This window comes from Komagataeibacter europaeus LMG 18890 (genome assembly GCF_000285295.1).
Taxonomy (GTDB): Bacteria; Pseudomonadota; Alphaproteobacteria; order Acetobacterales; family Acetobacteraceae; genus Komagataeibacter; species Komagataeibacter europaeus.
This window is the reverse complement of the sequence record NZ_CADP01000022.1, coordinates 1-43,362: the sequence shown is the minus strand read 5'-3', so window position 1 is coordinate 43,362 and position 43,362 is coordinate 1. Positions and strand designations below refer to the sequence as shown.

Here is a 43,362-nt window from a genome sequence, read left to right as displayed (position 1 = left end):
GTTCTGCGAAAAATCAATCAAACCGCTTTCTGATTCAGGCTCTGAGGGAAGATATGTGTAGGAAAGCAAAGTCAGTCCTGGTATCGGGCATCCTGCCGCTTGTCATGATAACATTTGTTCCTCTGCTCCTTAACCGGACCGGTATTGAGGTGGCTGGCTTTCCTATATCCGTATTCTGGATATTTTCATGTTTTATATTGGTGCCAGGCTGCATGTGGACGGGGTGGGTTTTATTTGAGCAGGAAAAGTAAAATCGCATTATGGAAATCGTAAATTTCTGCCTTGTTATCCTGACGGCCCTGCTGATCGCCTTATGTGCCCGGCTGAGCATAAAAACTTATGACGTAAAGAATTTTTTTGTCGCGTCAGGCCATTTTGGCAGGTTTCTCATATTTTTCCTGATGATCGGGGAAACATACAGTATCGGCAGCGTGCTGGGCTTTCCTGCCGGGGTGTATAGTAAAGGGGAGATGTTTCCCCTGTGGTTTCTGGGGTATATATTACTTTCTTCCTGTATTGGATATTTTATAAATCCAGAAATATTAAAAATTCGTGATGAATATTCATGCGTTACCCTTGCGGATATATTCAGGAAACATTTCGGAAGTTATGTTCTTGAAATAATCGTTGTCATAAATTCCATAATGTTTCTTGTTCCATTCGGTGAATCACAACTGATTGGTATTCTTGTTGTCACAAAATATATGAAATTTCATATATCTACCATGTTGGTGGCGATCATATCGGGATTGATGACCCTGTTATGGGTCGTGTTTTCCGGCATACGGGCACCGGCCTATATTTCCATTTTCAAAGACATACTGATGGTTGTCTCGATTGTGATGGGTGGCGTTGCGGCGCTGAACCTCATGGATGTTCCGCAGCCGTATCTGGAACATCTGGTCAGTTCGGTCGTGCAGCCTTCCTATCTGAGCGGGTCACAGGATCTGTTCATCGTTTCCACAATACTGTTGCAGGGCGTGGGCTTCTGCGTGGCGCCACAGGCCGTGGCTTTTGTGTTTACGGCCCGTTCGGAAGATACGCTGCGGAAGAACCAGATCATCATGCCATTTTATATGCTGATGTTTCCCTTTCTGTATCTCATGTCCATGTATGCGTTGCGTACGCATATGGCGCTGTCCTCGCCAAACGACGTGTTTATGGCAGTGGTCAGCAATACGCTTTCCCCCGGCGCGCAGGGGCTTGTCGCCGGCGGATGTGTTCTTTCCGCATTGGTGATTTTATCAGGCATATGCCTGACCATCGGTCCGCTTGTTTCACGCAATGTACTGCATGCGTCCAGTGGTGAATGGCAAAGCCGTGGCGCCAAGATTGTCATGGCGGTTTATTTGATGCTGTCGATTGCCAGTCTTTCCTTTCTTTCAAAATATATTATTGTTCTCAACAATATCTATTACTTCGGGATATCGCAGACGTTTCCGGCCATCATGCTGGTGATTTTCAGGAAGAAGATGCCCGCGTCGCTTGTGGGGACGGGACTGGTCGGTGGCGTGCTGTTCTCGCTGCTGCTGTATTTTTCCAACATAGACACGCTTGGTATCAATCCTGGATTCATTGGTATGATTTTCAATGTATCGGTATTGTATTTCGGGTCGAAATTGATTTCACGCAGGTCGATTTATAAAAGTGTCCAGACGTGATCTACTGGTTTTTATAAATCCGTCAGTTCGACGGAAATGTCATTGGGTATGGAGTAAGGTAAGTCAGAATGACGCAGAATTCTTCTATAGGCCATGGTGACAATGTTTTCATTGACGGACAGGACCTGTGGTCCGACCTTATGGAAACGGCCCGGTTTGGTGGCACCCCTAGGGGTGGCATCCGCCGCCTGACCCTGACGGCGGAAGACAGGCAGGTGCGCGACTGGTTCGTGCGCACATGCGAGGAACTGGGTTGCACGGTCACGCATGATTCCATGGGCAACCAGTTCGCCCGTCGGGCCGGGCAGGATGACAGCCTGCCGCCCATTACCATTGGCAGTCACCTGGACACCCAGCCGACGGGTGGCAAATTTGATGGTATCCTTGGTGTGCTGGGGGGGCTTGCCGTGCTGCGCGCCCTGTATCGCGCTGGTTACGTGACCCGTCATCCGATTGAACTGATCAACTGGACGAATGAGGAAGGCTCCCGCTTTACCCCGCCCATGATGTGTTCGGGCGTCTTTGCCGGTGTCTTTACCGAACAGGAAGTGCTGGACAAGCGTGACCGGGCCGGACTGCGTTTTGGTGACGAACTGGAGGCGATTGGTTATCGCGGCAGCGAGCCCTGTGGCCAGCACCCCGTCACCGCTTATTTTGAACTGCATATCGAACAGGGACCGATCCTGGAGGCCGAAGAAAAGACCATCGGCATCGTAACGGGCGTGCAGGGCGCACGCTGGTACGAAGTGACGGTAAAGGGCAAGGACGCCCATGCCGGTTCCACCCCCATGCCCATGCGCCATGATGCGCTTCTGGCCGCCGCCCGCATGATCGAGGCCGTCAGCACGGTAGCCCTGTCACACGCGCCGACGGCCGTGGGCACGGTGGGACTGATTGAAAACCGTCCCAACAGCAACAATGTGGTGCCGGGTGAGGTCTTTTTCACCATTGATGTGCGTGACCCTGATGATGCTGTCGTCCAGCAGATGGAGGCGCAGCTTTATGACCTGTTGCCGCAAATCGCGGAACGTAGTGGCGTTGCTCTGGAAATCGTGCGGATATGGGATGCCCCGGCTGTGCATTTTGACCCCGTCTGTATCGGTATGGTCGAGGCCGCGGCACAAGAAAGTGGTTATGGGGCGCGGCGTATCGTGTCCGGTCCCGGTCACGATGCTGCTTATATGGCGCGGATCACCCCCACGGCGATGATCTTTGTTCCCTGTCTTGATGGCCTGAGCCATAACGAAGCCGAAAGCATTACGGAAAAAGATGCTGAAGCCGGCGCCAGCATCCTGCTCAAGGCTGTTCTCAAGGCGGATGCCGTCTTTAACAATGCATAGAGACTGTTCGAGATCAATGTGTTGATAAATAAAGAATAAAAGTTTTTGGGCGCCGCCTTTTTCAAACAGGTGGCGCTCTTCTAAGCTTTTTGGAAAAAGCTTCACCAAAATTTTTCATAATCTGCCCGATGTTGCAAAGGCTGACTTGTCAGACAGGTTGGGCCCGCTGGCATCCCATCCAGTCCGCTGCGCCAAGCGTTCTGGATCCGGCGTGCAGGCGGGGGCGAACCCGTTGTCAGATCTGTGACTTGGCCGGAGATTCCCGACGAGGAATCAACCATTCCATGCCTGGCAGGGGCGGGCAGGAATGGCCACAAGGTATATCCTGCCATCCGTCCGGGTAATCGATTGCTACTGGCAGAACGTGTGTTCCGGATGTCGGATCATGGCCTGTTGGAAAGCTGCGTTTTATCATTACGAATTAGCAATATGACTTATAGATAATTTCTTAATTGAAACGGAATCTTGTTGCGCGCCATGGTGTTATCCTATTGCGCCAGAGGAAAGCAACGCGATGGTATCAGCGTCAATGGCACAGGCAGGGGATATCAAAAACGCCTGCCACGACCTTCCCATTATCAGGATGTCGATTGTCACACTGGTTGTGTCACGACTGAAGGACATGGGGCTGAATGTAGAAAGTGCGATGGCGCGCGCCCAGATCGAGACCGCGTTGCTGTCACTGCCCCATACAACCATTCATCTCAAGACGTTCGCTTCATTTCTTGAAGATGTGGCATTGCGTAATAACAGGCCACTCGTGGGGTTTGAACTCGGGCTTATAACCCGACCGGATGAAATTGGCCCACTGGGTCTGCTGTTTTTACTGGCCCGGACGCTACGCGAAGGCATGATTGCCTACAATGATTTTTTCCCCGCCGTGCAGTCTCACTCCCGGCTGCATCTTTCGGAAAACGAGGAACTGGCGCGGATTTCCTATTGTATTGATCATGCAGGTAGTTGGCCCCGCCGACAGGATACGGAATTTACCCTGGGTACGATTGTCGCCCTGCTGAAGGCACGGTTTGGAGCCCATTGGGTACCATCGGGAATAGAATTTGAACATACGAGTATTGATGGAAGCGCCAAGCTGAAACGATTGCTGGGTTGTGATTTTACGTATGGTTGTACTACGAATTCCGTTCTGTTTCCCAAAAAATACCTTGATATGCGTATGGGAACCGCAAATGATGTCCTGATATCCGTTTTGAAAGATCACCTGAAAAGTCTTGTCGGCCAGTCTGAAGAAACAAATTCGGTGGAAGCAGCAATAATCGATGCCATCGAGTTCTGTGTCGAAATCGGCCAGCCCTGCATGGCCTGCGTGGCGAAACGGCTGGATGTGTCCGTTCGTACATTGCAGCGCCGGTTGCAATCGGCCGGTCATTCCTTCCGTTCCCTGCTTGATCATTACCGTAATCTTACCGCGACGCGCCTGGAGGAACTGGGCGCATTGAAGCGGGATGCCATAGCGACACATCTTGGATATGCTGAAAGTACGTCGCTCTCTCGGTCCCGCAGACGATGGAAGGCTGCATTGAAAGATAAATATCAGTATATTCAATCGGAAGGCGTTTGATAATATATAAAAATACTTATGAATATTATTATTGTTTGATTCTGTTGGAAAACCGTGCAGGAAATTTCAGGCGGGGTATCGCAGGGAACAGCAGGGACTGTTACGGGCGTATACAGGGGAAGACAGGATACGCACTAACAGAAGAACCAATGGGTGCCCGGGCCTGCAAGACAGAACATCACTCATCTGATCTGACTGATGGCACAGGAGTACATATGGGCATACCGGATGTCGCGAACGAAACGGTGCGGTTGAAACGGAAAACAGACAGATTTCTGAAATGATATTTTTGCATATGAATACATCAGGATATTTTATCCGCTAATTTTCTTTATTGGAATATATCCCGATAAACTTACAATACATGGATGCATCATGAATTGGGGCCTGATGCAGTGGTTCCATCATCACGTCAGCATATCAGTATCATTCCCGCTTCTTGATGTAGGAATCCTGATTTTGTTTCTATCATATGGCATTGCAGTTTTAATGTTACTATAAAATAACAAAATGGTTTGGCGCATATTTCCCGAATTTCACAACGAAGATGATACAGATGAAGCCGATATGGAAAAAGCGTTTCCTGGCCATCCCTTTCTGCGGTTTCCTGGCCGTAACCTGCCTTGCCGTGCATGAGGGTGTTGCGGCCCCGACGTCAACGGACTGGTCCAGTTATGGTGGCAATCAGTTTGAACAGCATTTCAGCCCCCTTGCACAGATCACCCATGACAATGCACACCGTCTGAAACTGGCATGGCATCATGACTTTGACACCAACAGGGGGCAGGAAGGTATCCCGATCGTCGTAGACGGCGTGATGTATGCCAGTAGTAACTGGTCACGTGTCTTTGCACTGGAGGCCGCAACAGGCCGGTTGCTGTGGTCCTATGATCCGCGTGTTCCCGGTGATACGGCGTGGCGGGGGTGTTGTGACACGGTCAATCGTGGCGTGGCGTACTGGCATGGCATGATTTATGTTGGCACGTTTGATGGCCGTCTGGTGGCGCTGGATGCCAGAACGGGCAGGGAAGTCTGGAGTGTCAATACAATCCCGCCCGATGCCATTCTGGGCAAGGCGCGTGCTTACAGTGTTGATGGCGCGCCACGTATTGCCCATGGCAATGTCATTATCGGCAATGGCGGGGCGGAACTGGGCGCGCGGGGCTTCGTTTCCGCCTTTGATGGCATGACCGGTAAGCTGAAGTGGCGTTTTTTCACGGTACCCAATGTGGATGACGAAGCAGACCATGCCGTGTCCGATCCCGTTCTCCACGACATGGCATGGCCCACATGGTCGCCGACCGAGGCATGGCGTGTGTCGGGCGGCGGGGGCACCGTGTGGGATTCGATCCTGTATGATCCCGTGACCGATCTGGTCTATATTGGCGTGGGTAATGGCTCGCCCTGGAATTACAAATTACGCTCGGACGGGAAGGGGGATAACCTGTTTCTGGGCAGCATTGTCGCCGTGAAACCGGATACGGGTGAATATGTCTGGCATTTTCAGGAAACGCCACGCGACCAGTGGGACTATACATCCACCCAGACGATTACCACGGCCGACCTGCCGGTTGATGGGCAGGTCAGGCACGTTATTCTGCATGCCCCGAAAAATGGCTTCTTTTACATGATTGATGCCCGGACGGGACAGTTTCTGTCAGGGCGGAATTATGTATTTGTCAACTGGGCGACAGGTCTGGATCCCCACACGGGTCGGCCCCTGTTTACGCCGGATGCCCTTTATACCCTGACCGGCAGGAACACGAAAATGTATCCCGGTGCGCTGGGTGCCCATAATTTTCCACCCATGGCCTATAGTCCATTGACCCGTCTGGCCTATATTCCCGCGCAGCAGGTTCCCGAAACCTACCATGCGGACAAGGTGTGGTCCTGGAACCGCAAGGGCTGGAACCTGGGTCTGGATGGCGTGCAGCCAGCAGATATGGCGGATATGAAATGGTGGACCATCGCATGGGATCCGGTCCTGCAACAGGAACGTTTCCGCATTGACCATACCGGTCCATGGAACGGCGGCATGCTGGTTACAGGTGGCGATATACTGTTTCAGGGGTTATCTGATGGTACCTTTCATGCCTATGACGCCCTGAATGGACAGGATCTGTTTTCCTTTCCCGCGCAAAGCGGCATCATCGCCACCCCCATGACGTACAGCATTGACGGAATCCAGTACGTAGCGATCGAAGTCGGATGGGGTGGTACCTATCCCCTTTATTTTGGTGGTCCCTACAAACATCTGACAACCACGGGAAACCGATCGCGCCTGCTGGTTTTTGCGCTGGAGGGCAATGACAGGCTGCCCGATCAGGCACCCCATGACTGGTCGCCCGTCAGGCCGCCCGCACGCTTTGACACTGCTGCGGCACAGCGCGGTGCACCGGATTACGCCACCTACTGCATTGGGTGCCACGGGCATGATGTCATGTCTGGCGGTGTCCTGCCCGATCTGCGGTGGTCGGGCGCATTGTCGGACGATACCGGATTTTACAATGTTGTCGGGCGCGGCGCGCTGACCGCCTTTGGCATGGATGAATTCGGATCTGTTCTGTCCCGGCAGAAAATAGAGGATATCCGCCAGTTCATTATCCAGCAGGCCAACCGTTCATGGCATGGGACCACTGACGGAAATTAGGGCAGGCGTGCCGTAAACACGAAAAGCGCCGGAAACCCAGCGTTGTGATACCGTATGTGATTGTCTGGGAAAGGTAGTTGGTGGAGGGAGTTGGATTCGAACCAACGTAGGCGTACACCAGCGGATTTACAGTCCGCCCCCTTTAGCCACTCGGGCATCCCTCCGGGTTGGCGCGGTAATTACGGGGATTGGCGAGGGGTGTCAATAGGCAGCGTGAAAAACTTCATTCATTCCCGGTTTGGGGGCATGACGCAGACTATGGTTGGGCTTAAAGAACGGTCATGAACATGCGCACTCCCCGTCGTCGCGGCGCGTCAGCCGCCCCTTCCGCCCAGTCCGCCCTCCCTGCATCCGACCGGAATGGTCGCGGGGGACGGGGTGCGGCTTCGGCCCCGCGTGGCACATGCTGGCTGTATGGACAGCATGCAGTGCAGGCGGCACTGGAAAATCCGGCGCGCAAGCTGCGGCAGCTTCTGGTCACGGCTGAAGCACAGGAAACCCTTGCCGCCAGGCTGGAGGGTGGTTTCCCCATTCAGCCCGTGCGCACCGAACGTGCCCGTCTTGATACGCTGTGCGGGCCCGATGCGGTGCATCAGGGCATGGCGTTGCTGGTGGATGTGCTGACACCACCCGACCTTGATACCGTGCTGGAACGGCCCGGCCCCGTGCTGGTGCTGGACCAGGTGACGGATCCGCGCAATGTGGGGGCCATCCTGCGCTCGGCCGCGGCATTCGGTGCGGTGGCGGTTGTCGTGCAGGACCGTAATGCCCCGGATGAGACAGGCACCCTGGCACGGGCGGCATCCGGCGCACTGGAAATCGTGCCGCTGATCCGGGTGGTCAACCTGTCGCGTGTGCTTGATGCGCTCAAGACCCGTGGCCTGTGGGTGGTGGGGCTGGATGCTGGTGGCGGCATACTCGATGGCGCCTCCTTCAGCCAGCGTCGTGTCGCCCTGGTGCTGGGGGCGGAAGGTGCGGGCCTGCGTCGCCTGACACGGGAACATTGTGACGAGATCGCGGGCCTTGCCATGAGCAGCGACATGGAAAGCCTCAACGTCTCCAACGCGGCGGCCGTGGCTTTATACGAGATGTACCGTCCTCGCTGAAGGTCGTATAAAAAACCATAAAAGTTTTTGGATGCCACCTTTTTTCAAAAAGGTGGCGTTTCCGGAAGTTTTTCGCACAAACTTTATAAAAAATGTCTTTAGTTTCAATATTTTCCGTGGATGAACCCGCAAAGGTGGCCGCAGGCCAGTCCCGTGGTCATGGGCCAGGGCGGATCATGAAAAACTATTTATGTTATAACATGTAGATTTATCTCGTCATTCTTGTCATTCGGGGCAAATGACACGACCGCGTGATACAGATCGCCCGCGTGGCGACAGCCCGACGGCCCATTGCCTGCGTGGTTAGCGTCATGGGCGGCTGGCTGCGCCGTTTCCGGTGGCTGTATGCCCCGCGTGCGGTGGATTTCGGCTTTGCGCTCCGCACCACCATCGCAGCCCTTCTGGCACTGGTCCTTGCCCTGTGGATGGAAATGGACGACCCGCAATGGGCGGCCATGACCACATGGATCGTGGCGCAGAATTCGCGTGGGCAGAGCATGTCCAAGGCACGCTGGCGCCTGCTGGGCACGGTCTGTGGTGCCGTGGCGGGTGTGGCGCTGATCGCGGCGCTGCCCCAGTCGTCGTGGCTGTTTTTCCCGGTGCTGGCGGTCTGGGTGGGAATATGTTGCGGGCTTGCGACCTTCCTGCGCAATTTCCATTCCTATGCGCTGGTACTCATGGCGTTCACCAGCGGCCTGATTGCCCTGAACGCGGCGGATGACCCGCGTGATGTGTTCGCGATCGCCATGTCGCGTTCAACCTACATCTTCCTGGGCATCCTGTGTGAAAGCGGACTGGCGTCGGTATTCGCGCCCAATCTGGCCGATGTCGCGCACAGGGAAATCACCCGCCGCGTTGCGGCAGCGGTGAGACAGGCGGCGCAGGCCCTGACGGGCATGATGGCGGGACAGGATTCCGGATTCCTGCGGTCACGCACGCTGCTGGGGTCCGTCTTTTCCATTTCGGACCAGATCGAGTTCAGTGAAGTGGAAATGCAGCACCGCACCCATGCCGGTGACCATGCGCGCGCAGCACTGGCCGCCGTGGCCGTGGTGATGTCGCGCGGACTGGGACTGGCGGCGCGCATACGGGAGGCAGGCGGCGTGCCCCCAGCCTTCGTTACTCCGCTGGCCACGGCAAAGGCACTGTTTGCGGACATGCAGGGGTTGATGGATGGTCCCGATCCCGTTGCTGCCGTGCCGGGCCTGCGCGCGCGCATCCGCATGCTGGGGGCGGAATGCCGGCAGCAACTGGTCAATGACATCATCGCTGTCAGTGGCCCGGTACCCATGGATGCGGCCGGGTCACAGGTACATCTGGACGGGTATATCCTCAATGCCTCGCTCGGGGTGCTGCTGGTGCGGCTGGATGCGGCGCTGGCGCATCTGGCGGCGACCCGGGCGGCCCCCGTCCATGACCATTTCCACTTTTCCACCCCGCCATGGCGCGACCGGACGGATGCGTGGCATAACGGCGTCCGGTCGGCGGGCGCGGTCCTTGTGGGCGGTCTGGTGTGGGAAGTGACGGGTTGGCCCGACGGGCCGACTTTCGCCATGTTCGTCGTGGTGACATGCAGCCGTTTCGCCGCCAATGAAAACCCGGTTCAGGACAGTCTGGGCTTCCTGCGCGGCGCGGTCTGGGCGGTGGTGGTGGCGGCCTTCCTGACCTTTGTCGTGCTGCCCCGGCAGGCGGTGTGGGAAACGCTGGTCGCATCCCTGTTCGTGCCCATGATGGTGGGGGGACTGGCGCTGCGCGACGCCCGCACGGTGGGCACGGCCGCGCCCTATAATAATTTCCTGCCCTTCATGGTCTATCCCGGCAACCAGTCGCGGCTGGATGAACTGACCTTTTTCAATACCAACAGCGCGGTCGTGCTGGGGATATGGTGCAGCGTGCTGGTGTTCCGGCTGGTGCTGCCATTTGATCAGGATGCGGAACGCTGGCGCATGCGCCGCCAGATGGTGGGCGACCTGCGCCGTATCGCACGTGCGCCCGCGATTCCCGATACCGGCGCATGGGTGAATACGCTGACCGCACGGTTCGCGCGTCTGGTCCGTCATTCCGTCTCCATGTCCGATGCCCAGACCAACGCCTATCTGGATGGGGTGCTGGCGACGATGACCGTGGGGCTGAACCTGATCCGGCTGCGGCGCATGCTGGATCGTGGCAGCCTGCCGCCCGATGCGCGGCAGGCGGTGGAACATACGATTGCAGGCTTTGCCGCATGGCGGGGCCNCCGCCAGCCGGTCTGGCCCACACGGCGGGGGATGCGCTGGCCTGCGTGCGGGCGCGCGTGGCGACGGAGGGAAACCTGTCGCGTCGCCTCGATCTGGGGTGGAGTGTCGCCTATCTGGAAATACTGGTGCGTGAACTTGTGGCACATGCCCGGTTTTTCGATATTACCCACCGTTTCCATGTCCTGCCCGATTCGCGCCCGACCGGGCCGGGCATGAACCCGTACCAGCCTGAAGGAGCCATCCATGACCATCAAACGCCTGCAACCTGAGGAACGACTGACCGGTGCCGTCGTGCATGGGCATACCGTCTATCTGGCCGGGCAGGTGGCCGATGACCCCACCCTTGATGCCGAAGGCCAGACGGCGGACATCCTGCGCCAGATCGACGCCCTGCTGGCGGAAGCGGGGACCAGCAGCGCGCGCCTGCTGTCGGTACAGATTTTCCTCAGCGACATGAACGACATGGCCGCGATGAACCGCGCATGGGATGCGTGGCTGGATCGTGACGCCAAACCCGCCCGGGCCACGGTTGAAGCCCGCCTGGCCGATCCACGCTGGAAGGTCGAAATCACCGGAATTGCAGCCCTGCCCTGACCTGCGGGCGGCACTGCGCGCCTGTTTTCATGCAACCGTGGCGTGGGCGGCCTGTTCAGATTCCTGAATGCGGTCCCATGGAGCCGCCCATGACAGGGAGCAGACCACCATGCCAGATGATAACAGCCATGCCTCGTCCCGTCGCCAGATCCTGACCGGAGTGGCCGCGGCCGGCCTTGTCACGGCGGCCNNCCGGCCGGTCCGGTGCTGCCGCGGAAATGGCGGCCCCCACGCCCGCGCTGGTGGACCCCGAAAATGCCTATCCCCGCCCGCCGTTTCCCCAGCAGTCGCAGCCCTGGCCCGGCCTTGCGGGCAAGATGACGCCACGACCCGACCATGGGGAAACCAGCTATCGGGGGTCCGGCAGGCTGGCGGGACGCAAGGCGCTGATTACGGGTGGCGATTCCGGTATTGGCCGGGCGGCTGCCATCGCCTATGCCCGTGAGGGGGCGGACGTAGCGATCGCCTACCTGCCGCAGGAAGAACCTGATGCGCGGGAGGTCATCGCCCTGATCCGCGAAGCCGGGCGCAAGGCCGTGGCCCTGCCCGGTGACCTGCGGGACCGCAAATACTGTGATGCTCTGGTGCAGCGCGCGCACCGGGAACTGGGCGGGCTGGACATTCTGGTCAGCAATGCAGGCCGCCAGCGCCATCAGGACAGTATCCTTGATATCAGCGACGAACAGTTTGATGAAACCTTCCGCACCAATATCTACGCGCTGTTTTACCTGAGCAAGGCGGCCATTCCGCTCATGCCGCGCGGGGGCGCGATCATCGCCACGGCGTCGGTCAATGCGTTCAGCCCGTCTGAAATCCTGCTGGATTATTCCGCGACCAAGGGGGCGATTGTCGCCTTCGTCAAGTCACTGGCCAAGCAGATGGTCCACCGTGGCATCCGCGTCAACGCGGTGGCCCCCGGCCCGTTCTGGACCGCGTTGCAGGTCAGTGGCGGCCAGACGGAAGAAAACATCCACGACTTTGGCGGCGAGACCCCGATGGGCCGTGCGGGCCAGCCGGCGGAACTGGCGCCTGTCTATGTGCTGCTGGCCTCATCCGAAGCCAGCTACATCACCGGTCAGGTCTATGCCGCCGCTGGCGGGACGGGCGTGGAATAATAGAGGGGCGGAATGTCCTTGCAGCATGGTTGCCGCAATGGCACATGGCGTGGATGCGTATCATCATGTCCTGCCTGCTGATGCTGCTGGGGGTTGCAGCATGTTATTATGCCTTTGGCATGATTACCGATGCCGGGCGTTTCATTTCCGATTCCCATCCCTGGTAACGCCGGTCACGCCAGTTTTCTGGCCGTGTGGGCGGGCATGAAGCGGGCCGTCACGGGATCCGGTGCCGGGTGGGCTGCGCGGCCATGATTTTTGTTGCGCCACTGTTGCGGATCATGCACCCAATCGGGCATCCGTAGCGTTTCCCATTAGTTCAGTGACAAAAAAATTCCGCAGGCCCAGCTTGTGGTGGAGGTCGAAATGATCCGTTTTCCCGCCCTGCCCGCCCTTGTCGCCGCCAGTATCGTGGTGGCTTCTCCCGCCCTTGCGGCCACCGTGCGGCTGGAAGGTCACTTTACCCCTGAACACGGCACGACCAGCCAGCCCGATGGCACCGTGCAGGCCACGCTGAATACGCGCACGAATCTTGTGAAATATACCCTGACCTGGACCGGGCTGAGCGGGCCGGTGGTCGCCGCCCATTTCCATGGTCCCGCCCCGGCGGGGGAAGAAGCGGGCGTGCTGGTGCCCATTCCCAGCCCCTATAAATCCGGGCAGCACGGATCCGTCCTGCTGTCATCCGAGCAGGCGGAGGCCCTCCAGAACGGTCAGGTCTATGTAAACCTGCACACGGCCGCCCAGCCCAATGGCGAGGCCCGCGCCCAGCTTGCGCCGGTTCGTCCCGGCGGAAAAAAATAAACCGCAACCCGTTGGGATCATGTCCATGATATAGTTTGCATGGCTGCTATTTGTGCGGCACAGTGCAAGGGACGACATGCCAATCATGTCTGTCACGCAAGGACGCGGGGCAACCTGCCCGCCAGAAATCATGGAGTTCGCTTTTGCGCCTAGCATCTCTGGCCGCCGTAGCGGCTGCTGTGTCCCTTTCCGGTATGACCCCTTTTGCCTGTGCCCATGCGGCGGATGCGCTGGGTGATCATACGGCAACGATCGCCTTTACCCTGTCGGCGGCCGATCTTGGGGCCGGGATGTCATGGGGAAAGGGTGTCCTGACGTTTGAAGGGCATGACTACCCTTTCCGCATCCGCGGTGGCTCGGGTGCGGCCATCGGCTTTTCCAAGACCCATGCCACGGGCACCGTCTATAACCTGTACCGCATTCAGGATATCGAGGGTACCTACTGGTCCGTACAGGGTGAGGCGACGGTTGGCGCGGGGAAGGGTGCGGCCGTCATGGAAAATAACAACGGCATCCATATCAAGTTCACGTCGCGCAGCAGCGGCGCGCGGCTGGCATTTTCGGTCGAACGCCTGACCATAAGCCTGACGCCGGATGCCAAGGCTGCGTCTGCGCCTGTGTCCGCGACCCTGGCGGCGGCCACCACCCCTGCTGTACATGAATAGGCAGGCCAGCCCCTGATCGTGCATGGTAGGCACCATCATGAACATGGATGGAGCCACCAGCATGACAGAAAATACCCATACATTTGGCGACGGCCGCCTTGCGGCCAGCGTGCGGGCCCACGGGGCGGAACTGTGTGCCCTGCGCGCGGACGGGCGTGACCTGCTGTGGTGTGGCGGTGACCCGTGGCGTCGCCAGTCGCCGGTGCTGTTTCCCATCGTGGGGCGACTGGTGGATGATGCGGCATGGGTCGATGGGCAGGCGTACCGCATGACCCAGCACGGTTTTGCCCGCGACTGCACATTCCGCTGGCTGGAACGCGATGAGACGGGCTGCCGCCTCGAACTGTCCGATACGGACGCCACGCGCAGGATCTATCCCTTCGCCTTCAGCCTTGTCATTGAATACCGCATTGAACAGGGCAGGCTGCGGGTTGGGTACTGCGTGACCAACCCCGATGCGAATCGTGTCCTGCCCGCATCGCTGGGTGCGCACCCTGCCTTTGTATGGCCGCTGGCCGCCGACGTGCCCAAGGGCCGGCACATCATCGAATTTGACCAGCCGGAGCCGGAAGGCGTCCGGCGGCTGAAGGATGGCCTGCTGCTGCCCGAATCCTTTCCCACCCCGGTCGTCGGTCGGGTGCTGCATCTCGATGAATCCCTGTTTGCGGCAGATGCGCTGATTTTCGACCGTCCGGCCAGTACGGGGCTGACCTATCGCATCCCCGATGGTCCGGGCCTGCGTCTGACATGGGAAGGCTTTCCCCAGTTAGGCATATGGATGAAGCCGGGCGCTGATTTCGTATGCATCGAACCGTGGCATGGCATGGCCAGTCCGGTCGGATTCAAGGGCGATTTTTCCACGCGTCCAGGCGTGTTTCACCTGCAGCCCGGACAGGAATGGCGGGCATCGTGGCAGGTTGGCTGCATCTGACCCCATGGCCCTTCCGGCAGGTGTCTTTTCCATGCAACACCTGCCGGAATAAGCCTTGCGAAAAAAGCATGGATCACCCCGGAAATCTGCGAAAATATCGTATTTCCAACCCCCCGGTTGCGTCGTAGCGTGCGCGCAGGAGCAGCATGCGGCAGTCTCGCCCGCTAGGCTCACGGGAAACGCCTTGATGCGTAGTTTTTCTCCTGTCCCCGCCGTGGGATTTTCCCCTTCTTCCAATCCCCTCCAGATCCGCACGCTGCGCCAGCGCGTTGTGGGCTGGGTCGGTGCAGCCTACCGCAAGCAGGGGATGATGCTGCTGGCGACGCTGCCCAGTATCGCCGTGCCGTCGGGCTGCCATGCCGGGATGGAGGGATCGCCCTCCTTGCTGGCGCTGCGGGGCTGCTGGGACCGGACCTGACTGCTGTGGCCTGCGACCGGGCAGGTCCTGCATCATGATCGTATGGCGGTGCATTCCGGTGTGCCGCCATATTCATTGGACGATACATAACAGGAGCGTAAAATACACCTGACAGGCCGCCACATGGGGAGAGCGAAGGGACATGGGTAAACATATGCCACGACGTGCGGCATGGCTGGTGGTTGCCATGCTGGCACAGGTGGAAACAGCCCATGCGGCCACGACCGCGTTCAACAAGCTGCCTGATTATGAGAAATTCGGCATTACGGTCACCAGCGCCTATCACGTGCGCCGGTGCGGGGTAACGGTCACGATCAACCAGTCCCGTTTCGTGGACAGCGCCAGCGCGCTGGAAAATGAAGGGATCCTGGATAACGTCACGCCCGCGATCATCAGCAGGCGGCCAGCCTATTACATCGGGCAGGCCATGCATGAAATCGTGCCGACCATCATTTACCATACCTTCCTGCGCTATGCGGATGCGGCAAACTGCCACTTCGTCTTCCATACGAAAGGGAGCGAGGACGAGGCGTTATATGGCATCGAGGAAAGCGCATCCCCCGCGTTCCTGAGCTTTGTCGTGAACAGCCATACCCATACGCAGGTGGACTGGTACAAGGCCAGTTTTGACGAAATCCGCGAAGTGGCGTCCAAGTTCGAGGAAGACCCGGCCTATGCCGCCCCCCTGGCGCCGGAGGAAGGGGGTGTTACGCAACCCACGTCCGCAGATCCCGACAGCATCCAGGACGTGACAGACCGCCTGCAATGAACGAAAGAAGAGGGCATGACTTCCATGCCCGAATTTTCTCCCGTCTTCAGGGAGCAGTTGCAAGACCTGTTCCGCTGGCGGCGTGATGTGCGCCATTTCCGCCGTGACCCGTTGCCTGAACCCGTGCTGGACGATCTGCTGCGTACCGCCTGCCTTGCCCCGTCGGTGGGTCTGAGTGAACCATGGCGCTTCGTGCGTGTGGATGATCCCCGGCGTCGTGCGGCGGTGCGGGCGGATTTCGCCCGTTGCAATGCCAGCGCCCTGTCGGATCGCGCGGGAGCGGATGCACAGCGTTATGCCAGGCTGAAACTGGCGGGACTCGATGACGCGCCCCACCACGTGGCGGTCCTGTCCCATCCCGAACCCGCGCAGGGGCGCGGACTGGGCCGGGGGACCATGCCACAGACCACCACGTGGTCCACGGTCATGGCCATCCATACGTTCTGGCTGGCGGCCACGGCGGCGGGAATCGGGGTGGGATGGGTTTCCATCATCGATCCTGAACGGGTCATGGCCGTGCTGGACATGGATCCCGTTCTGGAACTTGTCGCCTATCTGTGCGTGGGCTACCCGGCCCAGCCTGCCAGCACGCCGGAACTTGAACGGCGCGGGTGGGAAAGGCGCGCGCCCGAACGCCGGGAGTGGATCAGGCGCTAGGGCCACTGGTTTTCACCCGGCCCCGGTGCCGGTTGCCATATCACGGGATATGCCCGGTTCCATCGTGGCCGTGCGCGGGTCATGCCCGATCAGGGCAACGGGCGCCGGACCGGGGCAGGGAACCGGACAGGAAAAAAATGGGTGGCAGATATTCGCTAAAGCCGGTTTTGCTGTCGTCCTGTTTCACCCATTGTGCCTGCCGGGTTTCAGGCTGGCCATATTCGGGTGGTGTACTCTCACCCTACCTGTTGACGTTCCGTGCCGGGCGGGCCGGTCGTGTCGGTACGCGGAATGCATGGATCGTGCCCGTTTCCCGGCGATGGAGGACTGAACGCTGCTGCACCATTTTGAATACCTGTTCCAGCATTACGGATATGGGGTGATTACCTTTATCGTCATGCTGGAAAGCATGGGACTGCCGCTGCCGGCTGAAACACTGATCATTTCAGCGTCCATCTACTGTGCCGCCACCCACAAGCTGGATATCCAGTTCGTGGCCCTTGCCGCGGTGACCGGGGCCGTGATCGGGGACAATATCGGCTATCTGATCGGGCGGAAGGTCGGCCTGCCGCTGCTGCAGAAATATGGCGCACGGATCAAGCTGACCCCGGACCGGTTGCTGCTGGGGCGTTTCCTGTTCCGTCATCATGGCAGTGGCATTGTGTTTTTCGGACGGTTTGTCGCCCTGCTGCGGGTATTTGTCGCCCTGCTGGCCGGGGCCAACCATATGCCGTGGCCGCGCTTCATGGTGTTCAATGCGCTGGGTGGCCTGTGCTGGGCCGGGGGATATGCCGCAGGTGCGTATTATCTTGGCCGCAAGGTGACGGAGGTATCAGGTACCGCCAGCATTGCGATGGGTCTGGCAGTGGCTGCCGGACTGGTGGCCAGCGCCATTTTCCTGCGTCGCAATGAAGAACGCCTGACCCGGCAGGCCCTGCTTGAAGCCCGTGCGGATGCGGCGGCACAGGGTACGTCCGGATCACCGGTGGCGTAAGCGGACCACCGTCCGGTTCGGTTATCCCATGTATGGGAAGGATTTACTGTAGCGTCGGCCTGTCCTGCGTGGCGACCTTGCCGGTCGGGGGCACCGTCAGCTTGGGACCGGGCAGGCGTTCGCGCAGCATGCCGTGTTCTTCCGGTGGCAGCAGGTCAGCCAGTGTCGTGCCATCCAGCACCTGCATGAATGCCCCCAGCGCCACCGACAGTACCCCGCGCAGGCGGCACATGTCCGACAGGATGCAACAACTGGCGTTTTCGGTGGCGCCTGGTTCGCAATGGACAAGGCGCATGTCGTCCTCGGTCTGGCGCACGACGTCGCCAATACGGATGTCCTTGGGCGCATGGGCCAGCAGCAGTTCCCCGCCCCGGCCACGGCGTGCATCGATCAGCCCAAGGCGTGACAGCCGATGAATGACCTTGACAAGGTGATTTTCGGAGATGTCGTACGCGCTGGCGATTTCATGGATCGACACGCGTCTATCCGCATGGATTCCCATGTATAGCAACGTACGTAATGCATAATCAGTGTGCAGGGTCAGGCGCATGTGGCTATCTAACATAGGGGTAATCGACAGAAACAGACCCATATAAACAGCATTTCAAATACAATTTATATGTTAAAATATGCTCCGGCCCTTGGTTTCAGTAAGCCAATGGCAAATAAAGGCGACGTAAACAGTCCTATAATATCACGTAAATGTGATTGTAATGAGGCGTAAATGCCTTCTTCCTGCCCCAAATCAACGGGTGCAGGTTCCCTCAGGCGCCAGTCCGTGCCTGCAACGCCCGCCGGGGCGTCATGTTCATGGCCGTCGTAACGGCAACGGGCGACCTGTCAGTGGGTGCCCGATTCTGTCTGTGACCCTGCCGGGCGGGCGGGTGGTTCCATCATCCGGTCCATCATCGCGAGCATCAGGCCCGATACGACGAAGGCCAGGTGGATGCCCACGCTCCATGCCAGTGTTCGGCTGGAGATTTCATTAACCCGGATGAAATCCGCCAGTACATGAATGGCCGACATGGCCACGATGGAAGCCATGAGCTTGATCTTGATATCCCCGAACGTGACGTGCCCGATCCAGTCGGGAAAATCCCGGTGGTTGCGCACATCCAGCTTGGAAACAAAATTTTCGTATCCCGCGAACATCACGATCAGCAGCAGGTTCGCCAGCAGCACCAGGTCAATCATGTCGAGGATGCCGACAAACACATCATCGAATTCCAGCGTGTAGCTATGCCTGACCAGCGTCCACACGGTCTGGAAGAATTTGACCAGTATCACCAGCAACCCGGCCGTCAGGCCAAGATATAACGGTGCGCACAACCATCGCGCACGGAAGAACAGTCGTTCCAGGCCGCTTTCCAGCCATGGTGTTCCCTGCGCGGGAACCGGAGACGACGCCTGCGGCGTGGGATCGTGCATGGGGTCTGTATAATCTCATCCTACCCGAATGGGTAGGTATATATCGCATCGCCAAACTTTTTTATCGGACTTTTTTCCTCTTCCGGCGGGTGATGACAATTATGTGTCCCGGCATGGTCCCACCGCCATTACGGGCGGGAATTATGGCGTATGACCTGGGCATGGGGCGGAATGCGCGACTGGCGCGGGATGCGCCGGTGGGGCCGTGCGCGCCGCCGCCTTGCGTGACGGGGGGACGCCGCGCTACTCCCCGCGTGTCTTTCACCGCAACAGGATACTGAGATATTGGCCGATCCCGGTAAAAGTAATGCAAACCACCGTACGCGCGCCATTGTCGCAGCCCTGGTGCTGGGTATTGTGGCGGGGCTGGTCCTGCATGCGGCGGGGCCTGCGGCAAGTGACCCCGCCGCCCGGGTTGCCACCCTGCTTACGGGGCTGTTCCTGCGGCTGGTGCGCATGATCATTGCCCCGCTTGTCTTTGCCACCCTGGTATCGGGCATCGGCAGTCTTGGCGATGGCGCGCAGGTCATGCGGATCGGCGGGCGTATCCTGCTGTGGTTCATTGCCGCGTCCTTCCTGTCGCTGGTGACGGGGCTGGTGGCGGCGAACCTGCTGCAGCCGGGGGCGGGATTCACGACCCCGCTATCGGTGGGGGACCTGGGGCTTGCGCATGGTCACTTCGACCCGATCGAATTCGTGCTGCATGTCGTGCCGACCAGTATCTTTGACGCCATGGGTCGCAATGACATCCTGCAGATCGTGGTGTTTTCCATTCTGTTCGGGCTGGCGCTGCCAGCAGCGGGGAAAGGTGCGCAGCGCCTGATCCTGCCATGGACCGGGGAACTTGCGCGCATCATGCTGCGCATGACCGACATGGTCATGTATGTCTCCCCCGTCGCGGTGTTCGGTTCCGTCATGGGCAGTGTGGCGCATAGTGGTGCGGGAATCCTTGGCACGTTCGGCATGTTCCTGTGCAAATTCTACGGTACGCTGGGGGTGTTGTGGGTGCTGCTGACCACCATGACCTTCTGCGTGCTGGGCCGACGCGTGTTTGAACTGGCCCGGTTGCTGGTGCAGCCCATCCTGCTGGGTTTCGCCACGGCCAGCAGTGAATCCGTCTATCCGCTGCTGGTGGAACGGCTGGAGCGTTTTGGCGTACCTGACCGCATAAGCGGCTTCGTACTGCCGCTGGGTTACAGCTTCAATCTGGACGGATCGGTGCTGTTCCAGTCCTTTGGTGCGCTGTTCATCGCGCAGGCTTACGGAATTCACATGCCGCTGGGCCAGCAGGTTGCGATGGTGCTGGTGATGATGCTCAGCAGCAAGGGCATTGCAGGCGTGCCGCGCGCGGCACTGGTCACGCTGGCGGCCGTCATGCCGCAGTTCGGCCTGCCGGAGGCAGGGCTGGCGCTGATACTGGGGATCGACCACTTCCTCGACATGGCGCGCACGGCCACCAACGTTCTGGGCAATGGCTATGCCGCGGCCGTTGCGGCGCGGTGGGAAGGCGCACTGGCGTCGCATCCGCTGGAGGAGGGGGAATAAAAGTTTTGGGGGCCGCCTTTTTTCAAAGAGGCGGCTTCCCTGAAGCTTTTTGGACAAAGCTTCACCAAAAACTTCTTTAATTTTCAGTCTGGTGCGAAACGGGGCGGCCAGTGCGCCGCCCCGTTCGGGTTCTTACGCCTTGGCCAGCGCCGCGCCCAGTTTTTCATCCAGCACGTCAAGGAAAGGCTGGGTATCGAGCCATCTGGTGTCCTTGCCGACCAGCAGGGCAAGATCCTTGGTCATCTGGCCACCTTCGACCGTTTCCACACAGACGCGTTCCAGCGTCTGGGCGAAGTGGGTTACGTCGGGCGTGTCATCGAATTTGCCGCGATAGGCCAGACCCCGTGTCCATGCGAAAATCGACGCGATGGGGTTGGTGCTGGTGGGGCGTCCCTTCTGGTGTTCGCGGAAATGGCGGGTGACGGTGCCATGGGCCGCTTCGGCTTCCACCACGTCGCCTGTCGGGTTCAGCAGCACCGAGGTCATGAGGCCAAGGCTGCCGAAGCCCTGTGCCACGATGTCGCTTTCCACATCGCCGTCATAGTTCTTGCACGCCCAGACATAGCCGCCCTTCCACTTCAGCGCACAGGCCACCATGTCATCGATCAGGCGGTGTTCGTAGGTCAGGCCCAGCTTTTCGAACTCGGCCCTGAATTCCCGTTCGTACACCTCCTGGAACACATCCTTGAACATGCCGTCATAGGCCTTGAGGATGGTGTTCTTGGTGGACAGGTAAACCGGCAGCTTCCGGTCACGCCCGTAGGCGAGGGACGCGCGCGCGAACCCTTCGATCGAGGCGCGGGTGTTATGCATGCCAAGCGCCACGCCGGGGCCCTTGAAGTCATGCACGTCCAGCACCTGTTCCGGGCCGCCATCGGCGGGGGTGTAGCGCAGCGTGACCTTGCCGGGACCGGGAATGCGGGTTTCGGCGGCGCGGTAGATGTCGCCATAGGCATGGCGGCCGATCACGATGGGCTGGGTCCAGTGCGGCACAAGGCGGGGCACGTTGGAACAGATGATGGGTTCGCGGAAGATCGTGCCATCAAGGATGTTGCGGATGGTGCCGTTGGGCGAACGCCACATCTTCTTCAGGCCAAACTCCTCCACCCGTGCCTCATCGGGGGTGATGGTGGCGCATTTCACGCCCACGCCGTACCGGCGCACGGCTTCGGCGGCTTCCACTGTCACGCGGTCATCGGTCTCGTCACGATGGCGGATGCCAAGGTCATAATATTTCAGGTCGATATCCAGATACGGCAGGATCAGCCGTTCGCGGATGAAGTGCCAGATAATGCGGGTCATCTCGTCGCCGTCCATTTCGACAACGGGATTTTTGACCTTTATTTTTGCCATGGTACGTTTGTCTGCCTTTAGATGATTACTGTTTTTATGTGCTTTTTCTTTCTGGCGCCCGTTCGCGCAGCGGGCCTCCCGGCGGTCGCATTATTAGGCGTGCCGACAGGGGATAAAAAGCATTGCCGCACGCAGGTTCATTCACAAACGTGCCATCATCGCGCAGCCTGCCCGCACGATGGGGCTACCCGTGGACGGGGGCGTGTGACATGAAACGCGCATGACCGCCCGTTCCCCCCATGATCCGGCCCGCAGGCAGGGCCGTTTGCCGCGCCTGTGGCCTGACATGCTGCCTGGTCTCATGGCCGTCCTTGCGCTACTGCCCGCCTGCACGGCGTTGCAGGGGATCGTGCGGTCGGTTGTGCTGTGGGCGACGGTTGCGCTGCTGTTCAACAGCAGGCGGGTATTGCTGGCGTGCCTGCTGCCGGTGGTCATGCTGCTGCCTGCGGCGCTGTACTACATAAGCATAAGTGGCGTCCCGCCGGGATATCCGCTGTGGCTGATCCTGTTTTACTGCTCGTTCCCCGTCGTGCTGGGGTATGTGCGGCCCGTGTTGCCGTATCTGGGGGCGTGGACGCTGGTGTGGCTGGTGCTGGCCGGGTTCTATCTGTCGCGGCCGCGCGGGGTTGTGGTCGGATGGCGCGTCCGTACGCGCCTGGCCTGCGTGGCCGTGCTGCTGGCGTGGACCGTCGTGCCTACCGTGCAGTTATGGCGGCACCTGCCCCCCACGCGGGGCGGGACCGAAAACCCGATGGTGCCCATCCATTCCCGCTTTGACCGGGCATGGCCGTGGAGCATGGCGACCGGCTATGTCGCCGCCCGGCGTGCAACCCGGCGCGTGAGCGAAATGGCGCGGCGGATCAGCCATGAACCGATCCATTTTGATCCTGCGCCCCCCACCACGCCACAGGTGATCGTGCTGGTGATCGGGGAAAGTGCGCGGCGCGATCATCACCACAGCTATGGCTATGGCCTTCCCACCACGCCGGAAATGGAGCAGGTGCCAGGACTTGTCCGCTTTGATGACATGGTTACGCCCTTCGACTACACGGTGGGCGCCGTGCCGGTCATCCTGTCCGGTTATGACCGTCTGCGGCCCGGTGCGATGCCGGGGCATGATCTGGTATCGGTTTTCAACGCGGCGGGATTTGATACGTGGTGGATCAGCAACCACCCGCGTCTGGGGCCATATGACAGCGTGATCGGCGCATATTCGGAACAGGCCCGCCATATCGCCTACACCACCGTGCATGACGGGTTGATGAGCAGTCCGGTGCTGGACGGGCGCATGCTGCCGGTCGTGGACCAGGCGATTGCGGATGCGCATGGGCGGGTCTTTATCGTGCTGCACCTGTTCGGTAGCCATGAAAACGCGGCTGACCGTTACCCACGCGGTTTTGCCAGCCTTGGCACGGCTTATGACAACAGTATTGCCTATACCGATCACATGCTGGCCCATGTCCGCGCCACGCTGGCGGCGCATGGGGGGGAATCCGCCCTGTTCTACGTATCTGACCACGGGGTGCGGGTTACGGAATGTACCGGTGGCATTCCCGCGCATGGGGACGTGCGCGCCGCGTATGAAATACCATTCTACCTGTGGACATCCACGGCATGGCAGGCTGCCCACCCGCAGGCGGCGCAGGCCGCGCGGGATAACGTGCATGTCCCGCTGACGCTTGCGGCCGTGCCGCCGAGCGTGCTGGATGCCGCAGGGCTGTATTACGGGGCGGCGGATGCAGGCCTGTCGGTGCTGTCAGTCCATCCCGCCCACATGACGCGCATCGTGCATGGGGACAGCACGACCAACCAGAATGTCGATTATGACCACAGCCATGATGATGGCCGGTGCCATATCGCAAGGGATTAAGGACAGAGGTCCTTGGTGAAGCTTTGTTCAGGAAGCTTCAGGAAGCGCCGCCTCCTTGGAAAAAGGCGGTGCCCAAAAACCTCTATTTTCCATCAATGCCCTGTTTCGGAAGATCCCTTATTTCCCGTTGGGGTGCTTCTTCAGCCATGCGTCATAGCGGCGCTTGTCCAGGCAGTAGGCAAGGTTTTTGTACATCTGGACATGGCGTACATGCGTCACGTCTTCCTGACAGGCGATCTTGTCGCTGTCCTGGTACTCGTCCCATGCGGGCTGCAGGACCAGCGCGCGTTCCTTTTCCTGTGTGACGCAGGCATTGGTGACTTCATCACCAAATTCCGTCGTGCAGTCATCAACGACCGGATAATTGGGGAATGTCAGCGCAGGCGCGGGCAGCTTCACTTCCGGCCGGATATAGAGCGAGTTCAGTTCCCCCTCCGGCACTTCGGCATGCGCCGTGGGCACGACGCTGGCTGCCAGCACGCCCAGCAGGGCACAGGTAATGATCTTTTTCATGTCTGTATGCCTTTGTTCAAAACGGGATATGGCGGTCATGTGGCGAATGTGACCCTGCCGTCGCGCCATGCCAAGGGGAACGGATAAACCGGCGCGCGGATTTAGGGTAGCGGTCCCATCCACTTTCGCCACGCAGGCCAGTCATGGATGATCCGTGCCAGCGCGGCATAGCCTCCGCCCGACGGGTGGGCGCCATCGCCGCGCGCGATCTCGGTGCACCATGTGGGATGGGCCAGCAGCGGTTCCCATATCGACAGGAAGGGCACGGATACCTGCGCGCATGCGTCAGCCATGGCATGCGACAGCGCCCGTGTGCGCCCATCGGGACAGGGGCGCCCGACCGGTGGGGGGCCGATCACCAGGACCGGCCACGATGGCCGGGCCTGTTGCAGGATATGGCGTGTCGTCGCGATGCAGGCTTCATGCGGCACGCGTGGCTGCCCCTGCGCGGTGGACGTGCAGTCATTGACGCCAAAGGACAGCACGATGCCCCCGTCATGTCGTCCGGCCAGGCGGGGCAGGGTTTCGGCATGCCACCGCAGGGCGATGTCGCGGCTGGTCTGTCCCCGCACGCCCAGGTTGTAGGCTGTGATGTCATGGCCTGCCTGCCGTTCCATGGCGGACAGGCGTCCCACCCATCCCTGACAGGTTTCATCACCCGTGCCCGTTACGTAGCTGTCGCCGATAAAACAGATTCGCATACCGGCATGATAGGCATGGCGGAAGATAAAAAACCATGCTGGAAAAGAGTGGCATTTCCATACTTTCCCATTTTGTTCTCATACGGTAGTGTCGCAGAACAGATTATGAACAAGGGGCGGAACACAGGAATGCGTGCAGGGATCATGCCATGGGTGGGGTGCGGGATACTGCTGGCCCCGCTGGCCGCCATGGCGGAACAGGCGCCCTGTCACGTTCCCCCCGCAACCGTCGGCTGCACGCAGGCGGCCACATTGCAACGGGTGGGCAGCCTGTCGCCCGCGGCCATGTCGTCCGGTCGTACGCTGATCCAGATGCACTGCAGGCGCGTGGACGGGACGGGGAACTGGCAGGTACTGGGCCATCATGGCGATGCGGTGCTGTTGCGCCACCTGCCCATCCAGAAAGGGGAGGGTGCGCTGTATTTTCCTGCCGCCGTCCTGCATCCCGTGTCGGGTCATCTGCCGTCGCGGCCATCCGGCCTGCTGCGTCTGGTCATGGCGGGGGTCGGGGCCGTGCTGCTGTGGCCGCTGTTACGGTATGGCTGGCGGCTTTTGCGCAGGCGGCAGGCATGGCGCGTGTGCAGGCGGCTGGTGTCCCGCCATGCCGATGCGCTGCGAATCCGGCGCAGGCAACTGGTGCAGGTCAACAGCTATGGCGTGGAACGTACGGCCCGGTGGCAACGCGAACAGACGGAATTCATCAGGACGATCATAAAGCCCGCCTTGCTGGACCGTCGCCTGCAATGGGCATGGCCCGCCATTGCGGACCGCGTACTGGCCCGGATCGGGACTGTGGCCAGCCAGAAGCTGTCGGGGGAGAAAGCGGGACAGGCCACCGGCGGTTACACGCCAGACATGGACCCGATCGGCTACGAACGCTATTGCGCCGACCGCCTGCGTGCCTGTGGGTGGGACGCGCATGCAACGCCGTCCGGAGGGGACCAGGGCGCGGATGTCATCGCCACGCGCGGCGGAAAACGGCTGGTCGTGCAGTGCAAGCTGTACCGCAATGCGGTGGGGAATGAGGCAGTGCAGCAGATTTCGGCCGCCCGGCTGCATTACCATGCCGATATTGCGGCAGTCGTCTCCAATGCGGATTACACGACTTCAGCGCGGCAGTTGGCCCGGTCCAACAAGGTGTTCCTGCTGCATCATGATGAATTGCCAGCCTTTGCCGCCCGTCTGGCACGGGAACGGAAAAAGGCGTGATTCCTCATCATGTCATAACATGACAAAATATGTCTGATGGATGCGCGCCGGGTATCCCCGGCGCGACATGTTCAATCGCGTGAAACTGCGGGAACAGGGGCGGAAGGACGATTGCGCGTACTCAACCGGACCGTGATCAGCAGATGGGCGATCATGCGTGCAGAGTTGCTCATGTATCATACCTCCTATCTTTCCTATACATGAATCGTTTCACGAAAGCGAAGGTTTCCTGCACTGTTGAAACAAATTTCCCGTGCCGTTGCGTTTCATGCCCGCTGTCCCCATCTTTATGGCCAGATATGACGGATTGAGGGAAAAGTTGAGACGACATCGTGTAATGCTGGACGGGCGTGAACTGTATGCAGGGGCGCAATGGACCCATGTCCAGCGATTCGCTGATGCGCTGCGTGCCCGTGGGCATGATGCCGTGGCGATTCGCGATGAAACGCCGCTGCCCCCGCGCGCGCCCCGGCCCCGACTGACGGGACTGCCCCCTCGTGGCACGGTGGGCCGTCGGCGCGGATAGGGGCATGGCATATGTCTATCTGCTGATCGCGATTGCGGCGGAAGTCACCGCCACGTTCTGCCTGACGTTATCCAATGGCTTTACACGGCCGGGACCGTCATGTGTGACCGTGGTCGGGTATGGCGTGGCGTTCTATTCGTTGTCCCTGGCGTTGCGCGCCATTCCCACTGGCGTGGCCTATGCCATCTGGTCGGGTATCGGGACGGTACTCATCACGCTGGTCTGTCGGGTGGTGCTGGGGCAGAAGCTGGACCTGGCGGCGGTCGTGGGCATGACGCTTATCATATGTGGCGTACTGGTCATGAACCTGCTGTCGGGTGGGGGGGCGCACGGATAAAAAATGGCCGGTTCCGCAAACGGAACCGGCCATATGCATCAATGTCGGCCGGGCCCGCCGTGACCGCCGCCACCACCACCGTGGCCGCCACCGCCGCCACCCGGGCCGCCGGGACCACGACCGCCGCCACCGCCCGGCCCACCGTGGCCTCCACCGCCCCCGGGTCCGCCACCGTGGAAGTCACCACGTGGGCCACCACCATGGAAATCGCCACCGGGGCGGCCGCGACCGCCGCCCCAGCCACCGCCGCGCCCGATATATTCGGGCGCGCCGCCGTAATAATCGCCATATCCGCTATAATAACCCCCGCTGGGGCCATAACCGTACCCGCCGTAATAGCCGCCATATCCGGGGCCATCAACGCAGGCGACAAGCGGACTGGCCAAAACCAGTACCGACAGTGACCGGGTCAGTCGTTTCATGGGAAAGAGTGTCCTTTTTCCATATACAGCTTCACGTCCTGATCCTGTCAGGTTTCCAACTGTATAAAGAAAAAAGGCATAATGACGACCGGCGATGGCCGTCATCCCGCCGGACGGGGGGCATACTGTCGCATGCCGCCCCCTGCCGGCGGGTTTTCAGGAATTATTTCAGGCCGTCTTCAGGTTATCGGCCTTGGCCAGTTCCTTGACGCGGCGCAGCAGGGAAACGGCGTAATCCTCGGCTTCCATGGCGGAGGAAAAACCGCCCAGCGTGCCAGTCAGGCCGCCGATGCTTACTTCCAGGCTGTACTTGCCCTGTGCGTCAGGACCACTGGTTGCCACTTTGCTCATGATAGCATCCTAATTCTTGTTCTGTAGGGGGCACACGGTGTGCCCGTTCCCCTTCACATGGGGTGGAACCGCGCCATGAACCATGTCTGCCGCCGCATGGCAGCCTGTCATGCAGCCATCTTGACATGATGACAGTCAATACCGGGTGCATGCCGTGCCGCCCGGCGGGGCCGGATATGTCGTGTCCCGACCCGTATGCGCCTGTTATTTCTGGCGGGCGAGTTCGGCTTCCAGCTTTTTGGCGCGTGCTTCGAGCGCCCTGGCGTGCTCGGGCCGGTCCTTCAGTGCAATGGCGTAATCACGACGGACCTGTTCCAGTTCGCGCTGCAGGTCCGTGGCGGAAGGCAGATGATGTTCTGATGACATGAAGCATTCCTGTATGTTGTATCGGTTCCCCCTTCATGTCGGAGCATCTTTCCCTGCGGCAACCTGCCCTTTGTGCGGATGTGGTATGACATGGCCGGACAACGGCTTGTGATGTCCGCCATCACTGGCATGATTGGGGCGGATGCGGGCGGGACCGTGGGCCACGGTGGCCACGTCCCCGCGCAGGACCACCATAATCGAAAAAAGGAGAACCGGACATGGATTTCAAGGCAGGTGATATTGTGGTGGTCAGGGATGATGCACCGGTCAAGCCGGAACTGCGCGGGATGAAGGGCGACATTGTCGAAATCATCGAAAATGGCCAGATCCGCGTGCGCAGTGACCGTACGGGAAATGACGAATGGTTTTCCGCATCCGACCTGCGGCATGAATGAACCGGGTCGGGGTCAGTCCCCGTCCCACAGATGCAGGAAGGCGTATGGATAGGCCGCACATGTCCGCACGAGATGCCGCATCCGCGCGGACCATTCACGTGGCGGGGTGGAAAGGGTGCCGGTTGCCTGCATGACCTTGCTCCTTGCCGGTGTGGGATATCCCTGTCGTGGGGCCTGTGCCCGGAGGGTTCATGAAACCATCAACGCAATGAAGATACGGAAAGATGCACCGGCGGGGGATCACATCTGCATGAAATGATCCCTGATACGCGGCAGGCGCATTGCGGCTGCGCATGCTGTGTTTGGACGATTGACCGTTCAGGGTGTTAGAAGGACAGGGACCAGGCCTGCCGGTAACCGGATCGACAGACAGCGAAGAGATTGATGAACCGCGGCAAGATTGTAAAATGGGTTACCATTGTGTCCCTGCTCCTGATGATTGGCAGCGTGGGCGTTCTGGTGCGCGGCATGACGGCTGAAGGGATCGGCCCGATATCATGGATGGTGGCTGAAGGGCTGGCCGGGCTTGGCCTGCTGGGGCTTGGCGTCATCAACCTGAGTGGCGGGCGCGACTGATACCGCCACGCCCGCACCCGGTCGTGCGGACTAGTTGCCCATGCCCGGTCCACCACTCCCGCCGGGTCCATCGCTGGGTGCATCCTGTCCCGGTGATCCGGTCATGCCACCGATACCGCCGCTTTCGCTCGGATCAGAGGGCGAATGACCGGACTGGCATGCTGCCAGCCCCGCGAGCAGAAGCACAACGGCAATTTTTTTCATCTGGATCCTATGTCCTTCAATCACGCTATGGTGAGGTATGTAAGGATATTCCCTCCGGAATCAACGGTATTTCCCATATTCCTTAAGGACGCGGATGGGGAGCAGGTTGCACGCCCACGCGGTACAGGGTGGTTTCGTCATATGTCTGCCCCGGCCGCAGTATGATGCTGGGGAAACCGGGGTGGTGGGGGCTGTCGGGATAATGCTGTGTTTCCAGCGCCACGGCATCCGTCTGGCGATAGGCATGACCCGAAGGCCCGACGTAGCTGCCGTCAAGCGCGTTGGATGTATAGACCTGCAGCCCCGGCTGCGTGGTCAGCACATCCAGCACCCGCCCCGATGCCGGATCCCACAGGCGGGCCGCAGGCACCGGCGCCCGCGATAGCTGGCCGTTGACGATCCAGTTCTGGTCATAACCATGCGGATACATCATCTGCGCGTCGGGATCGCGCAGGCGCTCGCCAATACGGTGGGGCGTGCGGAAGTCCAGCGCCGTGCCCGCAACGGATACGACAGTGCCCAGTGGCAGGGATTTCGCATCAATGGGGGTGAAGGTACCGGCATTGACCTGCAGGACCTCGTTTTCGATCGATCCGCTGCCCTCCCTACCCAGGTTGAAGTAGCTGTGGTTTGTCAGGTTGACCACCGTGGGCCGGTCCGTTGTCGCGGTGTAGTGCAGTGACAGTTCGTTGCCATCGTTCAGGCTGAAGGTGACATGCGTGGTCAGCGTGCCGGGGAAGCCTTCATCCCCGTCCGGGCTGACCAGTTTCAGGGTTACGCTGGCGCTACTGGCGGTGACGCTGGTGTTTTCCACCGTCCAGACATGCTTGTCGAACCCCCTGCGGCCACCATGCAGGGCGTTGGTCCCCTCGGTTCGGGGGATATGGTAGGTCTGTCCGTCCAGCACGAAGGCGCCGTTGGCGATGCGGTTGGCCACGCGCCCGACCGTCGCCCCGAAAAACAGGCCGCCACGGGCGCTGTCACGCGTATAGCCGTCCAGCGTCGGGAACCCCAGCACGATATCCGCGACATGGCCGCTGCTGTCGGGTGCATCGATGGTGGTAATGGTCGCGCCATAGGTCATGACCTGCACGCGCATGCCATGGCGGTTGGCCAGGGTGAAGCGTTCGACCCTCTGGCCGTCCGGGGTGGTGCCAAATGGTGCGCGGTCCAGTGTCATGGCCGGTGTCGGACCCGCATGGGCCGCCGTGACAACCGCCATTACCAGCAGCCCGGCAAGGGAAAAACGGTCGCACCCGTGCGAAAAAAAAGCGTGCATGGCGTATTCCTGTCATTATCGGGTCGATATGAAACCCGTTTCCCTGCTGTTTATCTTGCCGCTATGGGTTCGATCCTGCAAAACAGGGCAATGAATACGGGTCTGGTGTGTACGCGTGCGTTTCGCGCGCCTGAAAGGGAGAAGATGCGATACAGGGTTGTGGTGGCGCTGATGGCTGCAGGCATGGCCTGCGGCGGGATGGTAAACGGCGCAAGGGCGGCACAGGTGCAGGACCAGCCCGTATCCCCGGCCCCGCATGGTGAGACGGAACTGCAGAAGCTGCCGCCGTACCAGAACAAGGTGAATGAATATATCGACCTGGCCTCGGTCCAGGTACATGGCACGCATTCATCCGCCACGTTCATCCAGGATTTTGACGAGGACATGATCCGTCACGGGCTGCCCTTTGCCTCGGTCCGGTTTTCCGTCATGTACAACTGTGCGGCAGATACGTACCGCACGCTGTCCTATGCCACATGGTCGGGCCATATGGGCACGGGTCACCGGATAGCTGACGGCCCGGTGCCGCGTGGGGAAATGACGGTCGACCCGTCCCTGCGCGATGGCCGGCGTATTGCATGCGCCCATGTGGGCCATAATCATGCCGGAGGGCAATAATCCCCCTTTTGGGGATAAACCAGTAAGTTATGTGGATAACAGCGTGGATGGGCCAGCGCGTTGCACGCTGCATGGCTGGGGGAACTGCTAAAAATGGACGATCAGGTTTCTGTGGATAGTCGTGTCATTGATGCCGTGGAAGCATCCCTGCCCACCGGCATGGGCCGTGATGCGGCGGCTGCCCCGGCACAGGATCAGGCGCGTGCTTTCCTGCAGCAGCTGGCACGGCGGGGTCTGACGGTCGCGCCGCGTGAAGGCACGGACGGCGCATCGGCCCTGCACCAGATTTCGGACGGCCTGATCGACCTGTTTTCCAGTGAGGACCGCAAGCTGAAATACAGCGCCCTGCTGGTGCTGTTCCTGGTGCTGGTGGTGCTCTATATCCAGCCGCTGGTCATCCTGTTCGGGCTGCTGCTCAGCGGTGTGGTCTTTTTCATATTCGCACTGACGCGCCGCAACCCCACAGACTGATTTTTTCAGGGGCGGGCCGCAGGTGCCGCGGGCGCATCACCCGCCTGCGCCGGGTTCTTGGCGGGCATGATGTCGTCGCTACCGCTGGAACCGGAGACAAGCTGCCACTGCCGCCGGTCATCCTGATAGCGCGACAGGCACATAAGCAGCGTCTGGTATTTTTCCAGCCGCCCCGGGTCGCTGACTAGTGACAGGCAGGCGGCGCGCAGGTCGCTGTCATATCCGGTCCAGTGCGCGGTCAGGGCTGCCTGGCTTTTCTGTTCGGCGCCAATGCATTCCCCGTCCGTATCCTGCATTTCGATATGGGCGCGGTCGCAGTTGGCCGCAATGTCATATTGCGGCAGCGCCAGCCTGCGCCCGTGCTGGGTATCGTACGGGTGATGGGCCAGCTTTTCTATATCCACCACCGGGGCGGCCGCATGGGCGGCGGGCGCCGGTTGCAGCGGCGGCGGCAGGCTTTCCCCGTGCTGGGTGGCATATTGGGCCAGGTCATCAAGGGCCGCCATGGCCCCCTTTACCGAAAACGGCACCGGGTCACGTTCGAACGGGATCAGCGCCCCCGTGGCTGCCCCCTTCAGGGCGACGACCAGGTCAGGCACGGTATCGGGTTTCAGGTCGCCACCAGCCGTATCCCATTTCTGGGCATTGCCAAAGACCTGCAGCGCAATGGTGAATTTGCCGATCATCACCATGGCTGTCTCCACCCCTTTCGGGTTGCGGTAACGACCGTGGCGCTGGTGAATGGCAATCCCCACCGTACCGCTGGCGGCGCGGTAGAACATGATATCCAGCGTGCCCTGGTGGGACATGATCATGGGCTGGCCGCCCGGTCCGCTGTTGGCGAATATCCAGTCCGGATCGGCGGCGTACGCGCATGGCGTGGCGCAGAGGGTCCCGATTGCCAGGATGGCAGCAGGTAGCAGGCGCATCCCGGCTATTTCCTTCCAGTATCCATAAAATGTCATCAACGGCCGCCATGATAACGGCGTGATACCGACAAACCAATGCCGCCTGCACAGATCGCCCCTGTGGCGCGGCAAAATGAAAATCTTCTTTAGTATTATTTTCGCCGCCAGCATGGCACGCATCGCGTTGAAGGAAACGGACATATTTTGTCGCAGACCTGTCGCGATCATACGGCATGCCGTCCATGTTTCCCGTCGTGGAAACAGGCATGTGGAAATGGCCTTCCATGGCCCGAATTATGACAATATATGTCTACATCACGTCACAGTGATGCTGAAATTGTCTATTACCCCGATTCGTCGGTCCTTGTTGCAATGGGATTGTCGCAAAGTGAACAGAAAACGGAATTTTCTTCTGGGCTGTATGGCACTGGTCGCCCTGCCGGGGATCGCGCTGGCGCAGTCCTACGATGAACGGCCCCGTGCCGTGCCCGTGGCCATGCAGCCCGAAGACGAGAACAGCAGTCCCAGTCCGTCGCAGATGCTGGTGGATGAACGTGCCGGTGGCTGGGTCGCCATTCATCATACGCCTGATGCGGGCGTGCATACCGACCTGTGCATTGCCGGTTCGGAAAGCGAGATCCTGATGTTCCGCGCTGATGCCGATTCGCTGCAGGTGCGCAGCGCCGATGACCACTGGACGCTGGCCAATGGTGAAAAAGGCGACATGACGGTTACCGTGGGGGCCTATACCCGCGTGTTCCACATGCAGGCCAATGACGCCACGACCCTTGCGGCCGACATTCATGCCGACGACCTGACCCGCCTGCTGGACGCCATGGCGACGTCGCATGTGGCATTGGTGAAATTTGGCGACCGCACGACGCTCAGCGTCAATCTGGCAGGAAGCATTCCCGTTCTGGACCGTTTCCGTGGCTGTGCCGAAACCCAGCATTTCGCCAACCTGGGTCAGGGCGCGGGGCAGAAGGCTTCCCCGTTCTAGGGGACGGCCTGCGCCAGTAGTCCGATGACATACGCCCATAATGGACCCTACGTCTGAACATGGTTCCCCCGGCCACAGGCCGGGACTGGCTGCACGAGACAGGGTACGTTCCAGCCCTGTCGCCGTGGGTACGTGGGCAAAAGCAGGCATGGCCGATATCGGACGGGAATCCCGTTTCCCGCGCAGTCCGGGCCAGATGCTCAGGGTGCCTGAGCCGGTTTGTCAGCCTTTCGATTGATGTGGCGGCGGACTGCAGGCACCGCAGGTCCTGCGCGTATCAGACGGGGTGATCAGAGAGAGGCATTGTCCCGGATGATGTGGAAATACGGGTCGGCCAGTAATCGCGCGCCAGTGGCATAAGTTTGCGGTGCAGGCGGGGGCGCCTTTCCCCGTTGCCGGAAATTCCCATTCATCCCGCCACGCCATCAGGGCATGGACGGCACAGGGTCGGTCGGGGAAGGCTGGATATCGTCTTCCGGTCCGACCCATGGCCTGTTGGCTGCGATCGGCCGCATGCGCCCGTGCGGGTTCGGCGCGGGATCTGGCAGGTGCGTGCATGGCAGCCCGCACGCTGGGCTGTGGTGACAATGGCGGTGTGTATGGCAAACATTCTTCCTTTGCGGATTGTCAGCACTGGCTGACCCACATGAAAAGGAAGACAGGACGTGAGGCGACGTTTTCATCTTGGCGTGCTGGCTGGCGGGCTGGCCCTTGTCGCGGCAGTAACCGCCCCCGGCTTCGCCACGGCACGGGAAGCGAAGGCACGCCGTGAAGCAGCCCCGGCGCCGGTGGCGACCCTGGACGTGGCGGCGTTCCAGACGCAGGCGGCCCAGTATGTCGGCAAGCTGGTGCGGGTCGAGGGGTGTTACATCACCTCCGCCAATTCAGGCGGGGCGGATTGCGCGGCCTTCCGTATTGCCGACCTGCCGGGACAGGTGGACTGGAATGGGGCGGTGCCGCTTGATGGCCCGACGATGGAGGAATCCTCCTTCCGCAAGGCCCAGCAGATCTGTGGCGATACCGGCAAGAACGAGCAGTGCCAGGCCGAGGTCAGTGGCGTGGTCTATGACCCGTTCGGGGATATTGGAGTACAGGGACAGCGCAATTTCGAACTGCGCAACGCCCGGATCCACTGGCTGGCGGAACCCGCGCCGCACAAGGCGGAACGCCGCCGCACGGGCAACGAACGTTCGGCATCGCGCTAGGATCGCCTGAACCCGGCCCCCGGACCTGCGTTCCGGGGCGTGCGTGCCTTATCCGGCATGTCCCAGCAGGTGCGACAGCAGGGTCACCACCCCGCCGCACAGGACGCTGCCCATGACGACCATGGGCACGATCCACATCTCGCGCATGATGCTCTTGGCATGGTCCACGGCGCGGCGTGCATGCACGCTGCGGGCGGAGGGCAATGGCGTATTGATCATGATTGTCATGGCATGGCGTCCCGGGGCGTTCAGGCCCCAAAAAAGCGACTGCGGTTCGTGACCGGTGGCGCGTAATGCAGACAGGATTGAAACCTGTCAAGCATGAAAATTTCCCCTCTTTGAGGGGGACACGATAATCACCTGAAAAATGCCGGTTTCCCGCCATTGTGCCCGCAGGATATGCTTTTCATGCGTGGCGGCGTTGCGGGCCGTGTCGGGATGCCCGATAAGATCCGTTTGGCCATCCGAGACAGGCCGTTCTTACGCCCGGGATTCCCTGCATGACTCCGCTCGCGCTGATTCTGGTCGGCATTGGTTCCATTGCCGTCCTGCTGTTGCTGATCCTGTGGCTGAGGCTGCATCCCTTCGTGGCCCTGCTGACCGTTGCGGTGGGGGTGGCGCTGCTGACCGGCATGCCGGTGGCGAAGCTGGCTGACGCGGTACAGGGCAGCATGGGCCGCACCATGGGCCATATCGCCATTATCGTGGCCCTTGGGGCCATGATCGGGCGGATGATCGACCTGTCTGGCGGGGCCGCAGTCGTGGCGCAGGGGCTGGTGCGCCGGGTGGGGGCGGCCCATGTGCCCCTGGCGCTGGTCATCTCTGCCTTTGGTGTGGGCATCCCGGTGTTTTTCGAGGTCGGCGTCATCATGCTCATGCCGCTGGTCTATGGCATGGCGCGGCAGACGGGACGGCCACCTGCGGTCTTTGGCATTCCCATGGCGGTGACCATGCTGACGGTGCATGCGCTGCTGCCCCCCCATCCCGGCGCCGTGGCGGTGGCGGCGGCCCTTGGCGTGGGGGCGGGGCACATGCTGCTGCTTGGCCTGCCGCTGGCGGCGGTGGTGACCGTGCTGACCTATGTGCTGACGCGTCCGATCATGGCGCAGCCCTTTGGCTGTGCGCCCGATATTCGCGCCGTCGTGGATGAAGCACGCGACGCGGCGCATGGGCATGGCGCGGAGGATGAACCCGCCCGCCTGTTCATGCAGGCCGGCCAGCGCCGGCCTGTGGCCATGGGGGAAATCATCGCGGTCATTGCCGTGCCCGTCATGCTGATGGTGACGGGCACGCTGGCGGGGGAACTCATGTCGCCGGGACGCCTGCGCTCAGTTCTGGTTTTCGCGGGCATTCCCTTTGTCGCCCTTGGGCTGGATGTCATGCTGTGCGCGTGGCTGCTGGGGCTGCGGCGCGGGCTGGCGCTGGCCACCGTATCCGAAGTGGTGGCTGCCGCCCTGCCGGGGACGGCCATCATCATCCTGATTACCGGCGCGGGTGGCGCGTTCGCGCAGGTACTGGTGGGCAGCGGCGTGGGGGATGCGCTGGGCGGATTGCTGGCGGCAAGTGGGCTGCCATTGCTGGTGCTGGCCTTTGTCCTGACCATGATCCTGCGTGTGGCGCAGGGACCGACCACAGTGGCGCTGATGACCACGGCGGGCATTCTTGGGCCCATGATCGGGCGGCTGCACCTGGACCAGACGCATCTGGCCCTTGTGGCGCTGGCCATGGGGTCGGGCGGCATGGCGCTGTCGCATGTCAATGACGCGGGGTTCTGGATCGTGACCCGCATGTGCGGCGTGAGCGTGCGCGAAGGACTGCGGAGCTGGAGCATCATGACGCTGGTCGCAGCCCTGCTGGTTTTCGCTGGTGTCGCCACGATGTGGGCAGTGCTGCCAACCTGAAGGGATTAAGTCATAAAAGTTTTTGGGTGCCGCCTGTTTTCAAAAAGGCGGCGTTCTTCGAAGCTTTTAAAAAAAAGCTTCACCAAAAACTTCTCTTGATTTTCAGCCGGTCAGCGGCAGCAGGAAGGGCGCGGTGCGGCTGTTCGGTACGCGTGCGACATCATGGGGCGTGCCTGCGGCGACGATCTTGCCGCCTGCATCCCCGGCACCCGGTCCCATGTCGATCACCCAGTCCCCACGTGCCGCGACCCGCATGTCATGTTCGGCCACCACCACGGTATGACCGCCATCGACCAGGGATTGCAGGTGGGTCTGCAGCCGGTCCACATCCGCCGGGTGCAGGCCGGTGGTCGGTTCATCAAGGATATACAGCGTGTGGCCCCGGCGCTGCTTCTGCAGTTCGGTCGCAAGCTTGATGCGCTGTGCCTCGCCCCCCGAAAGCTCGGTTGCGGGCTGTCCCAGCCGCAGGTAGCCAAGACCGCCCTGCTGCAATGTACCCAGCGCATTGGCCAGTGATGGCGTGTCGGCAAAGAACGTGGCCGCGTCATCCACCGTCATGTTCAGGACATCGGCAATGGATTTGCCGCGTATCGTGACCTCCAGAACATCCGGCTGATAGCGTGTGCCGTGGCAGGTGGGACAGGGGGAATAGACACTGGGCAGGAACAGCAGTTCCACCATGACAGATCCCGCGCCCTCGCAGGTGGGGCAGCGCCCCTTGGGCAGGTTGAAGGAAAAACGCCCGGCGTCGTAACCGCGTGATTTCGCAAGGTCGGTTGCGGCATACATCTGCCGTATCGTGTCAAACAGGCCGGTATAGGTCGCAAGATTGGAACGCGGCGTACGACCGATCGGTTTCTGGTCGATCATGACCAGCCGTTTGATCTGGCTGGCCCCTGATGTGACATGCCCCTGCGGTGTGCCGATGGGCATGTCTTCGATGTTTTCGCCATCCGTATCCTGCACCAGCTTCTGTCCCAGTGCGTGCGCCACGATGGCGGGCAGGGCCTGGCTGACCAGGCTGGATTTGCCCGACCCGGACAGGCCGGTAACGGTCACGAACGTGCCCAGCGGGATCTCGACACTCAGGTCGTGCAGGTTGTTCCACGTGATGCCGCCCAGTTTCAACCATCCCTTTGCCGGACGCGGCGTGCCCGCGATGGGCGCATCACTGGCGAACAGATAAGGCGCGGTGCGCGACAGCTTCACGTCCCGCAGGCCATCTGGCGGGCCGCTGTACAGCACTTCGCCCCCGCGCGTGCCCGCGTCGGGACCGACATCGACAATCCAGTCCGCGCGGCGGATCAGGTAGAGGTTGTGTTCGACGATGAACAGCGAATTCCCTGCTGCCTTCAGCCCCTCCAGCGCATCCAGCAGGTTATGGGCATCCGCCGGATGCAGCCCGCTGGAGGGCTCATCCAGCACATACACCACGCCAAACAGGTTGGAGCGGATCTGTGTCCCCAGCCGCAGCCGCTGGTATTCCCCCGGTGACAGGGTGGTGACCGAACGGTCCGCCTGCAGGTAGCCCAGACCCAGATGTTCCAGCACGCCAATGCGGCCGATCAGGTCGGCGGCCATGCGGCGGGCGGCAATGGCGGTGGCGTCGCCCGCCTGTGGCGTAGCCTCCAGCACCTGCGTGCCTTCGGCCAGTGTGGCGAGGGTGCGCGCGATGGTGGACAGGGTCTGCTGCGTCATCTGTGCAATGTTCAGCCCCGCCAGCGTGACACGCAGTGCGTCAGGGTTCAGGCGCTGCCCATGGCAGGTAGGGCACGGGGTCGCGGTCAGGAAGCGTTCGGCCCGCCTGCGCATGTTCGCACTCTGTGATGTTGCGAAGGTATGCATTACGTAGCGCCGCGCGCCGGTGAACGTGCCGTTATAGGACGGCGGCACATGGTCACGGATCGCGCGCTGCACGGCGGCATGGTCCAGGCCGGGATAGACGGGGTAGGTCGGCGTTTCCTCGGTATAGAGGATCCAGTCGCGCGTTTTCTGCGGCAGGTCGCGCCATGGGCAGTCCACGTCCACGCCCTTGGTAATCAGGATGTCCCGCAGGTTCTGTCCCTGCCATGCGGTGGGCCATGCGGCCACGGCGCGCTGGCGGATGGACAGGCTGTCATCGGGCACCAGCAGGTCCGTTGTGGTGTCCATGATCCGGCCCTGCCCATGGCATTGCGGGCAGGCCCCCATGGGGGTGTTGACGGAAAAGGATTCCGCCTCCAGCCGTTTCATGCCGTCGGGATAATGTCCCGCGCGGGAATACAGCATGCGCAGCAGGTTCGACAGCGTGGTGATGCTGCCGACCGAAGACCGCCCGGTGCCCGTGCCGCGCTGCTGTTGCAGGGCAATGGCGGGGGGCAGGCCCTCGATGGCGGTCACGTCGGGCACCGGCATCTGCCTGAACAGCCGACGTGCGTAGGGGGAGACGGATTCCAGATACCGTCGTTGCGCTTCCGCATACAGCGTCCCGAAGGCGAGGGATGATTTCCCCGACCCCGAAACCCCCGTGAACACCACCAACTGGTCGCGCGGCATGTCCACGCTGACATCCTTCAGGTTGTGTTCGCGCGCGCCACGCACATGCACGAAATCCGCCCGGCTGTGTGGATCGGGTTCAGGATCGGAAATGGGGCGCTGTGACATGGGATGGCCTTCATGCAATGTGCCGGTGGCGGCGGTGCCTCCGTTATAACGCGGCGGCGGCGGTTTGTCTGGCGCGCCTTTCTTATTGTTATCGCACATTATGTAATTGATATTGATCCGATGGCAGGTCGCCTGCTTGACCGATGGAACGGGGCAGCGCATCAGAAAGATCGGACAATGACAAAGCGAATGATCAGGCAGGCGGAAGCATGAAAAGGTTCATCATACTGGGCGTATCCATATGCCTGTTTTCCGGGGTGGCCCACGCGGCGTCCGGACGGCATGGGGAAAAGACTTCCGTCATTGCCGAGGCGGAGCGCCATGTCGCGGCCACCCTGCCTGACCCCCACGGGGCGACATTCCGCAATGTCTCGGTGCATTCCATGGATTCGACATCGGTCGTATGTGGTGAAATGGCCCCGCATGACACGCCCGCGGGCGGGACGTTCATGAAGTTCGGTTATGTGCAGGGGCAGGATGATCCGGTGGTCTTCAGCGGTCGCGAAGTGCCGCAGAAAGTCGAGTTCAATGAAGTCAATTCATGGCTGAACGACAGCATCAAGCTCGAGGATCTGGAGGAAATGGGTTGCGTGCCCCGTGGCACCTACCATAGCTATAATGAACGGCTGAATAAGGTCATGTCCCAGCGCAAGCAGTTTGGCGTGAACTGAGGGCAGGGCAACTTGTGCCCCCGGCGTGTGTTATGCGGGGCATGAATCCGGAACGCCATGTCCATGGCGGCATCAATCGCAACCTGTCTGCCGCCCCGTTCTGCGGGGCGCGCCCCGTGACCGGATGATCCTGGAATGATGGCGGGGTTCAGGCCGACAGGACAGCGTGGCTTTCGTGGCTGCGCAGGGAAGGGAAATTCATGACAGATGTAACGCAGTCCATGCTGGGCCAGGATGTGTTCGCGACAGGTTCGGGCCGCATGGGCACGCTGACAGCCGTCAACACCAATGCCACCATCCAGATCACGGTTGATGGCCCGGCGGAAAGTACTTTCACCATTCCCGTGTCATGGGTGCAGTCCACCGATGGCGGCAAGATCCTGCTCAGCCATACGCTGGAAGACGTGCAGTCCTATACCCCGCCCGCCTGAATGGCGTCATGCTGCTGACTGTGTGATGGGAAAGGCCGCGCATGCCGCATGAAATGCAACGGCAGGCTGGTCCGGTTGTCGATACGCTGCCGGATGACGATACGTTCCGCGCGCCATTGCAGTACCCGCCCGATGTGTTGCTGGCCAACGCACGGGCGGCGCGCATGCCGTTGTTCGCACCCGCACGCAGGACAGCCGACCTGATTGACATCACGCGGGTCGATCCGGCGATCGCACTGGATGTCCGTTATGCCACGGCACGGAATTTCCTGGGCTTTCCCGTCTATCCCGCACCACGGGCGTTCCTGCAGCGCCCGGCGGCGCAGGCCCTGTCACAGGCACGCGTACTTGCCGCGCGGCACGGCTATGGGCTGCTGGTATATGATGCCTATCGTCCATGGCATGTCAGTTACCTGTTCCGTCAGGCGGTGCCGGAGGATCTGTACGAATTCGTCGGTGATCCCGCCATCGGTTCCCGTCACAATCGTGGATGCGCCGTGGACCTGACCCTGTGGGATCTTGCAACCCGTCGGGTGGTGTCCATGCCGTCGGGCTTTGATGAAATGACGCCGCGCGCCCATGTGGCCTATGGCGGTGGCGATGTCGCGGCGCGTGCCCTGCGTGACCTGCTGGCCCAGATCATGATGGCGAGCGGATTCCTGCCGCTGGCCGAGGAATGGTGGCATTTCGATTATGGTCACTGGCAGGATTATCCGGTCATGGACCTGCCGTTTGATGCGATCGGGCGCGATACCGCGCCCTGACCGGATCGGGCGTCAGTCGTTATGGATGGTGCGGTCAATCGAGCGCCCGGCCTTTTCCGCCGGCCCTTTTGGCGGGTCGAACGTGTCCTGCATCTTGTCCCCGAAATGATCTATTTTCTCGCCGGTGGTTTCATGGTGCCGCTTGCACCCGCTTAACCCCGTGCTGGCAAGAACCAGCGCCAGGCCAAGCGCTGCCAGCGAACGCATGCGGCGTCGGCGCGGGTGTGCGGGACGGTCATGGTACAGGGACAGGCGGAACTGGATACGGGTCGATGCGTCGGGCGTGGTCGATGATGTCGGGGTTGAAGACGTATGCGTATCCATGTGCGGGTCCCTGCCTTGGTATGATGAATCCTCAACTGTGAAAGCGGTGACCGGGTTCCGGTTGCACATAAATGTGAGTCGCGCCCTAGCTGAACATGGCCCGGCATTCCGGGCACAGGCGCAGGAAACGACCATCCGCGACAAAGGCGGTATCGCAGTTCAGGCAGGTGCGGCGGACCTGGTCCGGCCGGTCCATGGGAATGGCATGGCGGATGCGGTGGCGGCGCAGGTGGGCCTCCAGCGTCTTGATGTTCAGGCCCAGCCTGCGCGCGGTTTCGCGGGTGGAGCAACCCTGCCTGCGTAACTGCGCGACGGATGGGGCAATGGCGGTCCAGTCCAGCCGCGGCAGGCGTGTGCGACGGGGAATGGTGGTGGTTGGTGCGCTCTGTGCGACTTTGTGCGTAATTTCCATACGATATTTGTGCTTAAAAAACACACATACGGCAAGGGAAATTCTGCGGGCAAAGAAAACTGGTCATGCCTGCAGAATGATTGTGTATCTTTTTCATACACATGCAAGGAACCCTCATGCACGATCCCTTTCTGCCCGCAGGCTGCACCCAGGCTGATATCGATGCCCGATTTGCACCTGATGAACCGGCCTGGATTGCGCCTTATGTCGCGCAACTCCAGCGCCGCCTGGACCGTCTGGCCACCATCCGGGCCGAACTGGCGACGGATCGTTTTGATGGCGCGTATGACGGGGTGGATATCCTGGGTTATCTGGCTGACGAGATGGAAACGGTGCGTATGGCCATGGCCGATCCCGTGGCGGATTATGGGGACTGATCCCATCCGGCGGGTCATGGGGCAGGATGCACGGATATTTCCGTTTGAAAATGAAATCGGGAACCGGCACAAGCGCAGGCAGCTCCCTTTTTTCATGGATGTGGAATGACCCAGCCCACCTGCCTGCCCGATCTGGACCACGAATATTTCCTGCGCCAGTCCTTTGTCGTGGCGGAGCGCGCGCGTCAGGCGGGCGATCATCCCTTTGGCTGCGTGCTGGTTGATGCGCAGGGCAACGTGGTGATGGAGCAGGGGAATGGATATACGGCGGAAGGCGGGGACATGACCGCCCATGCCGAACGCCTGCTGGCCACACGGGCGTCAAAGGCCCATGCGCCAGACGTGCTGGCGTCGTACACCATGTACACATCCGCCGAACCCTGTGCGATGTGTGCGGGCGCGGTGTACTGGAGTGGGATCGGTCGCGTGGTCTATGGCCAGAGCGAGGCGAGCCTGAAGGAAATAACCGGCGACCACCCCGAAAATCCGACGCTCGACCTGCCCTGCCGCACGGTATTCGCGGCGGGTCAGCGGTCGGTTGCGGTCATTGGTCCCCTGCTGGAAGACGAAGCGGCTGAATTGCAGCGTACGTTCTGGCGTGGAAAGGGCGGACCAGCCGCCTGAACACTTGAAAGGTAAAAGTTTTTGGGTACCGTCTTTTTTCAAAAAGGCGGCGTTTGGTGAAGCTTTTTGGGGCCTGTTGGGAATTAACGCGAATTGATGATTGCGGCTGTGAGATAAATTATCGCTGCGAATGATCTGTCGGTCTTGTCGCTTCGCATGGCGATGCGCTTGAACTCCTTGAGCTTGCAGAAGAAGTTCTCGATGAGATGGCGCGCCTTGAACAGGGCTCCATCGAAAGGTCGCCTGTCGAGGCGGTTCCGACGCTGGGGAATGACCACGCGGGCCCCTTGTGCGCGTATGGTGTCCACGATCCAGTGGACATCGAACGCCTTGTCGGCAAGAAGTCCCTCGAAATCAGCCGGTTCAAGGAGAGGCGCCACCCCGACCGTGTCGTAATGCTGGCCGGGGATAAGCGTAA

The 43,362-nt window shown here is 60.7% G+C and carries 49 protein-coding genes and 1 tRNA gene; 34 read left to right on the top strand and 16 right to left on the bottom strand.

Going from position 1 to position 43,362, the window contains the following annotated elements:
* The 5 genes from GEU01_RS26790 to GEU01_RS09225 all read left to right on the top strand — a co-directional run.
* The coding region (locus tag GEU01_RS26790) for a hypothetical protein (protein WP_232272475.1) at nt 1-251 on the top strand (251 nt) is incomplete at its 5' end.
* Between the two features lie 9 nt (nt 252-260).
* Nucleotides 261-1,661: a sodium:solute symporter family protein gene (locus GEU01_RS09240; RefSeq protein WP_019085862.1), complete on the top strand. Its 1,401-nt coding sequence runs from the start codon at nt 261-263 to the stop codon at nt 1,659-1,661.
* A 68-nt stretch (nt 1,662-1,729) separates the two neighbouring features.
* Nucleotides 1,730-3,001 (top strand): M20 family metallo-hydrolase, encoded by a 1,272-nt coding sequence (locus GEU01_RS09235; protein WP_019085861.1) that lies wholly within the window; start codon nt 1,730-1,732, stop codon nt 2,999-3,001.
* Nucleotides 3,002-3,530: 529 nt separating this feature from the next.
* Nucleotides 3,531-4,580, top strand: coding sequence for an AraC family transcriptional regulator ligand-binding domain-containing protein (locus tag GEU01_RS09230; RefSeq protein WP_019085860.1), 1,050 nt, complete (start codon nt 3,531-3,533; stop codon nt 4,578-4,580).
* A gap of 547 nt (nt 4,581-5,127) precedes the next feature.
* Nucleotides 5,128-7,230 (top strand): PQQ-dependent dehydrogenase, methanol/ethanol family, encoded by a 2,103-nt coding sequence (locus GEU01_RS09225; RefSeq protein ID WP_019085859.1) that lies wholly within the window; start codon nt 5,128-5,130, stop codon nt 7,228-7,230.
* A gap of 78 nt (nt 7,231-7,308) precedes the next feature.
* Here the strand turns inward: GEU01_RS09225 and GEU01_RS09220 are convergent.
* A tRNA-Tyr gene (locus GEU01_RS09220) sits at nt 7,309-7,394 on the bottom strand.
* 117 nt (nt 7,395-7,511) lie between these two features.
* Here GEU01_RS09220 and rlmB point away from each other — a divergent pair.
* The 11 genes from rlmB (at nt 7,512) to GEU01_RS09150 (ending at nt 17,520) form a co-directional block, all read left to right on the top strand.
* Nucleotides 7,512-8,336, top strand: coding sequence for a 23S rRNA (guanosine(2251)-2'-O)-methyltransferase RlmB (rlmB, locus tag GEU01_RS09215; protein WP_019085858.1), 825 nt, complete (start codon nt 7,512-7,514; stop codon nt 8,334-8,336).
* Between the two features lie 311 nt (nt 8,337-8,647).
* Nucleotides 8,648-10,789, top strand: coding sequence for an FUSC family protein (locus tag GEU01_RS22550; RefSeq protein WP_456303513.1), 2,142 nt, complete (start codon nt 8,648-8,650; stop codon nt 10,787-10,789).
* A 27-nt stretch (nt 10,790-10,816) separates the two neighbouring features.
* Entirely contained in the window at nt 10,817-11,167 is a 351-nt protein-coding gene (locus GEU01_RS09205; protein WP_010508718.1) for a RidA family protein, read from the top strand.
* 218 nt (nt 11,168-11,385) lie between these two features.
* The gene (locus GEU01_RS09200; protein WP_019085857.1) at nt 11,386-12,282 is read left to right on the top strand and encodes an SDR family oxidoreductase; all 897 of its coding nucleotides are present in this window, start codon (nt 11,386-11,388) and stop codon (nt 12,280-12,282) included.
* 366 nt (nt 12,283-12,648) lie between these two features.
* Nucleotides 12,649-13,086 (top strand): CHRD domain-containing protein, encoded by a 438-nt coding sequence (locus tag GEU01_RS09185; RefSeq protein WP_010508709.1) that lies wholly within the window; start codon nt 12,649-12,651, stop codon nt 13,084-13,086.
* 194 nt (nt 13,087-13,280) lie between these two features.
* The gene (locus tag GEU01_RS09180; RefSeq protein ID WP_010508707.1) at nt 13,281-13,751 is read left to right on the top strand and encodes a hypothetical protein; all 471 of its coding nucleotides are present in this window, start codon (nt 13,281-13,283) and stop codon (nt 13,749-13,751) included.
* Between the two features lie 61 nt (nt 13,752-13,812).
* Complete coding sequence (locus tag GEU01_RS09175; RefSeq protein ID WP_026018619.1) at nt 13,813-14,682, top strand: aldose 1-epimerase family protein; 870 nt, start codon at nt 13,813-13,815, stop codon at nt 14,680-14,682.
* 187 nt (nt 14,683-14,869) lie between these two features.
* Nucleotides 14,870-15,100, top strand: a complete 231-nt coding sequence (locus GEU01_RS09170) for a hypothetical protein (protein WP_010508703.1) — start codon at nt 14,870-14,872, stop codon at nt 15,098-15,100.
* Nucleotides 15,101-15,242: 142 nt separating this feature from the next.
* Nucleotides 15,243-15,869 (top strand): hypothetical protein, encoded by a 627-nt coding sequence (locus GEU01_RS09165; protein ID WP_232272473.1) that lies wholly within the window; start codon nt 15,243-15,245, stop codon nt 15,867-15,869.
* Nucleotides 15,870-15,884: 15 nt separating this feature from the next.
* The gene (gene bluB, locus GEU01_RS09160) at nt 15,885-16,526 is read left to right on the top strand and encodes a 5,6-dimethylbenzimidazole synthase (protein WP_026018618.1); all 642 of its coding nucleotides are present in this window, start codon (nt 15,885-15,887) and stop codon (nt 16,524-16,526) included.
* Between the two features lie 397 nt (nt 16,527-16,923).
* Complete coding sequence (locus GEU01_RS09150; RefSeq protein WP_232272476.1) at nt 16,924-17,520, top strand: DedA family protein; 597 nt, start codon at nt 16,924-16,926, stop codon at nt 17,518-17,520.
* A 43-nt stretch (nt 17,521-17,563) separates the two neighbouring features.
* Here GEU01_RS09150 and GEU01_RS09145 read toward each other — a convergent pair whose 3' ends face one another.
* Complete coding sequence (locus tag GEU01_RS09145; protein WP_026018617.1) at nt 17,564-18,070, bottom strand: RrF2 family transcriptional regulator; 507 nt, start codon at nt 18,068-18,070, stop codon at nt 17,564-17,566.
* Nucleotides 18,071-18,360: 290 nt separating this feature from the next.
* Nucleotides 18,361-18,948, bottom strand: coding sequence for a TIGR00645 family protein (locus GEU01_RS09140; RefSeq protein ID WP_010508692.1), 588 nt, complete (start codon nt 18,946-18,948; stop codon nt 18,361-18,363).
* 285 nt (nt 18,949-19,233) lie between these two features.
* Between GEU01_RS09140 and GEU01_RS09135 the strand changes: the two genes are divergently transcribed.
* Nucleotides 19,234-20,493: a dicarboxylate/amino acid:cation symporter gene (locus GEU01_RS09135; protein ID WP_019085846.1), complete on the top strand. Its 1,260-nt coding sequence runs from the start codon at nt 19,234-19,236 to the stop codon at nt 20,491-20,493.
* A gap of 132 nt (nt 20,494-20,625) precedes the next feature.
* Here the strand turns inward: GEU01_RS09135 and GEU01_RS09130 are convergent, their stop codons facing one another.
* Nucleotides 20,626-21,846, bottom strand: coding sequence for an NADP-dependent isocitrate dehydrogenase (locus tag GEU01_RS09130; RefSeq protein WP_010508687.1), 1,221 nt, complete (start codon nt 21,844-21,846; stop codon nt 20,626-20,628).
* 220 nt (nt 21,847-22,066) lie between these two features.
* Between GEU01_RS09130 and GEU01_RS09125 the strand changes: the two genes are divergently transcribed.
* Complete coding sequence (locus GEU01_RS09125; RefSeq protein WP_019085845.1) at nt 22,067-23,716, top strand: phosphoethanolamine transferase; 1,650 nt, start codon at nt 22,067-22,069, stop codon at nt 23,714-23,716.
* A 117-nt stretch (nt 23,717-23,833) separates the two neighbouring features.
* Here GEU01_RS09125 and GEU01_RS09120 read toward each other — a convergent pair whose 3' ends face one another.
* Together GEU01_RS09120 and GEU01_RS09115 are read right to left on the bottom strand one after the other, a co-directional pair.
* A complete protein-coding gene (locus GEU01_RS09120; protein WP_042710824.1) occupies nt 23,834-24,229 on the bottom strand; it encodes a hypothetical protein in 396 nt (131 codons plus the stop codon).
* A 101-nt stretch (nt 24,230-24,330) separates the two neighbouring features.
* Nucleotides 24,331-24,930, bottom strand: a complete 600-nt coding sequence (locus GEU01_RS09115; RefSeq protein ID WP_019085843.1) for a GDSL-type esterase/lipase family protein — start codon at nt 24,928-24,930, stop codon at nt 24,331-24,333.
* Nucleotides 24,931-25,059: 129 nt separating this feature from the next.
* Here GEU01_RS09115 and GEU01_RS09110 point away from each other — a divergent pair, with 129 nt between their 5' ends.
* The 4 genes from GEU01_RS09110 (at nt 25,060) to GEU01_RS26245 (ending at nt 27,406) form a co-directional block, all read left to right on the top strand.
* The gene (locus tag GEU01_RS09110) at nt 25,060-26,139 is read left to right on the top strand and encodes a restriction endonuclease (RefSeq protein ID WP_019085842.1); all 1,080 of its coding nucleotides are present in this window, start codon (nt 25,060-25,062) and stop codon (nt 26,137-26,139) included.
* A 337-nt stretch (nt 26,140-26,476) separates the two neighbouring features.
* The gene (locus tag GEU01_RS09105) at nt 26,477-26,665 is read left to right on the top strand and encodes a hypothetical protein (protein ID WP_019085841.1); all 189 of its coding nucleotides are present in this window, start codon (nt 26,477-26,479) and stop codon (nt 26,663-26,665) included.
* 4 nt (nt 26,666-26,669) lie between these two features.
* The gene (locus GEU01_RS09100; RefSeq protein ID WP_019085840.1) at nt 26,670-27,002 is read left to right on the top strand and encodes a DMT family transporter; all 333 of its coding nucleotides are present in this window, start codon (nt 26,670-26,672) and stop codon (nt 27,000-27,002) included.
* 41 nt (nt 27,003-27,043) lie between these two features.
* Nucleotides 27,044-27,406 (top strand): hypothetical protein, encoded by a 363-nt coding sequence (locus GEU01_RS26245; RefSeq protein ID WP_019085839.1) that lies wholly within the window; start codon nt 27,044-27,046, stop codon nt 27,404-27,406.
* A 186-nt stretch (nt 27,407-27,592) separates the two neighbouring features.
* On the opposite strand, the gene GEU01_RS09090 is transcribed toward GEU01_RS26245, so the two are convergent.
* Nucleotides 27,593-27,775 carry a hypothetical protein gene (locus GEU01_RS09090; protein WP_019085838.1) on the bottom strand — a complete coding sequence of 61 codons (183 nt, stop codon included), beginning with the start codon at nt 27,773-27,775 and terminating at the stop codon, nt 27,593-27,595.
* 204 nt (nt 27,776-27,979) lie between these two features.
* Nucleotides 27,980-28,141 (bottom strand): hypothetical protein, encoded by a 162-nt coding sequence (locus GEU01_RS26240; protein WP_019085837.1) that lies wholly within the window; start codon nt 28,139-28,141, stop codon nt 27,980-27,982.
* Between the two features lie 218 nt (nt 28,142-28,359).
* Here GEU01_RS26240 and GEU01_RS26235 point away from each other — a divergent pair, with 218 nt between their 5' ends.
* Nucleotides 28,360-28,536, top strand: a complete 177-nt coding sequence (locus tag GEU01_RS26235) for a hypothetical protein (RefSeq protein WP_010508670.1) — start codon at nt 28,360-28,362, stop codon at nt 28,534-28,536.
* Nucleotides 28,537-28,920: 384 nt separating this feature from the next.
* On the top strand, nt 28,921-29,112 hold the full coding sequence (locus GEU01_RS09070; protein WP_010508668.1) for a hypothetical protein: 192 nt from the start codon (nt 28,921-28,923) through the stop codon (nt 29,110-29,112).
* A gap of 30 nt (nt 29,113-29,142) precedes the next feature.
* Here the strand turns inward: GEU01_RS09070 and GEU01_RS26230 are convergent, their stop codons facing one another.
* Together GEU01_RS26230 and GEU01_RS09060 are read right to left on the bottom strand one after the other, a co-directional pair.
* Nucleotides 29,143-29,316: a hypothetical protein gene (locus GEU01_RS26230; protein WP_010508667.1), complete on the bottom strand. Its 174-nt coding sequence runs from the start codon at nt 29,314-29,316 to the stop codon at nt 29,143-29,145.
* An 82-nt stretch (nt 29,317-29,398) separates the two neighbouring features.
* Nucleotides 29,399-30,595, bottom strand: a complete 1,197-nt coding sequence (locus GEU01_RS09060) for an aldose epimerase family protein (protein WP_019085836.1) — start codon at nt 30,593-30,595, stop codon at nt 29,399-29,401.
* A gap of 144 nt (nt 30,596-30,739) precedes the next feature.
* On the opposite strand from GEU01_RS09060, the gene GEU01_RS09055 reads away from it, so the two are divergent.
* On the top strand, nt 30,740-31,213 hold the full coding sequence (locus GEU01_RS09055; protein WP_227672646.1) for a surface-adhesin E family protein: 474 nt from the start codon (nt 30,740-30,742) through the stop codon (nt 31,211-31,213).
* 93 nt (nt 31,214-31,306) lie between these two features.
* On the top strand, nt 31,307-31,684 hold the full coding sequence (locus GEU01_RS09050) for a hypothetical protein (RefSeq protein ID WP_019085834.1): 378 nt from the start codon (nt 31,307-31,309) through the stop codon (nt 31,682-31,684).
* A 5-nt stretch (nt 31,685-31,689) separates the two neighbouring features.
* Here the strand turns inward: GEU01_RS09050 and GEU01_RS09045 are convergent, their stop codons facing one another.
* Nucleotides 31,690-32,820 (bottom strand): hypothetical protein, encoded by a 1,131-nt coding sequence (locus GEU01_RS09045; protein WP_019085833.1) that lies wholly within the window; start codon nt 32,818-32,820, stop codon nt 31,690-31,692.
* Nucleotides 32,821-32,980: 160 nt separating this feature from the next.
* On the opposite strand from GEU01_RS09045, the gene GEU01_RS09040 reads away from it, so the two are divergent.
* Both GEU01_RS09040 and GEU01_RS09035 read left to right on the top strand, forming a co-directional pair.
* Complete coding sequence (locus GEU01_RS09040) at nt 32,981-33,592, top strand: hypothetical protein (RefSeq protein WP_231289903.1); 612 nt, start codon at nt 32,981-32,983, stop codon at nt 33,590-33,592.
* Between the two features lie 665 nt (nt 33,593-34,257).
* Complete coding sequence (locus tag GEU01_RS09035) at nt 34,258-34,797, top strand: hypothetical protein (protein WP_026018615.1); 540 nt, start codon at nt 34,258-34,260, stop codon at nt 34,795-34,797.
* A 48-nt stretch (nt 34,798-34,845) separates the two neighbouring features.
* Here GEU01_RS09035 and GEU01_RS09030 read toward each other — a convergent pair whose 3' ends face one another.
* Nucleotides 34,846-35,025, bottom strand: a complete 180-nt coding sequence (locus GEU01_RS09030; protein ID WP_010508659.1) for a hypothetical protein — start codon at nt 35,023-35,025, stop codon at nt 34,846-34,848.
* A gap of 272 nt (nt 35,026-35,297) precedes the next feature.
* Between GEU01_RS09030 and GEU01_RS09025 the strand changes: the two genes are divergently transcribed.
* Nucleotides 35,298-36,698 carry a GntP family transporter gene (locus tag GEU01_RS09025; RefSeq protein WP_019085831.1) on the top strand — a complete coding sequence of 467 codons (1,401 nt, stop codon included), beginning with the start codon at nt 35,298-35,300 and terminating at the stop codon, nt 36,696-36,698.
* 102 nt (nt 36,699-36,800) lie between these two features.
* Here GEU01_RS09025 and GEU01_RS09020 read toward each other — a convergent pair whose 3' ends face one another.
* Nucleotides 36,801-39,341 carry an excinuclease ABC subunit UvrA gene (locus GEU01_RS09020; RefSeq protein WP_026018614.1) on the bottom strand — a complete coding sequence of 847 codons (2,541 nt, stop codon included), beginning with the start codon at nt 39,339-39,341 and terminating at the stop codon, nt 36,801-36,803.
* Nucleotides 39,342-39,550: 209 nt separating this feature from the next.
* On the opposite strand from GEU01_RS09020, the gene GEU01_RS09015 reads away from it, so the two are divergent.
* The 3 genes from GEU01_RS09015 (at nt 39,551) to GEU01_RS09000 (ending at nt 41,207) form a co-directional block, all read left to right on the top strand.
* Entirely contained in the window at nt 39,551-40,012 is a 462-nt protein-coding gene (locus GEU01_RS09015; RefSeq protein WP_019085829.1) for a hypothetical protein, read from the top strand.
* A gap of 200 nt (nt 40,013-40,212) precedes the next feature.
* Nucleotides 40,213-40,443, top strand: a complete 231-nt coding sequence (locus GEU01_RS09005) for a DUF2171 domain-containing protein (RefSeq protein ID WP_010508653.1) — start codon at nt 40,213-40,215, stop codon at nt 40,441-40,443.
* A 41-nt stretch (nt 40,444-40,484) separates the two neighbouring features.
* The gene (locus GEU01_RS09000; protein WP_019085827.1) at nt 40,485-41,207 is read left to right on the top strand and encodes a M15 family metallopeptidase; all 723 of its coding nucleotides are present in this window, start codon (nt 40,485-40,487) and stop codon (nt 41,205-41,207) included.
* Between the two features lie 12 nt (nt 41,208-41,219).
* On the opposite strand, the gene GEU01_RS23970 is transcribed toward GEU01_RS09000, so the two are convergent.
* Together GEU01_RS23970 and GEU01_RS08990 are read right to left on the bottom strand one after the other, a co-directional pair.
* Complete coding sequence (locus GEU01_RS23970) at nt 41,220-41,531, bottom strand: hypothetical protein (protein WP_019085826.1); 312 nt, start codon at nt 41,529-41,531, stop codon at nt 41,220-41,222.
* An 85-nt stretch (nt 41,532-41,616) separates the two neighbouring features.
* Nucleotides 41,617-41,943, bottom strand: coding sequence for a helix-turn-helix transcriptional regulator (locus GEU01_RS08990; RefSeq protein WP_019085825.1), 327 nt, complete (start codon nt 41,941-41,943; stop codon nt 41,617-41,619).
* A gap of 116 nt (nt 41,944-42,059) precedes the next feature.
* Here GEU01_RS08990 and GEU01_RS08985 point away from each other — a divergent pair, with 116 nt between their 5' ends.
* Nucleotides 42,060-42,320 carry a hypothetical protein gene (locus GEU01_RS08985; RefSeq protein WP_019085824.1) on the top strand — a complete coding sequence of 87 codons (261 nt, stop codon included), beginning with the start codon at nt 42,060-42,062 and terminating at the stop codon, nt 42,318-42,320.
* 105 nt (nt 42,321-42,425) lie between these two features.
* Nucleotides 42,426-42,944, top strand: a complete 519-nt coding sequence (locus GEU01_RS08975) for a nucleoside deaminase (RefSeq protein WP_019085822.1) — start codon at nt 42,426-42,428, stop codon at nt 42,942-42,944.
* A gap of 83 nt (nt 42,945-43,027) precedes the next feature.
* On the opposite strand, the gene GEU01_RS08970 is transcribed toward GEU01_RS08975, so the two are convergent.
* On the bottom strand, nt 43,028-43,362 hold a 335-nt coding region (locus GEU01_RS08970), incomplete at its 5' end, for an IS5/IS1182 family transposase (RefSeq protein WP_019085821.1).

Coding starts and splice junctions, on each gene's coding strand:
- GEU01_RS09240 (WP_019085862.1), top strand. CDS start 261: ATGGAAATCGTAAATTTCTGCCTTGTTATCCTGACGGCCCTGCTGATC.
- GEU01_RS09235 (WP_019085861.1), top strand. CDS start 1,730: ATGACGCAGAATTCTTCTATAGGCCATGGTGACAATGTTTTCATTGAC.
- GEU01_RS09230 (WP_019085860.1), top strand. CDS start 3,531: ATGGCACAGGCAGGGGATATCAAAAACGCCTGCCACGACCTTCCCATT.
- GEU01_RS09225 (WP_019085859.1), top strand. CDS start 5,128: ATGATACAGATGAAGCCGATATGGAAAAAGCGTTTCCTGGCCATCCCT.
- rlmB (WP_019085858.1), top strand. CDS start 7,512: ATGAACATGCGCACTCCCCGTCGTCGCGGCGCGTCAGCCGCCCCTTCC.
- GEU01_RS09205 (WP_010508718.1), top strand. CDS start 10,817: ATGACCATCAAACGCCTGCAACCTGAGGAACGACTGACCGGTGCCGTC.
- GEU01_RS09200 (WP_019085857.1), top strand. CDS start 11,386: ATGGCGGCCCCCACGCCCGCGCTGGTGGACCCCGAAAATGCCTATCCC.
- GEU01_RS09185 (WP_010508709.1), top strand. CDS start 12,649: ATGATCCGTTTTCCCGCCCTGCCCGCCCTTGTCGCCGCCAGTATCGTG.
- GEU01_RS09180 (WP_010508707.1), top strand. CDS start 13,281: ATGACCCCTTTTGCCTGTGCCCATGCGGCGGATGCGCTGGGTGATCAT.
- GEU01_RS09175 (WP_026018619.1), top strand. CDS start 13,813: ATGACAGAAAATACCCATACATTTGGCGACGGCCGCCTTGCGGCCAGC.
- GEU01_RS09170 (WP_010508703.1), top strand. CDS start 14,870: ATGCGTAGTTTTTCTCCTGTCCCCGCCGTGGGATTTTCCCCTTCTTCC.
- GEU01_RS09165 (WP_232272473.1), top strand. CDS start 15,243: ATGGGTAAACATATGCCACGACGTGCGGCATGGCTGGTGGTTGCCATG.
- bluB (WP_026018618.1), top strand. CDS start 15,885: ATGACTTCCATGCCCGAATTTTCTCCCGTCTTCAGGGAGCAGTTGCAA.
- GEU01_RS09150 (WP_232272476.1), top strand. CDS start 16,924: ATGCTGGAAAGCATGGGACTGCCGCTGCCGGCTGAAACACTGATCATT.
- GEU01_RS09145 (WP_026018617.1), bottom strand. CDS start 18,070: ATGCGCCTGACCCTGCACACTGATTATGCATTACGTACGTTGCTATAC.
- GEU01_RS09140 (WP_010508692.1), bottom strand. CDS start 18,948: ATGCACGATCCCACGCCGCAGGCGTCGTCTCCGGTTCCCGCGCAGGGA.
- GEU01_RS09130 (WP_010508687.1), bottom strand. CDS start 21,846: ATGGCAAAAATAAAGGTCAAAAATCCCGTTGTCGAAATGGACGGCGAC.
- GEU01_RS09125 (WP_019085845.1), top strand. CDS start 22,067: ATGACCGCCCGTTCCCCCCATGATCCGGCCCGCAGGCAGGGCCGTTTG.
- GEU01_RS09120 (WP_042710824.1), bottom strand. CDS start 24,229: ATGAAAAAGATCATTACCTGTGCCCTGCTGGGCGTGCTGGCAGCCAGC.
- GEU01_RS09115 (WP_019085843.1), bottom strand. CDS start 24,930: ATGCGAATCTGTTTTATCGGCGACAGCTACGTAACGGGCACGGGTGAT.
- GEU01_RS09110 (WP_019085842.1), top strand. CDS start 25,060: ATGCGTGCAGGGATCATGCCATGGGTGGGGTGCGGGATACTGCTGGCC.
- GEU01_RS09105 (WP_019085841.1), top strand. CDS start 26,477: ATGCTGGACGGGCGTGAACTGTATGCAGGGGCGCAATGGACCCATGTC.
- GEU01_RS09100 (WP_019085840.1), top strand. CDS start 26,670: ATGGCATATGTCTATCTGCTGATCGCGATTGCGGCGGAAGTCACCGCC.
- GEU01_RS26245 (WP_019085839.1), top strand. CDS start 27,044: ATGTCGGCCGGGCCCGCCGTGACCGCCGCCACCACCACCGTGGCCGCC.
- GEU01_RS09090 (WP_019085838.1), bottom strand. CDS start 27,775: ATGAGCAAAGTGGCAACCAGTGGTCCTGACGCACAGGGCAAGTACAGC.
- GEU01_RS26240 (WP_019085837.1), bottom strand. CDS start 28,141: ATGTCATCAGAACATCATCTGCCTTCCGCCACGGACCTGCAGCGCGAA.
- GEU01_RS26235 (WP_010508670.1), top strand. CDS start 28,360: ATGGATTTCAAGGCAGGTGATATTGTGGTGGTCAGGGATGATGCACCG.
- GEU01_RS09070 (WP_010508668.1), top strand. CDS start 28,921: ATGAACCGCGGCAAGATTGTAAAATGGGTTACCATTGTGTCCCTGCTC.
- GEU01_RS26230 (WP_010508667.1), bottom strand. CDS start 29,316: ATGAAAAAAATTGCCGTTGTGCTTCTGCTCGCGGGGCTGGCAGCATGC.
- GEU01_RS09060 (WP_019085836.1), bottom strand. CDS start 30,595: ATGCACGCTTTTTTTTCGCACGGGTGCGACCGTTTTTCCCTTGCCGGG.
- GEU01_RS09055 (WP_227672646.1), top strand. CDS start 30,740: ATGCGATACAGGGTTGTGGTGGCGCTGATGGCTGCAGGCATGGCCTGC.
- GEU01_RS09050 (WP_019085834.1), top strand. CDS start 31,307: ATGGACGATCAGGTTTCTGTGGATAGTCGTGTCATTGATGCCGTGGAA.
- GEU01_RS09045 (WP_019085833.1), bottom strand. CDS start 32,820: ATGATCGCGACAGGTCTGCGACAAAATATGTCCGTTTCCTTCAACGCG.
- GEU01_RS09030 (WP_010508659.1), bottom strand. CDS start 35,025: ATGACAATCATGATCAATACGCCATTGCCCTCCGCCCGCAGCGTGCAT.
- GEU01_RS09025 (WP_019085831.1), top strand. CDS start 35,298: ATGACTCCGCTCGCGCTGATTCTGGTCGGCATTGGTTCCATTGCCGTC.
- GEU01_RS09020 (WP_026018614.1), bottom strand. CDS start 39,341: ATGTCACAGCGCCCCATTTCCGATCCTGAACCCGATCCACACAGCCGG.
- GEU01_RS09015 (WP_019085829.1), top strand. CDS start 39,551: ATGAAAAGGTTCATCATACTGGGCGTATCCATATGCCTGTTTTCCGGG.
- GEU01_RS09005 (WP_010508653.1), top strand. CDS start 40,213: ATGACAGATGTAACGCAGTCCATGCTGGGCCAGGATGTGTTCGCGACA.
- GEU01_RS09000 (WP_019085827.1), top strand. CDS start 40,485: ATGCCGCATGAAATGCAACGGCAGGCTGGTCCGGTTGTCGATACGCTG.
- GEU01_RS23970 (WP_019085826.1), bottom strand. CDS start 41,531: ATGGATACGCATACGTCTTCAACCCCGACATCATCGACCACGCCCGAC.
- GEU01_RS08990 (WP_019085825.1), bottom strand. CDS start 41,943: ATGGAAATTACGCACAAAGTCGCACAGAGCGCACCAACCACCACCATT.
- GEU01_RS08985 (WP_019085824.1), top strand. CDS start 42,060: ATGCACGATCCCTTTCTGCCCGCAGGCTGCACCCAGGCTGATATCGAT.
- GEU01_RS08975 (WP_019085822.1), top strand. CDS start 42,426: ATGACCCAGCCCACCTGCCTGCCCGATCTGGACCACGAATATTTCCTG.